42 protein-coding genes are annotated in these 44,729 nt (G+C 69.6%); 14 read left to right on the top strand and 28 right to left on the bottom strand.

Features of this window, described 5'->3' with window-relative positions:
• The 3 genes from VEC04_RS05015 to VEC04_RS05005 form a co-directional block, all read right to left on the bottom strand.
• The coding region (locus tag VEC04_RS05015) for a 5'-3' exonuclease (protein WP_324774466.1) at positions 1–692 on the bottom strand (692 nt) is incomplete at its 3' end.
• A 45-nt stretch (positions 693–737) separates the two neighbouring features.
• Positions 738–1,181: a hypothetical protein gene (locus tag VEC04_RS05010; protein ID WP_324774464.1), complete on the bottom strand. Its 444-nt coding sequence runs from the start codon at positions 1,179–1,181 to the stop codon at positions 738–740.
• Positions 1,182–1,189: 8 nt separating this feature from the next.
• Positions 1,190–2,854 (bottom strand): thiamine pyrophosphate-binding protein, encoded by a 1,665-nt coding sequence (locus VEC04_RS05005; RefSeq protein WP_324774462.1) that lies wholly within the window; start codon positions 2,852–2,854, stop codon positions 1,190–1,192.
• Between the two features lie 95 nt (positions 2,855–2,949).
• Between VEC04_RS05005 and VEC04_RS05000 the strand changes: the two genes are divergently transcribed.
• The gene (locus VEC04_RS05000) at positions 2,950–3,087 is read left to right on the top strand and encodes an entericidin A/B family lipoprotein (RefSeq protein WP_324774460.1); all 138 of its coding nucleotides are present in this window, start codon (positions 2,950–2,952) and stop codon (positions 3,085–3,087) included.
• A gap of 172 nt (positions 3,088–3,259) precedes the next feature.
• On the opposite strand, the gene truA is transcribed toward VEC04_RS05000, so the two are convergent.
• Both truA and fmt read right to left on the bottom strand, forming a co-directional pair.
• On the bottom strand, positions 3,260–3,997 hold the full coding sequence (truA, locus tag VEC04_RS04995; RefSeq protein ID WP_324774458.1) for a tRNA pseudouridine(38-40) synthase TruA: 738 nt from the start codon (positions 3,995–3,997) through the stop codon (positions 3,260–3,262).
• Positions 3,997–4,923 (bottom strand): methionyl-tRNA formyltransferase, encoded by a 927-nt coding sequence (gene fmt, locus VEC04_RS04990; protein ID WP_324774456.1) that lies wholly within the window; start codon positions 4,921–4,923, stop codon positions 3,997–3,999. Before fmt ends, truA begins: the two co-directional genes overlap by 1 nt.
• 137 nt (positions 4,924–5,060) lie before the next feature.
• Between fmt and VEC04_RS04985 the strand changes: the two genes are divergently transcribed.
• Both VEC04_RS04985 and VEC04_RS04980 read left to right on the top strand, forming a co-directional pair.
• Positions 5,061–5,417, top strand: coding sequence for a hypothetical protein (locus VEC04_RS04985; RefSeq protein WP_324774454.1), 357 nt, complete (start codon positions 5,061–5,063; stop codon positions 5,415–5,417).
• Between the two features lie 93 nt (positions 5,418–5,510).
• Positions 5,511–6,398 (top strand): dihydrofolate reductase family protein, encoded by an 888-nt coding sequence (locus VEC04_RS04980; protein ID WP_324774452.1) that lies wholly within the window; start codon positions 5,511–5,513, stop codon positions 6,396–6,398.
• Here the strand turns inward: VEC04_RS04980 and def are convergent.
• Genes def through VEC04_RS04965 form a run of 3 tightly spaced genes read right to left on the bottom strand, consistent with a single transcriptional unit; the run spans position 6,302 to position 8,526 of the window.
• Complete coding sequence (def, locus tag VEC04_RS04975) at positions 6,302–6,889, bottom strand: peptide deformylase (RefSeq protein WP_324774450.1); 588 nt, start codon at positions 6,887–6,889, stop codon at positions 6,302–6,304. The genes VEC04_RS04980 and def overlap by 97 nt on opposite strands.
• Positions 6,890–6,946: 57 nt before the next feature.
• On the bottom strand, positions 6,947–7,336 hold the full coding sequence (locus VEC04_RS04970) for an acyl-CoA thioesterase (protein ID WP_324774448.1): 390 nt from the start codon (positions 7,334–7,336) through the stop codon (positions 6,947–6,949).
• A complete protein-coding gene (locus VEC04_RS04965; RefSeq protein ID WP_324774446.1) occupies positions 7,336–8,526 on the bottom strand; it encodes an acyl-CoA dehydrogenase in 1,191 nt (396 codons plus the stop codon). The genes VEC04_RS04970 and VEC04_RS04965 overlap by 1 nt, the downstream gene beginning before the upstream one ends.
• A 140-nt stretch (positions 8,527–8,666) precedes the next feature.
• Between VEC04_RS04965 and VEC04_RS04960 the strand changes: the two genes are divergently transcribed.
• Together VEC04_RS04960 and VEC04_RS04955 are read left to right on the top strand one after the other, a co-directional pair.
• Positions 8,667–8,933: a DUF6356 family protein gene (locus VEC04_RS04960; RefSeq protein WP_324774444.1), complete on the top strand. Its 267-nt coding sequence runs from the start codon at positions 8,667–8,669 to the stop codon at positions 8,931–8,933.
• Positions 8,934–8,935: 2 nt separating this feature from the next.
• Positions 8,936–10,123: a CoA transferase gene (locus VEC04_RS04955; protein ID WP_324774442.1), complete on the top strand. Its 1,188-nt coding sequence runs from the start codon at positions 8,936–8,938 to the stop codon at positions 10,121–10,123.
• Here the strand turns inward: VEC04_RS04955 and VEC04_RS04950 are convergent.
• From VEC04_RS04950 to VEC04_RS04895, 12 genes are all read right to left on the bottom strand, one after another.
• Complete coding sequence (locus VEC04_RS04950; protein WP_324774440.1) at positions 10,120–10,569, bottom strand: hypothetical protein; 450 nt, start codon at positions 10,567–10,569, stop codon at positions 10,120–10,122. The two genes, VEC04_RS04955 and VEC04_RS04950, sit on opposite strands and share 4 nt — an antisense overlap.
• Positions 10,570–10,622: 53 nt before the next feature.
• A complete protein-coding gene (locus VEC04_RS04945; RefSeq protein WP_324774438.1) occupies positions 10,623–11,030 on the bottom strand; it encodes a hypothetical protein in 408 nt (135 codons plus the stop codon).
• A gap of 25 nt (positions 11,031–11,055) precedes the next feature.
• Positions 11,056–12,603, bottom strand: a complete 1,548-nt coding sequence (gene odhB, locus VEC04_RS04940) for a 2-oxoglutarate dehydrogenase complex dihydrolipoyllysine-residue succinyltransferase (RefSeq protein WP_324774436.1) — start codon at positions 12,601–12,603, stop codon at positions 11,056–11,058.
• Positions 12,604–12,679: 76 nt separating this feature from the next.
• Positions 12,680–15,694, bottom strand: coding sequence for a 2-oxoglutarate dehydrogenase E1 component (locus tag VEC04_RS04935; protein ID WP_324774434.1), 3,015 nt, complete (start codon positions 15,692–15,694; stop codon positions 12,680–12,682).
• A gap of 229 nt (positions 15,695–15,923) precedes the next feature.
• Positions 15,924–16,826, bottom strand: coding sequence for a succinate--CoA ligase subunit alpha (gene sucD, locus VEC04_RS04930; RefSeq protein WP_324774432.1), 903 nt, complete (start codon positions 16,824–16,826; stop codon positions 15,924–15,926).
• Between the two features lie 111 nt (positions 16,827–16,937).
• Positions 16,938–17,531, bottom strand: a complete 594-nt coding sequence (locus tag VEC04_RS04925; protein ID WP_324774430.1) for a hypothetical protein — start codon at positions 17,529–17,531, stop codon at positions 16,938–16,940.
• An 11-nt stretch (positions 17,532–17,542) separates the two neighbouring features.
• Complete coding sequence (locus tag VEC04_RS04920) at positions 17,543–18,145, bottom strand: hypothetical protein (RefSeq protein ID WP_324774428.1); 603 nt, start codon at positions 18,143–18,145, stop codon at positions 17,543–17,545.
• Positions 18,146–18,280: 135 nt separating this feature from the next.
• Complete coding sequence (locus VEC04_RS04915) at positions 18,281–18,823, bottom strand: hypothetical protein (protein ID WP_324774427.1); 543 nt, start codon at positions 18,821–18,823, stop codon at positions 18,281–18,283.
• The gene (sucC, locus tag VEC04_RS04910; RefSeq protein WP_324774425.1) at positions 18,823–20,013 is read right to left on the bottom strand and encodes an ADP-forming succinate--CoA ligase subunit beta; all 1,191 of its coding nucleotides are present in this window, start codon (positions 20,011–20,013) and stop codon (positions 18,823–18,825) included. Before sucC ends, VEC04_RS04915 begins: the two co-directional genes overlap by 1 nt.
• Before the next feature lie 143 nt (positions 20,014–20,156).
• Entirely contained in the window at positions 20,157–20,612 is a 456-nt protein-coding gene (locus VEC04_RS04905; protein ID WP_324774423.1) for a hypothetical protein, read from the bottom strand.
• A gap of 112 nt (positions 20,613–20,724) precedes the next feature.
• Positions 20,725–22,251: an MFS transporter gene (locus VEC04_RS04900; RefSeq protein WP_324774421.1), complete on the bottom strand. Its 1,527-nt coding sequence runs from the start codon at positions 22,249–22,251 to the stop codon at positions 20,725–20,727.
• Positions 22,252–22,389: 138 nt separating this feature from the next.
• A complete protein-coding gene (locus VEC04_RS04895) occupies positions 22,390–24,588 on the bottom strand; it encodes a TonB-dependent receptor (protein ID WP_324774419.1) in 2,199 nt (732 codons plus the stop codon).
• A gap of 177 nt (positions 24,589–24,765) precedes the next feature.
• Between VEC04_RS04895 and VEC04_RS04890 the strand changes: the two genes are divergently transcribed.
• Positions 24,766–25,506, top strand: a complete 741-nt coding sequence (locus VEC04_RS04890) for a TetR/AcrR family transcriptional regulator (RefSeq protein WP_324774417.1) — start codon at positions 24,766–24,768, stop codon at positions 25,504–25,506.
• Positions 25,503–26,282, top strand: a complete 780-nt coding sequence (locus VEC04_RS04885) for a LytTR family DNA-binding domain-containing protein (RefSeq protein ID WP_324774415.1) — start codon at positions 25,503–25,505, stop codon at positions 26,280–26,282. Before VEC04_RS04890 ends, VEC04_RS04885 begins: the two co-directional genes overlap by 4 nt.
• A gap of 312 nt (positions 26,283–26,594) precedes the next feature.
• Here the strand turns inward: VEC04_RS04885 and VEC04_RS04880 are convergent, their stop codons facing one another.
• The 4 genes from VEC04_RS04880 to VEC04_RS04865 all read right to left on the bottom strand — a co-directional run bounded on the left by VEC04_RS04880 (position 26,595) and on the right by VEC04_RS04865 (position 31,003).
• Entirely contained in the window at positions 26,595–28,061 is a 1,467-nt protein-coding gene (locus VEC04_RS04880; RefSeq protein WP_324774413.1) for a carotenoid oxygenase family protein, read from the bottom strand.
• A 10-nt stretch (positions 28,062–28,071) separates the two neighbouring features.
• On the bottom strand, positions 28,072–28,494 hold the full coding sequence (locus VEC04_RS04875; RefSeq protein WP_324774411.1) for a DUF2141 domain-containing protein: 423 nt from the start codon (positions 28,492–28,494) through the stop codon (positions 28,072–28,074).
• Between the two features lie 158 nt (positions 28,495–28,652).
• Complete coding sequence (locus VEC04_RS04870) at positions 28,653–29,714, bottom strand: DUF2167 domain-containing protein (protein ID WP_324774409.1); 1,062 nt, start codon at positions 29,712–29,714, stop codon at positions 28,653–28,655.
• Positions 29,715–29,785: 71 nt separating this feature from the next.
• Positions 29,786–31,003, bottom strand: coding sequence for a YihY/virulence factor BrkB family protein (locus tag VEC04_RS04865; RefSeq protein ID WP_324774407.1), 1,218 nt, complete (start codon positions 31,001–31,003; stop codon positions 29,786–29,788).
• Positions 31,004–31,088: 85 nt separating this feature from the next.
• Between VEC04_RS04865 and VEC04_RS04860 the strand changes: the two genes are divergently transcribed.
• The 5 genes from VEC04_RS04860 (at position 31,089) to VEC04_RS04840 (ending at position 35,722) form a co-directional block, all read left to right on the top strand.
• Complete coding sequence (locus tag VEC04_RS04860) at positions 31,089–32,000, top strand: hypothetical protein (protein ID WP_324774405.1); 912 nt, start codon at positions 31,089–31,091, stop codon at positions 31,998–32,000.
• 45 nt (positions 32,001–32,045) lie between these two features.
• Positions 32,046–32,939, top strand: a complete 894-nt coding sequence (gene prmC, locus VEC04_RS04855) for a peptide chain release factor N(5)-glutamine methyltransferase (RefSeq protein ID WP_324774403.1) — start codon at positions 32,046–32,048, stop codon at positions 32,937–32,939.
• A 293-nt stretch (positions 32,940–33,232) separates the two neighbouring features.
• Positions 33,233–34,165: a DUF4167 domain-containing protein gene (locus tag VEC04_RS04850; protein WP_324774401.1), complete on the top strand. Its 933-nt coding sequence runs from the start codon at positions 33,233–33,235 to the stop codon at positions 34,163–34,165.
• Positions 34,166–34,301: 136 nt separating this feature from the next.
• Positions 34,302–34,955 (top strand): DUF4893 domain-containing protein, encoded by a 654-nt coding sequence (locus VEC04_RS04845; RefSeq protein WP_324774400.1) that lies wholly within the window; start codon positions 34,302–34,304, stop codon positions 34,953–34,955.
• Between the two features lie 68 nt (positions 34,956–35,023).
• Positions 35,024–35,722 (top strand): DUF4893 domain-containing protein, encoded by a 699-nt coding sequence (locus tag VEC04_RS04840; protein WP_324774399.1) that lies wholly within the window; start codon positions 35,024–35,026, stop codon positions 35,720–35,722.
• A 306-nt stretch (positions 35,723–36,028) separates the two neighbouring features.
• On the opposite strand, the gene VEC04_RS04835 is transcribed toward VEC04_RS04840, so the two are convergent.
• From VEC04_RS04835 to VEC04_RS04825, 3 genes are all read right to left on the bottom strand, one after another.
• Positions 36,029–36,652 carry an outer membrane protein gene (locus tag VEC04_RS04835; RefSeq protein WP_324774397.1) on the bottom strand — a complete coding sequence of 208 codons (624 nt, stop codon included), beginning with the start codon at positions 36,650–36,652 and terminating at the stop codon, positions 36,029–36,031.
• Between the two features lie 212 nt (positions 36,653–36,864).
• A complete protein-coding gene (locus VEC04_RS04830) occupies positions 36,865–37,707 on the bottom strand; it encodes a tetratricopeptide repeat protein (protein WP_324774395.1) in 843 nt (280 codons plus the stop codon).
• A 3-nt stretch (positions 37,708–37,710) separates the two neighbouring features.
• Positions 37,711–39,336 carry a serine hydrolase gene (locus VEC04_RS04825; protein WP_324774393.1) on the bottom strand — a complete coding sequence of 542 codons (1,626 nt, stop codon included), beginning with the start codon at positions 39,334–39,336 and terminating at the stop codon, positions 37,711–37,713.
• Positions 39,337–39,578: 242 nt separating this feature from the next.
• Here VEC04_RS04825 and VEC04_RS04820 point away from each other — a divergent pair, with 242 nt between their 5' ends.
• A complete protein-coding gene (locus VEC04_RS04820) occupies positions 39,579–41,816 on the top strand; it encodes an outer membrane beta-barrel family protein (RefSeq protein ID WP_324774391.1) in 2,238 nt (745 codons plus the stop codon).
• 45 nt (positions 41,817–41,861) lie between these two features.
• On the opposite strand, the gene VEC04_RS04815 is transcribed toward VEC04_RS04820, so the two are convergent.
• Positions 41,862–42,350, bottom strand: a complete 489-nt coding sequence (locus VEC04_RS04815) for a BA14K family protein (RefSeq protein ID WP_324774389.1) — start codon at positions 42,348–42,350, stop codon at positions 41,862–41,864.
• 216 nt (positions 42,351–42,566) lie between these two features.
• On the opposite strand from VEC04_RS04815, the gene VEC04_RS04810 reads away from it, so the two are divergent.
• On the top strand, positions 42,567–44,729 hold a 2,163-nt coding region (locus tag VEC04_RS04810), incomplete at its 3' end, for an AAA family ATPase (protein WP_324774387.1).

Here is a 44,729-nt window from a genome sequence, read left to right as displayed (position 1 = left end):
GTGTCGAGATCGCCGTATTCGAGGATCAGCTGGGCGGCCGTCTTGGGGCCGATGCCGGGGGCGCCGGGGACGTTGTCGACGCTGTCGCCGATCAGGGCCTGGACCTCGACCACCTTGTCCGGCGTGACGCCGAATTTCTCGAACACCGCCTCCTCGGCGAGGCGGCGCTCCTTCATCGGGTCCCACATCACCACCGAGGGGCCGATCAGCTGCATCAGGTCCTTGTCGGAGGAGACGATGACCGCCTCGCCGCCGGCGTCGCGCGCCTTGCAGGCGTAGGTGGCGATCAGGTCGTCGGCCTCGTAGCCGGGCAGTTCGACGCAATGGACGCCGAAGGCGGCGGTGGCCTCGCGGACCAGCGGGAACTGGGGGATCAGATCCTCCGGCGGGGCCGAGCGGTTGGCCTTGTACTGATCGTACATCTGGTTGCGGAAGGTCTTCTCCGAATGGTCGAAGATGGCCACCAGATGGGTCGGGCCGTCGGCGCCCTTCATGTCGCGGATCAGCTTCCACAGCATGTTGCAGTAGCCCTGCACCGCGCCGACGGGCAGGCCGTCCGACTTGCGGGTCAGGGGCGGCAGAGCGTGATAGGCGCGGAAGATGTAGGCCGAGGCGTCGATCATCCACAGCCGCAGCGCGGGGCCGTCCTGGGTGAGGGCGCGGTCGGTCGTTTCGGCGGCGGTGTCGGTCATGCGGCGAACATAGGGGGGCGCGGGGCCGCCGTCACCGCCCGCGGACTACGAGACCCAGGTGTTCCTGCACTCGCCGACGGTCCAGCCCGCGAAGCCGGAGTGGACGCGGCATTCGTAGCCCATGCCGGAGAGGGGGCCGTGCATGATGCCGGTCTCGATCACGGCGCCGCGGTCGTCGTAGCCCGGGCGGGCGAAGCTGACCCAGCGCATCCGCTCGCGCGGGTCGCCGGGAGCGTCGGGATCGTAGGACTCGAAGGCGAGGCCGTAGCGGCTCCACTGGCAGCGCGGGGCGTAGTCGCCCTCGAAGCGGATCGGCAGCGGGGGATTGTCGGTGCTGTTGAACCGGTAGTGTTCCTTCGCCACAGCGGCGATGACGGCGCAGTCGTCGCTGTCGGCATGGGGCGTGGGCACGTCAGGGCCCGAGGGCGGCGGCGTGGCGCAGGCCGTCAGCGGCAGGGTCAGGGCGGCAGCGAGGAGGGCGAGGCGCATGACAGCTCCTATCGGGTACGCAGGCCGGTGATGGTGCGGTTGGGCGCGATGTCCTCGGCCGAGGTGATCAGGTGAACGAGGGCGGGACGGCCGGCGTTCCGGGCCGCCTCGAGCGCGGCGGGGAAGTCCCCGGTCCGTTCGCAGCGCACGCCGAAGGCGCCGAAGGCCTCGGCGTAGGCGACGAAGTCGGGGTTGCGCAGGTCGGTGGCGATGGTCCGCTGCGCGCCCGGATAGTGGGTCTCCTGGTGCATGCGGATGGTGCCATAGGTCCCGTTGTCGACGACCACGACGACGGCGTTGATGCCGTACTGGACGGCGGTGGCGATCTCCTGCCCGGTCATCAGATAGTCGCCGTCGCCGGCGATGCAGATGACGTCGCGGTTCGGGTGGACGCTCTTGGCGGCGAGGGCGGCGGGATAGCCGTAGCCCATGGCGCCGGAGGTCGGGGCCAGCTGGGTGCGGCAGGCGCGGTGGCGGTAGAAGCGGTGCAGCCAGGCGGCGAAATTGCCCGCGCCGTTGGTGACGATGGCGTCGGCCGGCAGCACCTCGGCCAGATGCGCCATGCACTCGCTCATGTTGACGGCGCCGGTGACCGGCACAGGTGTCGAGAAGGCCTGATAGTCGGCGTGCGCCGCGGCGGCCTCCTCGGCCCATGTGCGGCCGGGATCGATCGAGGCGAGCGCGAGAGCCGCCAGTGAGTTGTCAGCGGTGGCGCTCATCAGCGGCGTCCAGACGCGGCCCAGCTCCTCGGCGCCCGGATGGATGTGGACCAGGGTATCGGCGGTGCGGGCGCGCTCGAACAGGGTGTAGCCCTGGGTCGGGTTCTCGCCGAGTCGGGCGCCGACGGCGAGGATCAGGTCGGCCGCCCTGGCCCGCGCCGTCAGCTTCGGATTGCAGCCGAGGCCCAGGTCGCCGGCGTAGTTGGTGCGGTCGTTGGAGATCAGGTCCTTGCGCCGGAACGACAGGGCCAGCGGCAGGCCGAGGCGCTCGGCCCAGTCGCCGAGGGCGGCGGCGGCGTCCTCGGTCCAGCCGGAACCGCCCAGCACGAGCAGCGGGCGCTCGGCCCTGGCCAGCTGCTCGCGCACCTGTTCGACGAAGGCCGGGTCCAGCGCCGCCCTGGCGGGGACGACCGGGCGGAGCGGGGCGGGGCCGCCGTCCTCGTGCAGGATGTCCTCGGGCAGGGCGATGACCACCGGCCCCCTGCGGCCCTGCAAGGAAGTGGCGATGGCGCGCTCGACGACCTCGACGGTGCGCGCCGGGGTCTCGATCTCTGTGGCCCATTTGGCGAGGCCGCCGAACACCTCCCGGTAGTCGACCTCCTGGAAGGCGCCCCGTCCCCGGTCGGCCATGGCGATCTGGCCGACGAACAGGATCATCGGCGTCGAGTCCTGATGCGCCGTGTGCACGCCGATCGAGGCGTGAGTGGCGCCCGGTCCCCGTGTGACCATGCAAACGCCGGGCTTGCCCGTGAGCTTGCCGTAGGCCTCGGCCATGTTGGCGGCGCCCGCCTCGTGGCGGCAGGCGATGACCTCGATGCGGTCGCGCACGTCGGCCAGGGCGTCCAGCACCGCGAGATAGCTCTCGCCCGGCACGCAGAAGACACGGTCGATGCCGTTCACGACGAGGGTTTCGACGAGGCGGCGGGCGGCGGTGTTCGGCGGCTGCAGAGTCATCCCGGCGGGTTAGCAGACGGCTCGAACCTTGGCCATGCAACCGCACGGCCACGCTTGCGTTCAAGGCGCGGATTTCACGTCGAAGGGGACCGTCCATGAAGAAGATCATCGCCCTCGGGCTCGTCGCCGCCATGATGGCGGTCTCGGCCTGCAACACCGTCTCGGGCATCGGGCGCGACGTCCGCGCCGCCGGCGACGCGGTGACCTCGGGCGCGGAAAGCGCGAAGCGGTAGGTCTTCGCCCCGGGCGGATCACCTCACGTCCGTCGTCCTCGGGCTTGATCCGAGGATCACACGTGGGGCCCTGCTGTGAGGCGGAGATGGCCCGGCGCGAGTGACCGCAGGCTCCGCCACCGAGCACCGGACGGTCTGGCCCTGGGTCAAGCCCGAGGGTGACGGTGATGGGTCAGTAGCTGACGCCCGTCAGGTAGAGGCCGTCCGACGGGGCCACCGGTCCGCAAGCGGCGCGGTCCCGGGCCTCGAGCGCCCGCGCGACGTCTTCGACCTTCCAGCGGCCCTGCCCGACCTCCGCCAGGGTCCCGGTCATGGACCGCACCTGCCGGTGCAGGAAGCTGCGCGCTTCGAACACCAGATGCACCTCCTCGCCGACGCGCGAGACGCGGGCGACGTCGAGGGTCTTGAGCGGCGACTTCGACTGGCAGGCGATGTCACGGAAGGTGGTGAAGTCGTGCAGCCCGACCAGCGCCTGCGCCGCCGCGTGCATGGCCTCGGCGTCGAGCGGTTTCTTGACGTGCCAGACCCGGCCCCGGTCGAGCGCCGGGCGGCCCGGGCGGTTGAGGATGCGGTAGAGGTAGCGCCGCCCGGTCGCCGAAAAGCGCGCGTGCCACTCCGGCTCGGCCTCGATGCAGTCCAGCACCGCCACCGCCTCCTCGACCATGTGGGCGTTGAGCGCGTTCATCACCGTGCGGGCGGGCCAGGCCTTCTCCAGATCGACGCCGATGACCTGACCGGTGGCGTGGACGCCGGTGTCGGTGCGGCCGGCGGCGGCGATGCGCACCGTCTCGCCGCAGAAGGCGGTGATGGCCCGCTCGACGGCGCCCTGCACCGTCGGCTGATCCGTCTGGGCCTGGAATCCGTTGTAGCCCGAGCCGTCATACTCCAGCGTCAAACGGTAGCGGGGCATCAGGCCAGCACCGTTCCGGCCGGAACAGGGAAGCCGCGCAGCATATCGTCGGCCGGCTGGGCCGCCTTGCCGGGCCGCTGCACCGTCAGCAGCCGCACCACACCCTCGCCGCAGGCCACGCGCAGACCGCCGTCCAGCACCTCGCCCGGCGCGCCCTCGCCCGGCCCCGAGACGCGCGACATCAGCGCCTTGATACGCACCGGCCCCTCGGCGCCCGGCGCCTCGAACCAGGCGCCCGGAAAAGGCGACAGGCCGCGGATGTGGCAATCGATCTCCGCCGCCGGTCGGCTCCAGTCGATGCGCGCCTCGGCCGGGGTGATCTTGCGGGCGTAGGTGGGTTCGCCGGTCTGCGGCGTGCCCTCGACTCCGCCCCGGTCTATGGCGGCGAGGGCACGCGGCCACAGGCTGGCGCCGATGTGCGACATGCGCTCGGACAGGGTCGCGGCGGTGTCGTCGGGACGGATGTCGAGCACTTCGGAGAGCAGGATCGGGCCTTCGTCGAGGCCCTCGGACATGCGCATGATCTGCACGCCGGTCTGGCGGTCGCCGGCCATGATGGCCCGCTGGATCGGGGCGGCGCCGCGCCAGCGCGGCAGCAGCGAGCCGTGGAGGTTGAAGCAGCCGAGGCGGGGCGCTTCGAGCACCTCGCGCTTGAGGATCTGGCCGTAGGCGACCACGCAGGCGGCGTCGACCTCAAGGCTGCGGAAGGTCTCGATGGCCTCTGTCGCCTTCATCGAGGCCGGCGTGAACACCGGCAGCTCCATGGTCTCGGCGAAGGCGTGCACCGGCGACGGCGTCAGCTTCTGGCCCCGGCCGCGCGGCTTCGGCGGCTGGCTGTAGACGGCCACGACCTCATGACCGCTGGCGATCAGCTCGGCCAGCGAGGGCACGGCGAAGTCGGGGGTTCCCATGAAGGCGAGGCGCATGCGAGGCGGTGTGCCTCATGCGCGGGACGGGGACAAGGCGAGGGGGGAGCGGGGACGGGGCCCAACGGGTTTGCGGCGGGTGCGAGGTCCACTTTCGACCCATTGCGGACGTTCGATCAGGATGTGATGATTGTCAGATGAGCGCGCTTTCAGCTTCTGTCGTAGCAGCAATCGCGGTGTCGGTCTCAACTCAGAGCCTCCCGACGCAGCAACTCGGAATGGACGAGGTTACGATCACCGAAGTCTCCGCCGATCCGGGTTTTGTCTCAGGTGTCATGGCAACCGCCGTTGGGGTCCGAGGCACAGTCGCGGGCGAGCAGCGGTTCTACCTGATCCCGTTCATGACCATCGACCAGACTAAGCCCCGTGTAGGCGATAGATGCGCCATCAGTTGGCAGTGGCACTCTGGTTTCGAGTGGTTGCTTGGCGACGGTGGATCGGTTCGCGAAGGACGCATGGTGACCGCCTTCCGCTGCGAACCGGCATCCCATTAGGTCAAGGAGTGATCGTCCGCTTTCCACCCTTTGCAGACGTTCCAGAGCAGCCCAACATCGGCCTGCGTCTTCTCCATTTCATGGCCTCGCCGCATGGGACTCCTGACCTTCAGCCTCAACGTCACCCTGGACGGCTGCTTCGACCACCAGGAGGGAATCGCCGACGACGAGACGCACGCCTTCTTCACCCGCCTGATGGACGAGAGCGGGGCGATGCTGTGGGGGCGCGTCACCTACGAGATGATGGAGAGCCACTGGCCGGCGGTGGCCCGCGGCGAGGTGGACGCGCCGCCGGCGTTACGCGAGTGGGCGATCAAGCTGGAGGCCAAGCCGAAATATGTGGTGTCGTCGACGCGAACGGACTTTCCGTGGACCAACAGCCACCTGATCGCCGGCGACCTGCGCGCGGGGGTGCAGAGGCTCAAGGACGCGACGCCGGCGGGCGTGCTGCTGGGAAGCGGCAAGCTCGCGGCGAAGCTGGACCGGCTGGACCTGATCGACGAGTACAAATTCCTCGTCCATCCCAGGATCGCGGGGCACGGCCCGACCCTCTACCAGGGCGGGCTGCCCGGCACGCGGCGGCTGGAGCTGATATCGGCCACGCCGCTCCGCAGCGGCCCCGTCGCCATGCATTACCGGCGGAGCGCTGACCCGACCTCAGTCCCAGCGCGTGAAGACGCCGCCGCCCTCGTCCCATTCGCCACCGGCGTCCAGCGCGTCGTCGAAGGTCAGCAGCCGGTCGATCAGCATGCCGGCGACCACGCCCACGGCCGCCACGGCGACCAGCGAGACGAGGCTGGCCACGCCGACCTTCTCGTTGCGGGTCAGCCGGCGGCGGCCGGTGGGGTCGATGATGCGGTCGCGGTTGCGCTTGAGACGGGCCATCAGGCGGCCAGCCTCGCCGCCTTCTTGACCCTGGCCACGGCGCGCTCGCGCTTCAGGCGCGACAGGTGGTCGATGAACAGCACGCCCTCGAGGTGATCCATCTCGTGCTGGATGCAGACGGCGTAGAGGCCGTCGGCCTCTTCCTCGACGGTCTGGCCGGCATAGTCCATGTAGCGGATGCGGACCCGGGCCGGGCGTTCGACGGCGTCGTAGACGTCCGGCACCGACAGGCAGCCTTCCTCATACTGGAACAGCTCGTCCGAGGCCCAGAGGATCTCGGGATTGACGAAATAGCGCGGGTTGCGGCGGGCGGCCTCGTAAGCGGCGCGCGCCTCGTCCGTGGCGTCCTCGGCCGGTTCGTCGCCAGCGACGTCGCGGTCGCCCAGGTCCATGACGATGACCCGGCGCGTGTCGCCGATCTGCACCGCGGCCAGACCGATGCCCGGGGCCGCGTACATAGTCTCCAGCATGTCGTCCATCAGGGCGCGCAGCTCGTCCGTCACCGGCCCCTCAACCGGACGGGAGACCTGCTTCAGCACCGCCAGATCGGCGGCGTTGTCGATGGTGAGGATGCGACGGACGGCCATGGCCGGGAGGTAGGGGGCGCCGGCCCGGACGTCAAGATTTCCCAGCGCTGTGCTCGGTTATGCCGCGGCTTCGGGCAGCACCCGCGGCTTCCGGTCGGCGCCGATGGCGACATAGGTGAAGACGCCCTCGGTCACCCGCACCGCCTCGCCGTGGGCCTCGTTGCGCGAGCGCTTCCACGCCTCGACATGGACGCGGATGGAGGTGCGGCCGGTCTTGACCACCTCGGCATGGAGCGAGACCTCGTCGCCGACCGACACCGGCTGGTGGAAGACCATGGCGTCGACGGCGATGGTCACGCAGCGGCCCTGGGCGATCTCGAACGCCGGGGTGGCTCCGGCGAGGTCCATCTGGGCCAGCAGCCAGCCGCCGAAGATATCGCCCTCGGGGTTGGTGTCGGCCGGCATGGCGATGACCCGGCCGACGAGGCGGCCGCGCGGGCCGCCCATCAGAAGGCGCTCTGGCCGGTGATGGCGCGGCCGAGGATCAGGGCGTGGACATCGTGGGCGCCCTCGTAGGTGTTGACCGTCTCGAGGTTCATGGCGTGGCGCATGACGTGCATCTCGCCGGTGATGCCGGCCCCGCCGTGCATGTCCCGGGCCGTTCTGGCGATATCCAACGCCTTGCCGCAGTTGTTGCGCTTCATCATCGAGATGGCCTCGGGGACCCAGGCTCCCTGGTCGAGCAGCCGGCCCAGCGCCAGCGCGCCCTCGAAGCCGAGGAAGATCTCGGTCTGCATGTCGGCCAGCTTCTTCTGCACCAACTGGCGCGACGACAGCGGGCGTCCGAACAGCATCCGCTCGCCGACGTAGTCGCGGGTCAGGTGGAAACAGGCCTCCGCCGCGCCCATGGCCCCCCAGGCGATGCCGTAGCGCGCCTTGTTCAGGCAGGAGAAGGGACCGCGCAGGCCCTTCACGGCCGGCAGCAGGTTCTCTTTCGGCACCAGGACGTCGTTGAGGCCGATGTCGCCGGTGATCGAGGCGCGCAGGCTGAGCTTGTCGCCGATCTTGTCGGTGGTGAAGCCTTCCATGCCGCGTTCGACGATGAAGCCGCGGATCTCGCCGTCCAGCTTGGCCCAGACGATGGCCAGGTCGCTGATCGGGCTGTTGGTGATCCAGTATTTGGCGCCGTTCAGGCGGTAGCCGCCGTCGACCTTTTCCGCCTTCGTCTTCATCGAGGCCGGGTCCGAGCCGCCGTCGGCCTCGGTCAGGCCGAAGCAGCCGATGAGTTCGCCGGCGGCCATGCGCGGCAGGAATTTCATCTTCTGGTCTTCGGAGCCGAAGGCGTAGATCGGATACATGGCCAGCGACGACTGCACCGACATCGCCGAGCGGTAGCCGCTGTCGACCGCCTCGATCTCGCGCGCGATCAGGCCGTAAGCGACGTGGCTGACGCTGGAGCCGCCGTACTGCTCCGGCAGCATGGCGCCGAGGAAGCCCATCTCGCCCAGTTCGGTCATGATCGACTTGTCGAACACCTCGTCGCGGAAGGCGGCGATGACGCGCGGCAGCAGTTTCTCGCGGGCGTAGGAGCGGGCCGCCTCCTGGATCATCCGCTCGTCGTCGGTCAGCCGTCCCGACAGATCCAGCGGGTCGTCCCAGCGGAAGGTCTTGGCGGGAGAAGCGGGGCCGTCGGCCATGGGTGATCTTTCCTAAGCGTGCCGGAGTCGCTGCATGCGTCACGCCATTGATGACGGGCGCCCCCTGTTCTGGCGGGCGGTTTAGGCCAGAATGACGCCGACGGGTAGAGGCGGGGCCCGTCTCAAGCTATGCTGCGCTCATGATACGCACATGGAATCGTCTCTTCGTCGATCACCCGCGCGAGGTCGAGGAGAGCTACCTTCATCACATGGCGGCGTCGTCGCGATTCGGCCTCCGCCTGCTGAAGCTGGCCGGCTGCGCCTTCCTGCACGCGCTGGTGCCGGGGGTGCACAAGGCGACGGTGTCGAAGGCGGTCTGCTGCATGGCTGACGAACTCGACGGCCGGGCCCGCGAGGCGCGCGAATGCCGCATGCGCAATGCCGGGGTGTGGGATCCGGGTCTCTGACGGTGGCGCAAGGCCCGCTTTCCGGCGTCCGCATCCTCGATCTCAGCCGCGTCCTCGCCGGGCCGTGGGCGACGCAGACCCTGGCCGATCTCGGGGCCGAGGTGATCAAGATAGAGCGGCCCGGCGCCGGCGACGACACGCGCCACTGGGGCCCGCCGTTCACCGCCAGGGCCGACGGCTCGAAGGGCGACGCCGCCTATTTCCTGTGCGCCAACCGCGGCAAGAAGTCGGTCGAGCTGGACATCGCCACGCCGGAAGGAGCGAAAATCGTCCGTGAACTGACCAAGAGCTGCGACGTCGTGGTCGAGAATTTCAAGACCGGCGGGCTGAGAAAGTACGGCCTCGACTTCGCGGCCCTGTCGGCGGTCAATCCGAAGCTGGTCTACTGCTCGATCACCGGCTTCGGCCAGGACGGGCCGGACGCGCACCGGGCCGGCTACGACTACATGATCCAGGCCATGGGCGGGCTGATGTCGGTGACCGGCCAGCCGGACGGCGCGCCCGGGGCCGAACCGATGAAGGTCGGGGTGGCCGTCGCCGACCTGTTCACCGGCCTCTACGCCTCCAACGCCATCCTCGCCGCCCTGCTGCATGCCCGCGCCACGGGACAGGGGCAGCATATCGACATTGCCCTGTTCGACGTGCAGGCGGCCATGCTGGCCAATCAGGCGACCAATTTCTTCGTTGGCGGCAGGGCCCCGACGCGGATGGGCAACGCCCACCCAAACCTCGCGCCGTACCAGCCCTTTCCGTGCACGGACGGCATGGTGGTCATCGCCGTCGGAAACGACGGCCAGTTCCGCTCCCTGGCCACCGCGCTGGGCGCGCCCGGCCTCGGCGCCGACCCGCGCTTCGCCACCAACGCCCTGCGCATCGAGCACCGCGCCGTCCTGACCGCCGAGCTGTCGGCCCTGACCGCCGGCCGGACCATGAAGGCGCTGATGCATGCGCTGGAGGCGGCGGGCGTGCCGTGCGGGCCGGTCAACACCATCGATCAGGTGTTCGGGGAGCCGCAGGCGAAGCATCGCGGGCTGGAGGTGACCCAGATGCGCGGCGATCTGTCCGCTCCGGTCCGCACGGTCGCCTCGCCGATCCGGATGTCGGCCACGCCCGTCGCCTACGACCTGCCGCCCCCGGCGCTGGGCGAGCACACGGACGAGGTGCTGGGGCCGCTGCGCTCCGGCGGCTAGCCCGTCGGCGGGTCGAGCAGGAGCTTCAGGACCAGAAACACGACCAGCATCGCGAACGCAAAGCCGACGATCGACAACAGCACGCCCTGCCAGGCCACCGGCCGGAACCGGCGCGGCAGACTGTTGCCCCAGAAGCCGCCGAGCGGGAAGGCGGCCAACGCCATCAGCGTGCCGGTCGCCCGCGTGCCGCCGTCCATATCCGCCATGTCGTCGCCCTCGTCCATCGCGAAGTCCCCGGCGTTGACCCGCGCCAGAAGCGCCCGCGCCTCGTCGATCGTCGACGCCGGCGCCATCAGCCGGATGCCCAGCGCCCGCTGCATCAGCGGGTCGACGGTGGTCTGGAACCGCTCGGTGACGGTCACGTCGATGCCGTGCGACGCCAGAAAGGCCCCGGCCAATTCGGCCTCATAGACGTCGGCGAAGCGGGCGATCTCGCGGAGGCTCATGGAGTGAGCTTTGCATGAGGGTTCCCGGCAAGCCAGAGCTTCAGCGCGCGGCGCTAGCCGAGCGCCATCAGCAGACATCCGGCAAGCGGGAGGACGACGAAGAAGATCACCACGACCACGACGCCGGCCCTCTTCGCCGAGCCCATGACGCCCTGGATTTCATGCTCGTCCAGCTCACCGACCTTGCCCGGCGTATGGTCGACCATCCACTCGTCGCTTTCGTCCGCGTCGAGGCCGCCGAACTCGCCTCTGCGGGCGCGAGCGATCAGGTCGCGCGCCTGGACGATCTGGAAATCCGGGGCGGTGATGCGCACCCCGCCCATGGCGATCTGCAGATGGGCGGCGTTGTTGGCCATCTCGCGGTCGGTCACCCGTGCGTCGACGCCGTGGCTCCTCAGCAGCTCCGTCGCCAGTTCGGCTTCAGGCAGGGTCGAGAACCGGGCCACTTCAAAACGATCCATGACCCGGCCCCTCCGGTTTTCCGGATCAGAGATCCAGCAGCGCCCGCGCCGGATCTTCCAGCAGTTCCTTAACCCGCACCAGGAAGGTCACCGCCTCCTTGCCGTCGACGATGCGGTGGTCGTAGCTCAGGGCCAGGTACATCATCGGGCGGATCTTGACCTCGCCGTTCACCGCCATCGGGCGCTGGACAATGTTGTGCATGCCGAGGATGCCCGACTGCGGCGCGTTGAGGATCGGCGTCGACATCAGCGAGCCATAGGTGCCGCCGTTGGTGATGGTGAAGGTGCCGCCCTGCAGCTGGTCCAGCGTCAGTTCGCCGTCGCGGGCCGCCTTGCCCAGAGCCGCGATGCCCTTCTCGATCCCCGCCAGCGTCAGCTGGTCGGCGTCGCGCAGTACCGGCACGACGAGGCCCTTTTCGGTGCCGACGGCGATGCCGATGTCGTAGTGGTTCTTGTAGATGATGTCCGTGCCGTCGATCTCGGCGTTGACCGCGGGAATCTCGTGCAGCGCCTGCACCACCGCGCGGGTGAAGAAGCTCATGAAGCCGAGCTTGACGCCGTGGCGCTTCTCGAACGCCTCCTTGTACTGGCTGCGCAGGGCCATGACATTGGTCATGTCCACCTCGTTGAAGGTGGTCAGCTGGGCGGCGGTGTTCTGCGATTCCTTCAGGCGGCGCGCGATGGTCTGGCGCAGCCGGGTCATCTTGACCCGCTCCTCGCGCGGCTGGTCGGCGCGCGGCGCGGCCGGGGCGGCGGCGGGGGCCGCAGCCGCCTTCGGTGCATTGATGGCGGCCAGGGCGTCGCCCTTGGTGATGTTGCCCTTCGGCCCGGTGGCTTCGATGGCCTTGGGATCGAGGTTGTTCTCGCTGACCACGCGCTGGACGGCGGGCGACAGATGAGGTTCGTCCGATTTGACTTGGGCCGAGCCGGCGTTGGCGGGGGCGGCCTGGGCCGGGGCGGCGGGCTGGGCCGCGGAGGGAGCGGCCGCGGCGCCGGAGGCGGCGATGCTGCCGATCTGCTGGCCCGGAGTCACGGTCGAGCCGGCTTCGGCGTCGATGGTCAGCACGCCGGCGGCGGGGGCGGAGACCTCCACGGCCACCTTGTCGGTCTCGATCTCGACCAGCAGTTCGTCCTTGGCGACCGTGTCGCCCGACTTCTTCAGCCAGGTTCCCATCGAGCCCTCGGCGACACTCTCGCCCATGGTCGGGGTCATGATCGGCGTCGACCCGCCCGAGGCGGCAGGGGCGGACGCGGCGGCGGGCGCGGCGGGCGCCGGTTCGGCCTTGGGAGCCTCAGCCCTGGGAGCGTCGGCCTTCGGGGCGGCGGGCGCGGCGCTGGCGCCCTCGCTGACGACGCCGAGCACGGCGCCGGGGGTCACCGTCTCGCCGTCGGCGGCGCGGATCTCGGCGAGCACGCCGTCGGCGGGCGACACCACCTCGAGCGAGACCTTGTCGGTCTCCAGCTCGACCAGCACCTCGTCCTTCTTCACCGGATCGCCGGCCTTCTTCGTCCACTTGCCGATGGTGGCTTCAGTGACGGATTCGCCGAGGGCGGGGGTCAGGATGTCGGCCATGTCGGTCAGGCTTTCGTGTCGGTCGTTGCAGCAGTCTAGATTGTCATCCCGGAAACGGCGACGCCGTTATCCGGGATCAGGCGAAGGCGTCGGTCAGGAAGGCGTCGAGTTCTTTCAGGTGCCGGCTCATCAGGCCGGCGGCGGTCGAGGCCGAGGCCGGGCGGCCGACGTAGCGGGCGCGCTTCGATTTCACGTTCAGCTTCTCGAGCGTCAGCTCCAGCCACGGATCGACGAAGGTCCAGCCGCCCATATTCTTCGGCTCTTCCTGGCACCAGACCAGCTCGGCGTCGGGGAAGCGGCCGAGTTCGGTCATCAGCGACTTCATAGGCCACGGATAGAACTGCTCGAGGCGCAGGATGTAGACGTCCTCGCCGCCCTTGCCGTCGGCCACGTTCTTCTCGCGGCGGTCCAGCAGGTCGTAATAGACCTTGCCCGAGCACAGGATGACGCGGCGGATATCCTTGTCGGCCTTGATCTTGATGCCCGCCACGTCGGGCCGGGTCTGGGCGTCGTCGTGCAGCACGCGGTGGAAGGAGCTGCCCTCCGCCATATCGGCGATCGTCGAAACCGCCTTCTTGTGCCGCAGCAGCGACTTGGGCGTCATGATGATCAGCGGCTTGCGGAACGGCCGGTGCATCTGGCGGCGCAGGATGTGGAAATAGTTGGCCGGCGTGGTGCAGTTGGCGACCTGGATGTTGTCCTCGGCGCACTGTTGCAGGAAGCGCTCGAGACGCGCCGAGGAATGCTCGGGCCCCTGCCCCTCGTAGCCGTGCGGCAGCAGCATGGTCAGGCCGCACATGCGCAGCCATTTCCGCTCGCCCGAGGTGATGAACTGGTCGATCACCACCTGGGCCCCGTTCACGAAGTCGCCGAACTGGGCTTCCCACATGACCAGGGTGTTCGGATCGGTCAGGGCGTAGCCGTATTCGAAGCCCAGCACCGCCTCTTCCGACAGGGCCGAGTCGATGACCTCGAACTCCGCCTGGCCCTCGCGCAGGTTGTTGAGCGGAACGTAGCGGGCCTCGGTGGTCTGGTCGACGATGCCCGAGTGGCGCTGGCTGAAGGTGCCGCGCACCGAGTCCTGGCCGGACAGGCGGACCGGGAAGCCCTCGTCGAGCAGCGAGGCGAAGGCGAGGCTCTCGGCGGTGGCCCAGTCGATGTTCTCGCCGGTGGTGATCATCTCGCGCCGGCCGTCCATGACGCGCTTCAGCGTCTTGTGCATGTCGACCTGGTTCGGGATCGTGGTCAGGCGGTGGCCGAGCTCCTTCAGCCTCGCCGCCGGCACGGAGGTGGCCCCGCGGCGCTCGTCGCCGTCGGGCAGGCCGATGCCCTGCCACTGGCCGTCCATCCAGTCGGCCTTCTTCGCCTCGAAGGCCTTGCCGGCCTCGAACTCGGCGTCGAGGAAGGCCTCGAACCGCTCGACCTCGGCGTCGACCGCCGCCTGGTCGATGACGCCCCCGGCGATCAGCCGGGCGGCGTAGATCTCGCGCGTCGACTGCAGGGCCCGGATCTTCGAATACATCACCGGCTGGGTGAAGGTCGGATCGTCGCCCTCGTTGTGGCCGAAGCGGCGGTAGCAGAACATGTCCACCACCACGTCCTTGTGGAATTTCTGCCGGAACTCGGTGGCCACCTTGGCGGCGAAGACCACCGCTTCAGGGTCGTCGCCGTTGACGTGGAAGATCGGCGCCTGGACCATCAGGGCCACATCCGACGGATAGGGCGAGGACCGGCTGTTCCGCGGCGAGGTCGTGAAGCCGATCTGGTTGTTGACCACGAAATGGATGGTGCCGCCGGTGCGGTAGCCCTTCAGCCCCATCAGGGCGAAGCATTCGGCGACCACGCCCTGACCGGCGAAGGCGGCGTCGCCGTGGATCAGCAGCGGCACGACCTTGGAGCGGTCCAGCGCCCACTGTTCGGAGGGCTGGCCGGCGTTGGCCTCGCGGATGTCGAAGGCCTGTTTCGCCCGCGCCTTGCCCAGCACCACCGGGTTGACGATCTCGAGGTGGGACGGGTTGGCGGTCAGCGACAGGTGGACCCTGTTGCCGTCGAACTCGCGGTCCGACGAGGCGCCCATGTGGTATTTGACGTCGCCCGAACCCTCGATGTCGGAGGGCACGGTCGAGCCGCCCTGGAACTCGTGGAAGATGGCGCGGTAGGGCTTGCCCATCACCGCCGCCAGGGTGTTCAGCCGCCCGCGGTGGGCCATGCCCAGCACGATCTCGTCGACGCCGAGGGCGCCGCCACGCTTGATGATCTGCTCCAGCGCCGGGACCATGGCCTCGCCGCCGTCCAGTCCGAACCGCTTGGTGCCGGGGAAGCGCTTGTGCAGGAAGCGTTCGAAGCCTTCGGCCTCGATCAGCTTGTTGAGGATCGCCAGCTTGCCTTCGCGGGTGAAGGCGTTCTGCTCGAACTTCTCCGGCCCCTCGAAGCGCTGCTGGAGCCAGGATTTCTCCTCCGGCTCGGCGATGTGCATGAACTGGATGCCGATGTGGCCGCAGTAGGTGCGCTTGAGGATCGACAGCACCTCGCGGATGGTGCCGGTCTCCAGCCCCAGCACGCCGTCCAGATAGATCGGCCGGTCGAGGTCGGCGTCCGTGAAGCCGTAGAATTCCGGCGTCAGCTCCGGGTTCTCGGTCGGCTGCTCGATGCCCAGGGGGTCCAGTGTCGCCTGCAGATGGCCGCGCACGCGGTAGCTGCGGATCAGCATCAGGGCGCGGATCGAATCGTGGGCCGCGGCGCGGATGGCCTCGGCCGACACCGGGGCCGAAGGCGCGGCCTCAGCCTTCGCGGGCGCCGCGCCGGCCTTCTTCGGGTCGGGCCTCGGGGCGGGCCAGCGGCCATCGAACACGGCGGCCTCCTCGGTCGGCTCCGACACGGGCGAGCGGCCCCAGGCCCCGGCGGCGCTCGCGGCCCTCACCGTCTCGGCGTTGTCCCTGAGCTGGTCGAAGAAGGCGCGCCATTCGGCGGACACCGACGCCGGGTCGGCCGCCCATTTGTCGTGCAGGTCCTCGATGAACGAGGCGTTGGAGCCATACAGGAAGCTGGTCTCGGCAAAGACCTGGTTCAGCCGACCGGCATCGTCCGCCATTGTTCTCGTCACGTCCCTTGGGCGGCGCGCGCACGTCTGCGCGAAACCGGCGCCGCTGATATAGGCGCTGTTTCCTTATGGGTCATGACCGAATGGGGGCGAAAGGGGCGAAATTGTCCGGAATTTCGTGAAATTCACGCGTTCCGTGCCCCACAAGTGAGACATCGGCTCCCAACTCCAGGTCGTCATCCTCGGGCTTGACCCGGCGATGACGGGCCGAGGAGAGTTGTCAGCCCTTCAGGACCTCGACCAGCGTCGAGCCGAGCCGCGCCGGCGACGGCGAGACGCGGATGCCGGCGGCCTCCATGGCGGCGATCTTGGACTCCGCGTCGCCCTTGCCGCCCGAGACGACGGCGCCGGCGTGACCCATGGTGCGGCCCTTGGGCGCGGTGCGGCCGGCGATGAAGCCGACCATCGGCTTTCTGCGGCCCTTCTTCGCCTCGTCGATCAGGAACTGGGCGGCGTCCTCCTCGGCCCCGCCGCCGATCTCGCCGATCATGACGATGGACTGCGTCTCCTCGTCGGCGAGGAACAGCTCCAGCACGTCGATGAATTCCGTGCCCTTGACCGGGTCGCCGCCGATGCCGACGGCCGTGGTCTGGCCGAGGCCCTCGTTGGTGGTCTGGAACACCGCCTCATAGGTCAGGGTGCCCGAGCGCGAGACGATGCCGACATTGCCCTTCTTGAAGATCGAGCCCGGCATGATGCCGATCTTGCACTCCTCGGGGGTCAGAATCCCCGGACAGTTGGGTCCGAGCAGGCGGGACTTCGAGCGGTCCAGCCGCGCCTTGACCCGAACCATGTCGAGCACCGGGATGCCCTCGGTGATGCAGGTGATGAACGGGACCTCGGCGTCGATGGCCTCGATGATGGCGTCGGCGGCGCCCGCCGGCGGGACATAGATCACCGAGGCGTCGGCGCCGGTCGCCTCCTTCGCCTCGGCGACGGTGGCGAAGATCGGCAGGGTCTCGCCCTCGGACCCGTGCCACAGCTCGCCGCCCTTTTTCGGGTGCACCCCGCCGACCATCCGGGTCCCGTAGTAGCGCAGCGCCTGTTCCGTGTGGAAGGTGCCGGTCTTGCCGGTCAGGCCCTGGACGATGACCTTGGTGTTCTTGTCGACGAGGATGGACATGGGGAGGGGAGTTCCGGCGCGTCAGAAAGGTGGCGCCTCCCTAGCGCAGTCTCCGTCCAAGGCAAACCGTTAGCGCCACGATCCGCACGCTCTGGCGGCTGCCCGCCCCCGCTACGGTTGCAGCGCCGGCCGGGTGCGGGCCAGTTCGTAGCGGAAATTGGTCGGCTCGCTCGAGACGATGATGGCGTAGCCCGGGCCGGCCGGAGCATCGAGCGCGCGGGCGACCCTGGCGCCGTCCCGCAGGTCATAGCTCCACATGCGCAACGGACCCTCGGTTCGCCCGGGCGGCAGGCCGACCCACTGTTCGATCTCGGGCGACGCGTCCCACTGCCGGGTCTGCCTGAAGCCGAAGACATTGCACACATCCGTCGCGAATTCCGCGTCGCTGTCGGAGGACAGGCCGGTCATCAGGACGAAGATGCCGTTCGGCGTGGCGGCCAGCCGGCCCCGCGCATTGACGGACCGGGTCGCGTCCGCCAGCTCCTGCAGGCGGTCGGCCGGGATCTCGCCCCAGCCGGCCGCCTCCGCGGCCGCATGGGCCCGGGCGGCGTCCGCATCGGTGTCGAGGCACATGGCCTTGAACAGGCCGAAGGTTTCGTCCGCCGCGGCCGGACTCGCCGCCAGACAGATCGCGGCCAGCGCCAGTCCGGCGACCGGGCGCCGGCGACGGGTGGTGGAGGGGTGGGAGGAGATCGCGACCAACATCGGGAGACCGTCTAGAAGCCCGGCCGCATGTACATCAGCATGCTGGCCCCCTCGAAGGTGTTCTCGTCGTTGGTCAGCACGATGTGCAGATCGCCGTTGAGGGCCGACTGCATCAGCGCGGCCTCCGACGGACGCACGGCGACCTTGCCCCCGTCCACCATCCGGAAGGCGTAGCCGGTCATGCCCTCTTCCATGAGGGCCGGGTGGGCGTCCATGCCGAGCCACTGGCGCACGATCGGCCGCGGGTCCGGCTTGACCGGCTGGTTGGTCTCGAAATTCCCTCCCATGACCGCGCACACCTTCATGGTCATCGGCGTGCCCTCGTAGTTCTCCTGCATGGTGCCGATCATCAGGATGCTCAGGTCGCCGTTGTCCTCGGCGTTCATCAGGGCGGTGACGTCCTCGAACGGATTTTCCGGATCGCTGGTCAGCACCGACGACGGAATCTCGGCCCAGCCGGCGCTGCGCCCCATCTGCAGCGCGCGCGGCGCGGCCCCCTCACCATCGGCGCAGAAGGTCTTGAAGTGGCTGAACAGGAGCGACGACTCCTGGGCCGCCGCGGGCGCGGCCACGAGCGAAAGCGCGACCGCCGGGACCGCCAGATACCGGAACATGAACAACCCCCCTTCGCCGGCGACGGTCGCCGGCTTTGGAACGCACGGTATCAGGGGACGGGCCGGCTCGCTACGGCTGCGGCTCCAGACGATTCATATCCCTGCGCCCAGGGATGGCGGAAGCGCGAGCGGCGCTCAGAAGCCGGCCGGATAGTTCACGGAGAGCTCCAGGTAGCGGTCCGCGGCGATGTAGGAGCCGTGTATTCGGCTGCCATCTGCGAGGTCCCAGATCAGGATCTCGACCTCGTCCGGGAAGACATAATCCTGGCCCGGCTCACGGCCGGCGCCCAGCGGACCGCCGTCCACCGTCAGGGCTTCAAGCGCGGCCCGCCAGTCACCCGACACGTCCGGAACATCGACGGCGCAGATCAGCTGTTCGGGAATCCTCGTCGATACAGACGAGGAGTCGGACGTGGGGCTCGACTGCGCGGGAATGTGATGCAGCCGGATCGCCAGCGAGGCCCCCCTGAACGCGTCGACCCAATCATGGCCGTCGCGCGGCTCGATCGCGAAAGGAGTCAACCCCATGCCCTCGGCGGCGGCGGCCAGCTTGTCGCGGTCTCCTCGCACCTGCAGGCAGGCGCGGCTGAAGGCGGCGATCCCGTCGTCGATGCGATCTGTCGGCGCCGCCGGCGTGGCCACAGCGACGACCACCGCCGATGCAAGCGCCAGCAGCATCAGCCGACCGCCGCGACGATCTTCTGGGCCGCGTCGTCGAGGTCGTCGGCGGCGGTGATGGCCAGGCCCGACTCGTTCAGGATGCGCTTGCCCTCGTCGACGTTGGTGCCTTCCAGCCGCACCACCAGCGGCACCTTCAGGCCGACTTCCCTGACCGCCGCGACCACGCCCTCGGCGATGACGTCGCAGCGCATGATGCCGCCGAAGATGTTGACCAGAATGCCCTGCACGGCCGGGTCGGCGGTGATGATCTTGAACGCCGCCGCGACCTTTTCCTTGGAGGCGCCGCCGCCGACGTCGCAGAAGTTGGCGGGCTCTTTCCCGTACAGCTTGATGATGTCCATCGTCGCCATGGCCAGTCCGGCCCCGTTGACCATGCAGCCGATGTTGCCGTCGAGCGCGACATAGGCGAGGTCCCATTCCGAGGCCTCGATCTCCTTGGCGTCTTCTTCCGTCTCGTCACGCAGCGCCTTCATGTCCTCGTGGCGGAACAGGGCGTTGCCGTCGAAGCTGACCTTGGCGTCCAGCACGCGTAGTCGGCCGTTCTCCATGACGATCAGCGGATTGACCTCCAGCATCGACATGTCCTTCTCGACGAAGGCCCGATACAGGGTCGGGAACAGGGTCTCGCCGTCCTCGGCCGCCGCGCCGGTCAGGCCGTAGGCGTCGTTGATCTCGGCCACGTTGGCGGGCGTCACGCCGGCTTCCGGGTCGATGTCGATGGTGACGATCTTCTCGGGCGTATCGTGGGCGACCGCCTCGATGTCCATGCCGCCCTCGGTCGAGACGACGAAGGAGACCCGTCCGGTCGAGCGGTCGACCAGCAGCGAGCAGTACAGTTCGCGGGCGATGTCGGCGCCGTCCTCGATGTAGAGGCGGTTGACCTGCTTGCCGGCCGGGCCGGTCTGGGCGGTCACCAGCGTATTGCCGAGCATCTCCTTCGCATTGGCCACGACCTCGTCGATCGAGCGGGCCAGCCGCACGCCGCCCTTGGCGTCGGGGCCCAGTTCCTTGAACCTGCCCTTGCCGCGCCCGCCGGCGTGGATCTGCGACTTCACGACATACAGGGGCCCGGGCAGTTGCTTCGCCGCCGCTTCGGCCTCGTCGGCCGAGGTGATGGCCACGCCGGCGGCGACCGGTGCGCCGAAGCTCTTCAGGACCTGCTTGGCCTGGTACTCGTGAATGTTCATGGATGCCGCCTTGGGGGAGAGTCGGCGTGCTTATAGGACCCGGGCCTTCGCGGGTGCAACCGCCTGTCGCCGGACCGCCCTGCGCCGGACGGCGAAACGCCCTCCGCCGTGGGAGGGCGCTCGGGTTCAGGGCCGGGGCCCGGTTAGCGGATCGGCCGGATCGCCGTCAGGCTGGTGCTGTCCGCCTCGGAGGTGACCTGGACGAAGGTCACGTCGCCGGCGCGGTAGGCGGTCTCGTCGGGCGCATAGGCGTACAGGCCGGCGCCGGCGTCGACGGGCAGCGACACGCCGCCGAGCACGCCGGTGATGCCGGCGACCAGGTCCGGCTGGGCCGGCTGGCTGGTCAGCATGCAGGCCTGGCGCTTGCCGTCGGGAGCGGACTGCTCGCCGACGACCAGATTGCGCGACACGCCTTCGCCGTTGTGGGTCCACACCATCATCCCGTCCTGCTGCGCCGGGGCCGACCAGGAGCCCTGGGCCTCGACGGCGGCGGTTACGGCGGCGACATCGCCCTTGGTGGCGACGCACAGGGTCTTGAAGTCGTCGGCCGGCGCCGGGGCGGCGACAACGGTGGCGGCGAACAGAAGCGTGGCGATCATGAAGGCGAACTCTCTCGATTACTGGGGAGGACCGGGGCGAGCACCGCCGGCCGGACTCAGTGTGCGGGGAAAAACAGCGTCATTATGGCCGGCCCGCAGGCCGGCCCCGGCGTCAGTCGACCCAGTCCCGCTTCAGGGTCCGCGAGGCGGCGATCAGCAGGGCCGAGGCCAGCAGGTAGAAGCCCATGCCGGTGTAGATGGCCCAGCGCAGGCTCTCGTCGCCGAAGCGCGGGGCCAGCAGGTCGCTCATCCAGCCGAAATAGTAGAAGCCGACGGCCAGGCCGAACAGGTTGTTGATCAGCAGGAACAGCGCCGAGGCGGTCGAGCGCATCGCCGCTGGAACGAGGTGCTGCACCGCCGCCGTGATCGGGCCCAGCCAGGCCAGGTTCAGGCCGGTCGGGATCAGGAAGATCAGGAAGGCGAGGATCAGCTGCTGGGCGTTGGTGCCGCCGCCGGGCAGCACCAGGCCGATCAGCCACGGCGAGTTCATCGCGGCGATGAACAGCGGCGCCGAGATCAGGAAGGCGATGGCCGGGGTCAGCGGATAGGCGCCCTTGCCGCGCTTGCTCAGCTTGTCGGCGAAGAAGCCGCCCAGCCAGATGCCGAGCGTGCCGCCGACGAGGGCGATGCCCGAATAGTACCAGCTGGTCTGAATCAGGGTCAGATCGAAGCTGCGCATGAAGAACAGCGGCAGCCAGCCCGCCACGCCGTAGCCGCAGATCGACGAGGAGGCGGCGCCGAGCGCCAGCAGCCAGAAGCTGGGCTTCTTGATCACCACCGAGGCCGTGCTGCGCGCGATCCGCAGCGACACGCCGATGACCAGCGCCAGCAGCCCGCCGAAGCCCCAGGTCAGGCCCGCCGCCTCCCGGTCCATGGCGAGGTACTGCACCGCGCCGACGGCCAGCGCGACGGCGCCGATCGAGAGCATGATCATGGAGGCGATGCTGCCGGTCCGGCTGGAGAGGGCCGCAACCGGGGCCGTGGTGACCGGCGCCGTCTCCGGAGCGAGCGCCGCCTTCGCCGCCGCGGCCGTGGCGTCCGTCCCGCCGCGCTTCGGATCGCGCACCGTCAGGCGCAGCAGCGGGGCCAGCAGCAGGCCCAGCAGGCCGACGACGATGAAGGCCGTCTGCCAGCCCCAGCGCGCCGCCAGCAGGCCGCCGACCAGAGTCCCTGCGGCGGTCCCGATCGGAATGCCGAAGGCGAACACGGCCAGCGCCCGGGCCCGCTGCGACGGCGGGAAATAGTCCGCGATCAGCGAATAGGCCGGGGCCACGCCGCCGGCCTCGCCGACGCCCACGCCCATCCGGCACAGGAACAGCTGGGTGAAGGAGGTCGCCATGCCGCACAGGGCGGTGAAACCGCTCCACACCGCCAGCGCGCCGGTCATGATCCACACCCGGCTGAAGCGGTCGGCCAGCCACGCCAGCGGAATGGCCAGCGTCGAATAGACCGAGGCGAAGGCGATGCCGCCGAGCAGGCCGAACTGGGCGTCGGTCAGCTCGAAATGCGCCTTCAGCGGCGCCGCGAGGATGCCGATGATCTGCCGGTCGAGGAAGTTGAGCGCATAGACCAGCACCAGCACGGCCAGCACATAGTAGCGGTAGCCCGGGCGAACCGCGGCGGCGTCGGTGGCGATCATGGCGTTTCCCTCGACCTGGTCTTCTTGTTGGGCAGGACGGTAGCGGGGCCGTGGCGCCGCGTAAAAAGAAAAAGGGCGGCGGCTCAGGTGAACCGCCGCCCGTGATCATGTGCGATCAGGCTTCAGGAGTCTTCCGGATCAGAACTTGACCTGCAGCGAGGCGGTCACCGTCTGCGGCGGGCCGTAGTAGCCGATCAGCGAGTTGTTGAAGAGCGCGCCCGGGAAGTTGTAGCCGCCCACGCGGTACTCCTCGTCGGTCAGGTTCTTGCCGTAGAGGCCGACGGTGAAGCGGTCGCCCGGGTCGGTCCAGACCACCGACAGATCGACCAGCGTATAGGCCTCCTGGTCGAGGATCGGGTTCGGGAACTCGAACTGGCTGTAATCGTCGCGGTACGAGACCGACGGGGTCACGGCGATTTCGCCGCCGGCCACGTCGCCGCGCCAGGTCAGGCCCAGATAGCCGGTCCATTTCGGCGCGTTCTGCAGCACCACCAGGTCGGAGATGTCCTCGTAGACGCCCAGAGCCAGGTTGTAGCGCAGGAACTCCTCGAAATCGGACTCGAGGTAGCCGACGGCGAAGTTCGCATCGAGATTGTCGAGGATGCGCAAACGGCCCTCGAACTCGGCCCCGAAGAAGGTCGACGAACCCACGTTGTCGACGAAGCTGGCGATGCCGGCGACCGCCGGCACCTGGGTGGTGACCTGCTGATCATTGTACTCGTTCTGGAACACCGCCATCGCGAACGACAGCCGGTCCAGCGAGCCCTTCAGGCCGACCTCGTACGAGTCCACCGTCTCGGGCTCGTAGCCGTTGACCGTGGCGGGCGTGAAGATGGCGTCGCCGCGCATGTCGAAGCCGCCGGACTTGAAGCCCTGCGAGAACGAGGCGTAGGCCGTCAGGTCGTCGCTCACGTCGTAGGAGACGGCGATCCGCGGCGTGAACTGATCGAAGTCCTTGCTGTTGGTGTAGTTGGTGCGGACCAGCAGCGGCGCGCGGGGCGTGCCGCCGAGCAGCGGGCTGTTGGTGGCGCCCAGATAGTTGGCGCGGAACACGGTCCCGGTCTTGTTGTCGAGGGTATAGCGGGCGCCCAGCGACAGGTGCAGCCGGTCGGTCAGGTCGAGATTGACGTCGGCGAAGGCGGCCCAGCTCTCGGTCTCCACCTGACCGCCGGTGCCGATGACGATGCCGGCGTTGCCCAGGATGGTGTCGAAGGCGCCCTCGGCGTGGCCGTCGAGGTAGAAGAAGCCCATCACGCCCTGGATGCGGTCGTAGTCGAACAGGAACTGGAATTCCTGGGTCAGCTGGTCGTCGGCGTAGTAGGCCGGGATGTCCAGCGTCGGCGCCGGAGTGTTGTCGAAGTCGATGACCGTATCGGTGTCGCCCTCGCGCCAGGCGGTGATCGACTTGAAGGTCCAGTGCTCGCTCATGTCGAGCTGGATCGTGGCCGAGGCGCCCTGGTTCATCACCGAGTTCTCGTCGCCGATCCCGGCGAAGGTGTCATAGACGCTGTCCGGAACGCCGGCGCCCGGGCCGACGCCGGCCACTTCGCGGTGGCCGTGGCGGGGGTTGGAGTCGTCCTCGACCCGGTCATAGGCCAGCCGGATCGACATGTCGTCGCGCGGCTCCCACTCCATGCTCAGGCGGCCGGCCAGCACGTCCTTGTTGTAGTGCTCGGCGCCGGTGTTCAGGTTCGTGCCGTAACCGTCGCGCTGGTAGCTGGCGATAGCGCCGCCGACGCGAAAATTGTCGGCCAGCGGCATGCTGCCCGAGGCCAGAAGGTCGATCTGGTTGTAGCTGCCGTAGGCCCCGCGCAGGGTCAGTTCGGCGTCCTGCGCCAGGCGCGAGGTGACGTATTTGACGGCGCCGCCGACGGTGTTGCGGCCGTAGAGCGAGCCTTGCGGGCCGCGCAGCACCTCGATGCGCTCGACGTCGTAGATGTCCAGCACGGCGCCCTGCGGGCGGGCCACATAGACGTCGTCGACATACAGGCCCACGCCGGGCTCGAAGCCCCACAGCGGATCCTGCTGGCCGACGCCGCGGATGAAGGAGATCAGGGTCGAATTCGAGCCGCGGGCCACCTGGACCGTCGCGTTCGGGGTCTGCTGCTGCAGCGCCGTGATGTCGGTCGCGCCGGTTTCCTCAAGGCGTTCGGCGCTGAGGGCCGAGACCGAGATCGGCACGTCCTTCAACGATTCGTCGCGGCGGCGGGCCGTGACGATAACGTCCTCGACGGCGGCGTCTTCGGTTTGCGGGACGGCGTCCTGCGCCAGAACGACGGTCGAAAGCGCGCTCCAGGCGGCGCCCGCGAGCAAGGCGGTCTTTACGTAGCGGTTCATTTGAAGCCCCATTCCTGTGTGTTTCCGGCGGCGACGCTTTTTATTCAGCGTTCAATGATTTTCCGGAACCGTAACCGTTTTCCCCCCGCTGTCAAACCGAGGCGCTTGTCCGGGCCGGTCCGCGCCGGACCTGTGGCGCCGTTGCCATGACGCCCGGACGGGGCCTAGCTTGACCGGATGACCAAGCTCGACGCGCCCGCCCCCGAGTCCGCCGCCGCCCCCGCGCGGCGCGGCCGCCCGTCGAAGGCCAAGGCCGAGGGAACCGCCGACACCCGCGAATCCATCCTCGACGCCGCCGAGGACCTGTTCTCCAAACACGGCTTCTACGGCGTCACCATCCGCGAGGTGGCGCGCGAGGCTGGCGTCGATACGGCGCTGGTGCACTATTATTTCGGAGCCAAGCGGGCCCTGTTCGACGCCGTCTTCCTGCGCCGGGCGGAGGTCTGGAACAACGAGCGGGTCGACGCCATCAACCGCTACGCCCGGGATCCGGGGCCGGACGGAATGACGCTGGAGGGGCTGTTCGAGGCCTTCCTGCGGCCGCCGTTCCAGTGGTCGCTGAAGGGCGGCCCGGGCTGGAAGCACTATGCCGCCCTGGTGGCCCAGACCAACGCCAACCCCACCTTCGGCGGCGAAACCATGGCCCGTTATTTCGACCCCGCCATCCGCCGCCTGATCGAACTGATCAAGCAGATCATGCCCGGGGCGCGCGAGGTCGATCTCTACTGGGCCTATCACAACCTGTCGGGGGCCCTGACCCTGACGTTGGGCGAGACGGGGCGACTCGACCGGCTGTCCGGCGGCCTGTGCCGCTCGGGCGATCTGGAAGCGGCCTGCGACTACATGATCCGGTTCGCGGCGGCGGGTTTCCGCGCCGTCTGCGGGCCCGAAGCCGGTGGACCGGCGTCGGACCGATGAGCGAGGCGGCGCCGGCGCGGAATGTGGTGCGCGTGACGGTCGACCGCGGCCTGATCCGCGGCGTGACGGTGGCGCTGGCCGGCGGGGTGGTGCTCGCCTTCACCGGCGCCTTCGGTATGGACGAGGTCTCGCTCGGGTTCCGGCTCGCCTACTGGGCGCCGATGATGCTGATGGGGGCGCTTTGGGGCCACCTCTGTTCCAGGCTTGTCGAGCGCCGGATCGATCTGGAGCGACAGCCCTGGCTCGCAACGCTGGCCCTCACGCTGGTCATCTCCGGGCCATTGTCGGTCATGGTCTGGGCCCTTACCGGCTGGTTCTTCGACGACGACCGCTTCGTGACCCTGGGCCGCCTGCCGGACTTCCTCGGCCCTGTGACACTGGTCACCGGCGTGCTGAGCGCGCTCAACGTCTTCCTGTCGCGGACGCCGGTTCAGACCCACGCCGCCCCGGCAGGCGCCGCGCCGGCCCGCTTCCTCGACCGCCTGCCCTTCAAGCTCCGCGGCGCCGCCCTGCGCGCGGTCGAGGCCGAGGACCACTATCTGCGCGTCCATACCGATCGCGGCTCCGACCTGATCCTGATGCGGCTGTCCGACGCCCTGGTCGAATTGGAAGGCCTCGAGGGCGCCCAGACCCACCGCAGCTGGTGGGTGGCGAAGGACGCGGTGCGCGGTGTGACGCGCGGCGACGGCCGGGCCACCCTGAGGCTGGACGGGGGGATCGAAGCCCCGGTCAGCCGCCGTTACTCCCGGGCCCTGCGCGAGGCCGGCTGGTATTAGGCGCCCCCGCCGGCGAGGGCGCCGGCGCGTTTAGCGCCGACCGGATTTTCGGCATCCCCGCGCCCGAAGGCGCCGGCGACTACCGCTACGGCTGGTGGGTGCAGCGCTGGCGCGGCCATGACCTGTTCTGGCATTCGGGATGGGACCCCGGACGTTACTCGGCGATGTATCTGAAGGTCCCGGGCAAGCGGCTCACGCTGATCGTGCTGGCGAACACCGAGGGGCTGTGGTGGGACAACAGCCTGGCGCGCGCGGAGATCGACACCAGCCCGGTCGCGTCGGCGTTCCTGGACGGGTTCGTGGAAGAGGCGCCTAGGCCGCCCAGACTCCATGGAACCCCGCCGGCAGGGCCACGTCGGCCCGCCAGGTCGCCACCGGCCCGTCCGCCACCCGGGCGGCGTCGAACACGTGCAGCTCGGTGACCCCCTCCGGAAGGTTGATCGACGGCGCGACCAGCCAGGCCTCCGCCTCGCCCGATCGGCCGGGCTTCGGCACGATCACCGCCTCCTCGACGATCTGCGTCTCTCCGAAGTTGAAGTAATCGGAGGTTCCGCTGTCCCAGTTCCAGGTCGCCAGACCGGTCGGCAGGGGCCGGTCCGGGCGTTCGCCGGCGACATGGACGGTCAGCGCCCGGGGCAGTCCGGCCCGGCGCGGGTCGCTCTTAGGAAACTCGGCGGTGACGCCGCTCGACGTCATTTCGGCGCGGCCGTCCGCATGCAGGGTGACCAGCTTGAGCACGGCGTGTTCGCCCGGCACGGACCCGCGCTGCTCGACCAGCACGCGGGCGCCTTCGATGGCGAAGGCCACGTCCTTGCCCGCCGCCACGTCGAAGCGGATCGCGCCCGACGCATCCTCCCAGGCGTCGCCGAGGTGGAAATAGCTGAACGCGGGCAGTTCGAAGATCCGCCGCCGGCTGAGGTCGGCCTTGTCGACCACCATCACCTGCGTGCCGAGCTCGGGCCGCCACGCGAACTGCGAGGCGTAGGGCATGCCGGGACGGTCGAACACCCACGGCTGCAGCACCAGGATCAGATGCCGCGCGGTGGCGGTGAAATCGTGCATGAAACAGGCGCGCGGCAGGTCGACCAGCTGCGCCGTGTGCAGGCTGCGATCAGCGTTGAGCCGCCAGATGATCGCCCGGCCGCCGTTCAGCCCCATGTTCCAGATCGTGCCGTCCGGGTCATAGCGGGGATGGGCCTGGAACGGCATGCCCTTGAGGTCGTCGCGCAGGGTGACGAAGCGGCGGGTCGACAGGTCGGACGGGCTCATCGCCGTCGGCGATCCGCCCTCCCACAGGGCCCAGATCTCGTCGCCGGCCACCATCACGGCCGTGTTGGCCGCATTGGCGTCGTCGTTCAGCCCGATGCGCGCCCGCGGATCGCCGACGGTGCCGAAGCCGGGCGTGACCACGGCGCCGATCTCCCTCTCGTAGCGGCGCTTCGGCGTGTCGGCGAAGCGCGCCTCCATCGTCGCCCGCCCGTCCGAGATCCGGAACGCCCGCATCAGGCCGTCGCCGTCGAACCAGTGGGTGGCGCTGCCGCCCGGCCGCCGGAACTTGCCCGGCCCGTTGCGGAACAGCGTGCCGGCGAGGCCCGCCGGAACCCGGCCGTGGACCAGCCGCATCGCCCGCGGCGCCACGTCCGTCTCGAGGTCGGCCGTGGCCAGGGCCCAGTCGGCCGTGGCCTGCATCGCCGACATGGCGCGAACGGTCTCGGGGGTGACGACCGCGGCGGACAGGGCGGCCGCGCCCATCAGAAACCCTCTCCGGGAAGCAGTCATCGCATCCTCCTCAGCGAAGCCGGATGGTCTGGGCGGTCGCGCCCGAGACGGGGAAGCGGGCCTGCTCCCAGCGCGCCGGGCCCATGTTGCCGACGGCGTTGTTCGAGAAGGCGTAGGGCTCGGTCGGAATGCCGAACGGATTGACGTTCATCTCGCCGTCGCCGTCGACGTCGTGGAAGGCCTTGACGCCGTACTCGCCGGGCGGCAGGTCGCGGAACACCGCCGTCGGCGCCCCGTCCGAGGCGTCCAGCCGCATCTGGGCGACCGCCCGGCCGCCCGTCCAGGCCGCGGCGGAATCATACAGGGCGACCATGACCGCGCCGGTGCGGGCTTCGGTTTCGAAGGTCAGGGTGACGGTGGCGTTCTGCGCCACAGCGGGCGGGGCGAGGGCGGCCAGGCCGAGGGCGAGGGTGACGAGGGGCAGGCGAACCATAAGGCGATCCCGAATGCGGGGAGGACCGACCACCGGGCCTCCGACACGCCGACCCTGCCCCGCCGGCCCCTGTCCGTCAGATCGCTTGCGGCGACGGTCGCCCCGCATTCGTGAACGGCCGCCCCTGTCCGTTCACGAACCGCGAACGGACAGGTCCGTCAGGCCTTCCGCTCATCATCGTCGGCGTCGGAGCCCGTCGATCCGTCGGATGCGGCCTCGGCGGGAGGAGGCGTCGGCGCGGGATCGTCGCCCAGTCCGCCGACCTCGAACGCCGGCCGCGGGGCCGAGCGGAACTCGCCCCCCTTCTTGCCGCCCGTCATCGTGCTGACCCAGCGCCAGATCGCCGCGCCGGCGATGACGATGACCACCCAGCCCTTCTTCAGGAACAGGAACAGGATGCCCAGCAGCCCGGCCTTCTTGGCGACGGCGAGCGCCGCCCCGCCGGCGATCAGGCCGCCGACGCCGTAGGCCGCCTTCTTGTCGACGCCCTCGCGATAGTCGGCGTACTGCGCCCCCGGCTGGAACGAGGCGGTGTTCATCAGCTTGGTCGCTTCGCCGGTGATGGCCGGCAGTTCGCTCATCAAGGCGACGATGTTCATGCTCAGCACGCCCTCGCGCCCCAGCACGCGGACATCGTAGTTCAGCGTGTTCTCGGGACTGCCGGCGAAGGCGATCTCCTTGGCCCAGATCAGGTTGTGACGGGCCGGGTCGTAGCTGGGCTGCCGGGCCCATCCGACCAGGGTCGAGGCGGCGTAGCCGTCGGCGACGTGGGCGCGGTTCTCTTCCGCCTCCCCCGCCTTCAGCTGCTGCAGCAGGCCGGCGTAGTCGATGTTGGCCGCGTCGGCGTCCGAGACATAGCCGTCGCCGACCCAGGTGACGACCGCGCCCCAGGTGTCGTCGAGGGGACTCTTGCCCGACGGGAACACCATGCCGATCACGCCCTCGACCACCGACGGCGGGTTGCCCCATCCCTCGATCAGCACCCGCTTCGCGTCTTCGGCCCCGAGGAAATAATAGTCCTCGCCGAGCGCCAGCGTCGCCCTGGCGGCCGGGAGGCTGATGTCGCCCCTCTGCGGTTCCAGACTGTCCAGCAGGGCTTCCAGCCTGCGGATCTCCGCCTGCTGTTCGGCGGTGGGCGGCGCCGGCGTGGACGCCGTGGCGGCCGTAGCCGTGAAAAGGCCGAGCGCCAGAAGCAGCGCGACGAAGGCTCTGTGAATCATGGAAAACTCCCCCGCGCGCACACTGCACCACAGGTTGAAGCTTGGCCAGACTCAAGCGCGGGGTTGCACAGTCAGCCCTTGCGGATGCGCCGTCTCAGCAGCCGGTCGGACAGGGCTTCGGCGTGCTTCAGGGTGAAGGCCAGCGCCGCCGGATTGCCCCGCCGCGGTCCGACCGTGTCGGCCACCACCGCGCCGCGTTCGCCGATCATCGCCGGTTCGCCGGTGGTGGTGTCGACCGCCGTCTGGTGCTCGACCTCGGCGTTCAGCTCGGCCCCCATCAGGATGATCTGCACGCTCAACCAGGTCCACAGCAGGAAGCCCATCATGGCCGCCAGCGGGCCGTAGGAGTCGACCTTGACGAAGGTCTGCAGATACCAGCTGAAGCCCAGCGACAGGCCGACGCTGAGCAGGGAGGCGAACAGGGCGCCCGGCGTCAGCCAGCGCCACCGCGCCCGTGACCGGCACGGTCCGAGGCGATAGATCAGGGTCAGGGCGGCGATATAGACGAACAGCAGCAACGGCCACCGCAGCGGCGCCAGATGGGCCCACTCGTCGGCGAGGCCGAAATAGCCCAGCACCAGCGGCACGCCGACGACCAGGCCGGCCGTGACCATAATGGCGGCGAGGCCCGTGACGGTGAAGGCCATGCACAGCAGGTTGTATTTGAAGAAGTTGCGCCGCTCGACCTCGTGATAGGCGACGTTCAGGCCGTAGAAGAGAACCTTGATCGCCCCGTTCGCGGTCCATAGCGACAGGGCGAGCGTCCAGACCAGGGTGAAGGTCAGCTGGGTGTTTGAGTTCTCCGCCAGCCGCTGCATCTCGCCGGACAGGAATCCGGCCACTCCCGCCGGCAGCACGTCGTAGAGGAAATACAGCCGCGCCACTGCCTCGTTCGGATCAGCGAACAGGCCGTAGATGGTGACGAAGGCGGCCAGGGTCGGGAACAGCGACAGCACCACGAAGAAGGTCACCCCGCCGGCGATGAAGCCGACCCGGTCGCCGAAATAGGACATCCCCAGACGCCAGAAGATGTCGATCCAGCCCTTGTGCGGAATGTGCTCGGGCCGCCGCGCCAGACGCCCGCGCCCCGGCTCCTTCGCCTCGAAATCCTCGGGAGTCGGCACATGCGGCGGCGGCGGTTCGGGCCGCGGCCGCCGTAGCTCCAGCCCGTATTTGTGCCCGTGCCGGTAGAGCAGGTGCGCCGTCCCGGCTCCGGCCGCCAGTCCGCCCGCCACCGCCCCGACCATGCCCCACAGCCCGAGGCCCCTGCGTCCCGTCTCTTTCTGCATCCCCGCGACAACGGCTCCGGTCCGACGGCGTTCCGGCTGGCGATCGACGGGTCGTCAACCTACGGTGCGGTCAGGAGGCGCCGTCATGAAGGCATTGGCTGCCGCTGTCTTTCTTGTTCTGGTTTCACCGGCCGCCGCGGTTCCCCCCGCGGTCCCGTTCGCCCCGCTGCAGGAGGCGGATCCCTTCGAGGGAGCGTGGAGCCCGGAAGCTCTCGAACAGGCGGCCGAGCCGATCATCGAGGCTTGGCGAAAGGGTGGCCCGCAGGCCGGCGACGCCGCACTTGAGGTCGCCCTGGCGCGGGCGGACGGCGCCCCCGAGCGCGCGCGCATCCTGACGGCCTACGGCGTCTATCTGATGGTCGAAAACACGAGCGAAGACCTGACCATCGGGTCCACGCTCGCCCTGCCCTACATGCAACGAGCCCTGGATGAAGGGCGAAGCGGGTTTCCTGCGGACAGCCGGATGCTCGCGGTCCTGCTGCACGATGCGGCGACGACGGAGTTCATGGCCCGGGGCCCGGACACGTCGGCGACGGCCGAGGCATGGCTCGAAGAGGCCCACGGCATCCGCCGGGACCGGCTCGGCGCGAGCCACCCGGAAACGCTTTCGTCACTGGTCAAGCTGGCGGAAATCCGCGGGCAGCCGCAGCGCCTGGAGAACGATCCCGCCCGCATCGACGCCGTTTCCCGCCTGTACGAGCGCTTACTGACCGCCGAGCCCGGCGAGGAAGGCGACCTGGACTACGCCTTCGCCGGCTGGATGGGCTTTCTGGTCGACGCGCGGCGGCCGGACGAGGCCTGCGCGGTCCTGCAGAAGGTCAATCAGCAGGCGGAGCGTCTCCGCCTCAACATGGACTACATCGGCTTCGGCCTGGGCGAAAAGTTGATGGAAGCCGGCTACGAGGACCGGGGAAAGCCGCTCGTCATGGAATTGGATGTCCTGTCGTTTCTCACGGGCGGCGATCGTTCCGGAAACCCTCCCCGGTGCGGACCCTGACCCGCCGCGCTTGAAATCGCCGGCGTCCCGCGCCAAGCCGTCCCGATGACCGATGCCGCCTCATCCCCGACCCTGCTGACCGCCTGGAAGGCCGCCACCGCGCGGCTCAAGGCCGGGCGCATCGACAGCCCCTCGATTGACGCCCGCCTGCTGCTCGAGGTCGCCGCCGGTTGCTCGCGCACCGACATCCTCACCGACCCCTACCGCGCCGTGACCGCCGACCAGCAGGGCGTGCTGGACGGCTACGTCGAACGCCGGCTGCGCCGCGAGCCGGTGTCGCGCATCCTCGGCCGAAAGGGGTTCTGGAAGATCATGCTGAATGTCACCCCCGACGTGCTCAGCCCCCGCCCGGACACCGAGGCCATCCTCGACGTGGTGCTGCTGGCGTATCCGCCCGACAGGACCTTCGAGATGATCGATCTCGGCACCGGCTCCGGCGCCATCCTGCTGGCGACCCTGGCCGAGCGGTTCGGCGCGCGGGGCGTCGGCACCGACATCTCCTTCGAGGCCTTGGCCGTGGCGAAGGAAAACGCGACCAACCTCGAGCTCGACAATCGCGCGACCTTCCTGCGCACGGAATGGGCCGCCGGTTTCGCCGACCGCAGCTTCGACGTCGTCGTTTCCAATCCGCCCTACATCCCGTCGGGCGACATTCCCGGCCTCGACCCCGAGGTCCGCGACCACGATCCGCACCTCGCTCTCGACGGCGGCCCCGACGGTCTGCAGGCCTATCGCGAACTGGCCCCCGAGATCATGCGCATCCTCAAGCCCGGCGGCCTGTTCGCGGTCGAGATCGGCTGGGACCAGGGCCCGCAGGTCAGGACATTGTTCGAGGCGGCGGGCTTCGCGAACGTCATCGTGGTCAAGGATCTGTCGGACCGCGACCGCGTCGTCACCAACGGTCCCGACCCGCGCACCAATCCCGTGCCGAAGATGTGACGCGGTCCGCAAGGCGCACGAACAAACCCCTTGGAAACAGCGGCCGCTCGCGCTAGGTATCTTCTGTCTCCCACCCAAAAACGCACGACTTTGGACCGTTTCAGGCCCATTCACGCGCGCTCAGGGCATCTGACGGTCGGGCCTGTCGCCCGGCGGACCAGGGGGCGGCGACGGATTTCCGATCACATCGTCAGCGGGGATTGGCCTCGCGCGAAAGCGGAACGACGAAACGGACGGCGACAGGCTGCATCTCGCAGGCCCGCCCGTCCCCTCACAAAGCACGGTAGCGTCCGATGAGAGATTTCAAGGGCATGAAGCGTCAGCGCGGACGCAACAGGAAGCCCGGCGGCGGCGGCGGCGGCAACGCCAACGCCACCAACCCGAACCGGTCCTGGGACTCCCAGGGCCCGGAGAACATCAAGGTCCGCGGCAACGCCCAGACCGTCTACGAACGCTACATGCAGCTGGCGCGCGACGCCTCGGCCGCCGGCGACCGCGTCCTGGCCGAGAACTACACCCAGCACGCCGAACATTATTTCCGCGTCCTGCGCGCCCTGCAGCCCTCGCGTCCGGTTTCCGAGATCGCCCAGCGCGAACTGGCCGGCCAGGGCTTCGACATCGATTTCGAGGACGAGACCGGGGCCCAGGCCGCCGCCATCATGGCCGCCGAGAAGGCCGAGGCCGACCGCCTCGCCGCCGCCGAGGCCCGCCAGCGCGAAAACGAAGAGCGCCAGAACGACCGCTCCTATGACCGGCAGGGCGACCAGCCGCGCCGCGAATGGCGCGACCGCGACGACCAGCCGCGCGAACCGCGCGAGCCCCGTGCCGAGAGCGAAGGCGCCGCCGGCGAGGGCGGCCGCCGCGAGACCCGCCGCGAGCGCTGGGAACGCCGTCAGCAGGAGCGCAACCAGCGCTTCCAGAACGAACGCGCCGAGGGCGAGCGCGGCGAAGGCGCCGCCTCTTCCGACGAGGCTGACCGCCCGGCCGCCGCCGGGCGCGACGCCGAGCCGGCTCCGGAACGCGCCGAACGCCCCCGCCGCGAGCGTCGCCCGCGCTCGGAGGCCGTCTCCGGAAACGATGAGGCCCCGACCGCCCTGCCCGGCTTCCTGACCCGCTCGTCCGCGCCCGCCGCCGACGCTGCCGCCGGGGACGGCGAGGCCGGGGCCCCCGCGCCCAAGCGCCGCGCCCCGCGCCGCAAGGCCGGGGTACCGGCCGACGAGGGCTGACCGCCTTTCCACGGCCCGTTGCGCGAGGGCGCTTGACGCCCCGCGTCCCGACCGTTCAAGGGGAGCCCCTGTACGTTCTCGGACTCACGCCCGCCTCCGGGCCGGGCGGCGGGTCCGCGACCCACGGGAGCGCCGCATGCCTCGTTCGTCCCGGCCGCTGGCCCTGATCGCCCTGGCCGCCCTTTCCGTCTCCGCCTGCGCCACAACGCCGTCGCCGCCGCCGCCTCCGGGCGAGCCGGGCGCCGGGCCCGTGCTGCGCGACTGGCGCGGCATCGTCACCGCCTCCGACCGCGACCGTTACGAGCGCCTCGACGCCGCCTGGAGCCTCGCCCTGCAGCAGGCCCGCCGTCAGCGCGGCTCCGGCGATCTCGCCTCCACCGGCGACCTGATCGACCCCGACGCCGCCCGCCCCTCGGCCGAACCGCCTGCCGGCGACTACCGCTGCCGCACCGTCAAGCTGGGATCCCAGGGCGGCGAGGACGGCCTCGGCTACGTCGTCTACGACTGGTTCGCCTGCCGCATCGAGCGGACCGCCAACGGGCTGAAATTCATCAAGCTGACCGGCAGTCAGCGCCCCGCCGGCCTGTTGTTCCCGGAGAGCGACCGCCGGATGGTCCTGCTCGGCTCCATGGCCCTCGCCTCCGAACCGCCGGCCAACTCCTACGGCCAGCGTCCCGACCGCGATCTGATCGCGGTGCTGGAGCGGATCGGCGAGCGCCGCTGGCGGCTGGTCGTCCCGTGGCCGCAGAACGAGTCCAATCTCGACCTGATCGAGCTGGTCCCGACCTGATCCTCGTCCGTATCTGAACCCTCGCGCGCCCCATCCGTTCGGACGGCTCAGCCGAATGGATGTCTCGCATGCGGACTCTCGTCGCCGTCGCCTCGCTCGCCGCCCTTCTCGCCGCCTGCGACCGGATCCCCGCCCCGCCCGTCGCCGATCCGGCGACTCCCCCGCCGGCTCCGGCCCCGCCCGAAGCCCAGGCGCCGGTTCCGTCCGCCGCCGGCGAACAGGGCGGGACCGCGGACTGGCGAGAAATCGCCTCGGCCGCCGACGCCTCCGCGCTCGGACGGCTCGACGAGGCCTGGCGGCTGGCCCGCGCCGAGGCGGAGGAGGCCGGGTTCGCCGAACAGGTCGAGGCGCTCGGTCCGCTGGTCGACCCCAACGCCGGTCTGACAGGCCGCCTCCAGCCTCCGCCCGGCGCCTACCGCTGCCGCACCGTCAAGCTGGGCTCCCACTCGCCGGGCGGGCTCGGTTACGTCGAATATCCGTTCTTCCGCTGCACCATCGAGCTGACGCCCGGCGGCGACCTGATCCTGACCAAGACCTCCGGTTCGCAGCGCACCCGCGGCCTGCTCTATCCCGACACCGACCGCCGCCTCGTCTTCATCGGGGCCCAGGCCTGGGGCGCGGATGAAACGGGCTTCCCCCGCTACGGCGAGCAGCGCATCCGTGACCAGATCGGGGTCTTCGAGCGCATCGGTTCCGACCGCTGGCGCCTCGTCCTCCCGTGGCCGAAGGTCGAGTCCAAGCTGGAGATCCTCGAACTGGTCCGCTGACCGGCCTTGACCCCTGCGCCGCCCTCGAGAGGCTGGCGGCCGCGGGACCGATCCCCGGGCCGAACCTGTCCGCGCCCGCGGCGCCGACCGGACCAACCGGATCATGTCCGAAAGCCTCGGCGGCCCCGAAAACACCCGCGCTGGTCTTGCATCCACATGCTGGAAGGGACCGCCGGCGAACAGGAGCCCCCGAGGCGGGCAGGCCCATCCTCGATGGCCAGCGCCGACCCGCGCAGTAGCCGCCGCGCAATTGAAAAGGGCTCCGGCGCGGACGCCGGAGCCCTCGTTCAACCTGCGGGTCTCGCCCTAGAACGTGACGCGCGCGCCCACCGAGAAGATGTGGGCCGAAGCGTCGGCGTCGACCGAGTCGGCGCCCTCGCGGATGTCGAAGCTGGGGAACGAGACGAAGCGGTAGCCCACGTCCCAGCTCAGGGTCTCCGACGACGGGATGACGACGCCGGCCTTGACCTGCCAGGCCACGCCCATGTCGTCTTCCGACGCGCCGGCGAAGCGGTATTTCGAGCTGCCGACGCCGACGCCGGCTCCGACGTAGGGGCGGAAGCCAACGGCCGAGAAATTGTAGACGCCATTGACCATCGCGGCGTACGACTCGACGTGGGCGTCGAGCGGCGCGCCCAGGGCGGCGTCGGCGGCGTCCGTATCGATGTCGCTGGTCAGCAGCAGCAGTTCGCCCTCGAGGGCCCAGCCGCCTTCCATGCCGAGGCCGCCGGTGATGCTGCCGAAGGTCCCGGTTTCCAGATCGGCTTCACCCGAGAAGGTGTCCGGGCCGACGGTGACGTCGAGGTCGACCTCGCCGGCGACGTTCGCGCCGAGATTAAACTGGAGGTAGTTGGACGAGGCGTCCTGGGCCAAGGCCGGCGTCGCCAGGGCGCTGACGGCGACAGCGGCCAGCAGAAGCGTGGTCTTCATGGAGAGAATTCTTTCAAAAAGTCCGCCCCCCGTTTGAGGCGTGGCACGGAAGATGGTCAGATCAAGCCGCGAGTCGAGAGGGTCACCCAAGCTTTTCGTCGAGCTGTCGCGCACCCGCCACAGTCAAGCCTGGCTTTCCGCCCGCGCTCCGGCAGGCCGCAATTTGGGCCCAATTGGACGACTGCTGATATCGGAAACACGGCGAGGGGCTTCTACCCAGCCGTGCAAGCGATGGCTTGCTGGTACAGCACCGTCGCCGGGTCCAGCCGGCGGGCCTCGGCCAGCGCCGTCTCCGCCTCGGCGCAGCGCCCCGCGCCTGCGAGGGCGGCGGCGAGGCTGTGCCGGACCGCCGCCACGTCCGGCGCCCCCTGCACCGCCTTTTCGCAGAACGGCAGCCCCTCGGCCGCCCGCCCGGCGCGCACCAGGATGTAGCAGTGGTTGTTCAGATAGCCGGGGTTGGCCGGCTCCGCCTTCACCGTCACCAGGCTCGCCTCCAGCGCCCCCTCGAAATCGCCCAGCTGCTCCAGCACCAGGGCCAGATCGCCATGGGCGGCGACGTCCTTCACCGGCAGCGCCCGGAAGGCCTCGAAGGCGGCCTCGAAGGCGGGGTCGCGGCCCTTCTTGAGGATCGGCAGCACCAGCGTCAGCACGAACCGCCGTCCATCCTCGTCAATCGGTCCGGACATCTCCCGCAGCGCCGCATAGGCCGGGTCGTCCGACAGGATCAGCCAGGCCACGCGGGCGTCGGCCGCCGCATCCTTATCGCGTCCGACCTGCTGGTAGGTGTCGCCCCGGAAGGCGTGCAGCCAGACATCCGACCAGACCTCTTCTTCCCCGGCCGCCGCGTCGTAGAGCCGCTCGGCCATGCCGTAGTCGCGGTTCAGCCAGGCCTCGGTGGCCTGGTTCAGCCGCGCCAGCCGCTGCTGCGGCGACCCTTCCGGCAGGGCCTCGGCGCAGGCCGCCCAGTCCGCCGCCACGCCGGGCGCCGGCTCGCAGACGGCGGGGATTTCCTGGGGCGCGGCCGTCAGGGCGAGAGCGAGGGCGACTGCGATCATCGGTCAGACCCTGGTCAGCCGCAGGTCATGGAAGTCGTAGCTGAAATCGGCGTCCGGCGAGACCGCCTTCATCGTCGCCGAAGCGGGCCGGCCATTCTCGATCGTGAAGGTGACGAACGCATCCTCCTCCCGCTTGTCGGGGAAGCGCGTCCGCATCGTCTCGCCGTCGTACGGTTCCAGCGGCCCCTTCAGCGCAGGCGTACGGCTGAACGACAGCCACAGACCGTTCCCGCGCCGCTCGATGACGATATCCCCGTACCACGGGTCCCGCCACGTTCCGGCGTAGGCCGCCAGCGGCAGCGACGGCGCCGCCCCCGCCGCCTGTTTGGCGTCGATCTCGGCGGCGGCGGCGATCGATTTCGCGTCGTTCTCCCGTTGCAGGCGCAGGCTGTCTGCGATCCAGTCGAAGCCGGTCTTGCCCATGACGATGTCGGCGATGCCGTTGCGTAGCACCCGCGTCAGCATCCCCTCCTCGGCGTTGGTGAAATAGCTGAAACCGGCGCTCCGGCCCGGGATCAGCACCGTGCCCGAGATGAAGCCGGGGGCTCCGCCGCCGTGGGTGATGAAGCGCTCGCCCCGATAGTCCATCACCTGCCAGCCCATGGCGTAGCTGGCCGCGATGGCCCGCCCGGGCAGGTCCGGCGTCGGTCCGGCCGAGTTCGAGATGATGATGTTGGGCTTCCACATCTCATTGCCGCGCGCTTCGGAATACAGCCGCGTGCCGTCGGGCAGCTCGCCGCGCTTCAGCTGCACCGCGATCCATTTGGCCCAGTCGACCGGATTGGTGACGAAGCCGCCCGCGGCCCCCGCCGAGCTCCAGTTCCAGACTTCCTGGATCGACTGGCCGATGGTCCGCATCGGGCCCTGATAGCGCAGCGGCGGTCCCAGCCGGCCGTGCGGAAGCGCCGACTTCGCGGGATCGGCGGCGGTCATCAGCGGCAGGGTTTCGCTCATGCCCAGCTTGTCGAGAATGCGCGTCTGCACGAACTGCTCCCACGGCATCCCGGACGCCGCCGCCACCACCTCGCCGGCGACCACGAACATCAGATTGCAGTAGTGGTAGGTGGAGCGGAACTGGTCCTCGATCGGCACGTGCGGCACGGCCGCCATGATCTCCGCCCGCGTCCGGTCGCTGTTCGGCCAGAACAGCAGGTCGCCGGCGCCGAGGCCGAAACCGATCCGGTGGCTGATCAGGTCGCGCACTGTCACCATGCCGTTCAGCTCGGGCTTCGACAGGGAGAAGTCGGGCAGATACGTCCGCACCGGCTCGTCCCACTCGACCTTGCCTTCGTCGACGAGGATGGCCAGCGCCGCCGCCGTCACCGCCTTGGTGTTCGAGGCGATGGCGAAATGGGTGTGCTCATCCATGGGCGCACCGCCGATCGCCCGCACGCCGTAGCCCCGGGTCAGCACCGGGGCCCCGTCCTTGACCACCGCCACCGACACCGCCGGCTGGTCCGGGAAAGCCGCCATGGCTTTCTTCACGAAGGCGTCCACCGCCTCGGCCAGCGCCTCGCCCGAGGGCGCGGGCCCGGTCTGGGCGTGCGACAGCGAGGGCAGGGCGACGCCGGCGACGCCCGCCGCGACAGACGAAACCAGCGCCGCGCGGCGCGTGAGGCGGATGGACATGGCAACGCTCCCGACTGACTTGCGGCGAAACGCTAGCCCGTCGCCCGCCCGCCGTCATCCCCGGGAGCCGCCGGGCGGCGCCCGCCCCACGGAGCGATGTTTCAGCGGTGCGGCGGAAAGGTGTCCGGTTCTGAAAAAACCTTAATGAAATGAATGTAACTCGGTGGTCTCTCGGGCCGATGCTATGGAAAGGAAACTTGACGGGCGATGGTGCCCGACCGTGCGCAGGGGGCGCGCCCTTCATGACTTCCATCCGCTTCCTGCTGCTGGTCGGCACGGCGCTCGGCGCCTCGTCCGGCGCCGCCCTGGCCCAGTCGACGACTCCCCCGCCGGCGCAACAAACCCCTCCGCCGGCGCAGCAGCCCGCGCCCGAAGAGGAGACCGAGGAAGAGGCCCGGGTCGAGGACGTCGTCGTCCAGAGCCGGACCACCGACGTGCGCACCTCGATCGACTCGGTCAGCTACAGCCTCGCCGACGACCTGCAGGCCCAGACCGGGACCCTGGCCGAGGCCCTGCGCAACATCCCTTCGGTGGAGGTGGACCCCGACGGCAACGTCAGCCTGCGCGGCGACGCCAACGTCACCATCCTGGTGGACGGCCGGCCCTCGACCCAGTTCAACGGCCCCAGTCGCGGCCCCATGGTGCTGCAGATTCCGGCCGCCCAGTACGCCCGCATCGAGGTGATGACCAATCCGTCGGCCGCCTACAGCCCTGAAGGCGGCGGCGGGGTCATCAACCTGATTTCCAAGCCCAACGCTGTCCGCCCCGGCGCGACAACCACCGGCTCAGTGCGGGCCAACATCGGCGACAACGGCCGCTACAATTTCGGCGGCAACATCGCCCATGTGGTCGGCAAGACGACCCTGACCGCCGACCTCGGCATGCGTCACGACGGCTTCATGCAGGAGATCGAGCGTCGGCGGTCCCTCTTCGACCCCGGCTCGGGCCAGTTCCTCGACTCGGTCCAGTCCCAGATGATCGACGGCGAGTCCGACGCGCTCTTCCTGCGCTTCGGAGCCGAGCACAATCTGGACGACGCGACCCAGCTGGTCGCGGAAGTGCGCCACAGCGAGGTCGACAATATCGCCGATGGCGTCGACCTGTTCGAGGCAGAGAACGCCGCGGGCGGGATCGGTGCGGCCTACCAGCGGAACTCGAGCGGCGGCTTCTCGGGCAAATTCTCCGGCGCCACCGCCCGGGTGCTGCGCCGCTTCGGCGACCAGGGCCACGAATGGTCCAACGAGATCCGGGTCGACCGCAATCGTTTCACCTTCGGCTTCGACACCGTCGTCGACCAGCAGATTCCTCCGGTCCCGATCTTCTACGAGGACCTCGAGAACCAGAACCGCCAGAACCAGCTGGGGATCACCAGCGCCTATGTCCGTCCCCTGGCGGACGGCGGCCGGCTACGCCTCGGCTACGAGCTTCAGGCCTTTGCGCTGGAGCTCGACAACTCTTTCGCCCGCGGCCCGACGCCCGACAATCTGACGCCGGACCCGATCGTCTCCAACGAGTTCCACGTCGACCAGGCGGTGCACGCCCTCTACGCCACCTGGGAGAAGCCGTTCAGCGAAACCCTGTCGGCCCAGTTCGGCCTGCGTCTGGAACAGGCGAACATCGACATGGATCAGGTGACGACCAACATCCAGTCGTCCAACGACTATTTCCGCGTCTATCCGACGATGCACCTGCAGTACACGATCGGAGAGGGCGAAACCCTGCGCGGCAGCTACAGCCGGCGCATCCAGCGCCCGCCGCCCCAGCTGCTGAACCCCTTCCTGACCTATCAGGACACTTTCAACTACCAGTCGGGCAACCCGGACCTGCTGCCGCACGAGACCGACTCCTTCGAGGTCATGTGGCAGAAGCGGGTCCAGCAGACCTTCTACCAGGCCACCCTCTACTATCGCGACACCACCGACGCCTTCACCCCGGTGACCACTCCGATCGGCGGCGGCGTCTTCGTGACCCGGCCCGAGAACATCGGCTCCAGCACCTTCACGGGCCTCGAACTGGTCGCCAACGGCGCGCTGCACCCCACCCTGCGCTACAACGCCAGCGTCAACGCCTACCGCCAGGAGATCGACGCCGGCGGCGTTCCCGGCGCGACCGACAGCGAGGGCGAGGGTCTCGGCGGCCGCCTGACCCTCAACTGGACCCCCACCCAGGAAGATTTCCTGCAGGTCACCGGCATCTGGACCGGCGACCAGGTCCTGGCCCAGGGCAGCCGCGAGACGGCCACCCTGGTCAATCTCGGCTACCGGCGGAAACTCAGCAAGGACTGGTCCTTCCAGGCCACGGTCCGCGACCTGTTCGACGAGTTCGGGGCCGTCACCGAGATCGAGGCGGCGACCTTCACCGACCGCACCAGCGTCACCTTCGGCGGCCGGGCGGCCTATGTCGGCCTGACCTGGACGTTCGGCGGCGGCCAGCGGCCGCCCGAGCAGTTCGACTTCTCGGCTCCGACCACGGGCAACTGAATCCGGGCGGGGCCCGACGCCGTTCGGCGCGGGCCCCTTTCCGCGTCAGCGGGTGCAGCGGGCGGTGGTCCCCACGCGCGGCACATACATGTCCGTCGCCGGATTGTAGGTCTTGTAGCGCATCTGGCAGGCCCGGACGTGGCGATGCCAGTCCGACGGATTGGCGTAGCCGGCCGGCGGCGCGGGCGGACGCGGGCCCCAGCTGCTTTCCCACATGCCGTAGTCCACGGCCCGGGGCGCCATTGCGGCCGAGCCGCCGGAGCCGCCGCCCGCTTGCGCGGCGGCCGGCGCGCCGCCCGAGGGATTATCCGGCCCGCCGGACGCCGGCATGGCGTAGGGCGTGCCTTCCGAGCGGGGGCTGGCCGGCCCCGGCGAGGTCGCCCCTCTTTCAGTGTCGGCAGGCGGCGTGCGGTCGGTGCCCTGCGGCGCCACAGCCGGCGCCTGCCGCGGCTGGCCGCTTGCGACCTGGGCGGCGGCGGGAATGGCGACGGCGGCGAGGACCGCCGCTGTCGTGACAAGGATCGGTCTTTGCATCGTTTTCTTCCCAACAGTTGCAACCCCGACGGCTCCCAACCGGGTCGCTTGCGGCCGGTTCCAGCGTGGCCGCACGCCGTTCGTCCAGTCGCGATTTTCTCTGGCCGCGGGGACTTGTGTGGCCATCCCGCCACACCCACCTGATCCGCAACCGGACGGCGCGTTGCTTGCTTCATGAGGGCGTGCGGCCCGGATTCCGCCTCACGAGGGGACTCTATGAATCTCGACCTCTACTCCGACCGCGCCAAACAGGCCGTCCAGTCGGCCCAGTCGCTGGCCCTCGCCCGCCGGCACCAGCAGTTCGCGCCCGAACACCTGCTCAAGGTGCTGCTCGAGGAACGCGACGGCCTCGCCCGCAATCTGATCAGCGCCGCCGGCGGCGATCCGACCAAGGCCGAAACCGCCACGGAAACCGCCCTGTCGAAGCGCGCCCAGGTCTCCGGCGGTTCGGGCCAGCTCTATCTCGACGGCGACACCGCACGGGTCTTCGCCGCCGCCGAACAGGCCTCGAAGAAGGCCGGCGACGCCTTCGTCACCACCGAACGCCTGCTCGGCGCCATCGCCCGCGAGGGCGGCGTCGCCGCCACCGTGCTCGCCTCCGTCGGGGTCACCCCCGACACCCTCGACGCCGCCATCAACGAGATCCGCAAGGGCAAGACCGCCGACTCCGCCGCCGCCGAGGACGCCTACGACGCCCTCAAGCGCTACGCCCGCGACCTGACCCTCGCCGCCCGCGACGGCAAGATCGACCCGGTCATCGGCCGCGACGAGGAGATCCGCCGCACCATCCAGGTCCTCGCCCGCCGCACCAAGAACAACCCCGTCCTGATCGGCGAGCCCGGCGTCGGCAAGACCGCCATCGTCGAGGGCCTCGCCCTGCGCATCGTCAACGGCGACGTGCCGGAGTCCCTGCGCGAGAAGAAGGTCATGGCCCTCGACATGGGCGCCCTGATCGCCGGCGCCAAATACCGCGGCGAGTTCGAGGAACGGCTCAAGGCCGTGCTCAACGAGGTCGCCGCCGCCGAGGGCGGCATCGTCCTGTTCATCGACGAAATGCACACCCTCGTCGGGGCCGGCAAGGGCGACGGCGCCATGGACGCCTCCAACCTGCTCAAGCCCGCCCTCGCCCGCGGCGAACTGCACTGCGTCGGCGCCACCACGCTGGACGAGTACCGCAAGCACGTCGAGAAGGACGCCGCCCTTGCCCGCCGCTTCCAGCCCGTGTTCGTCGAGGAGCCCTCCGTCGAGGACACCGTCTCGATTCTCCGGGGACTGAAGGAGAAGTACGAGGTCCACCACGGCGTGCGTATCGCCGACGGGGCCATCGTCGCCGCCGCCACGCTGAGCAACCGCTACATCACCGACCGCTTCCTGCCCGACAAGGCCATCGACCTGATCGACGAGGCCGCCAGCCGCGTGCGCATGGCCGTCGACTCCAAGCCCGAGGCGCTCGACGAGATCGACCGCCGCCTCGTCCAGCTGAAGATCGAGCGCGAGGCCCTGAAGAAGGAGACCGACACGGCCTCCCAGGCCCGCCTCGAAAAGCTCGAGGACGAACTCGCCGAGCTCGAGGCCGAGAGCGAGGACCTCACTACCCGCTGGAAGGCCGAGAAGGAGAAGGTCGGCCAAGGCGCCCAGCTGCGCGAAACCCTCGACCGCCTGCGCGCCGAACTGGCCGCCGCCCAGCGCGCCGGCGACCTCGGCCGCGCCTCCGAGATCGCCTACGGCCAGATCCCGCAGATCGAGAAATCCCTCGCCGAGGCCGAGAAGAACGAGGCCGACAGGTCCGGCCCCCTGACCCCCGAGGTCGTCGACGCCGAACAGATCGCCCAGGTCGTCTCCCGCTGGACCGGCGTCCCGGTCGACAAGATGCTGGAGGGCGAGCGCGACAAGCTGCTCAAGATGGAGGACGCCCTGGCCCGCCGCGTGGTCGGCCAGGACGAGGCCCTGACCGCCGTCGCCGACGCCGTGCGCCGTGCCCGCGCCGGCCTCAACGACCCCAACCGCCCGCTCGGCTCCTTCCTCTTCCTCGGCCCCACCGGCGTCGGCAAGACCGAGCTGACCAAGGCGCTGGCCGAATATCTGTTCGACGACCCACACGCGATGGTGCGGATCGACATGAGCGAGTTCATGGAAAAGCACGCCGTGGCGCGACTCATCGGCGCGCCGCCAGGCTATGTCGGCTATGAGGAGGGCGGCGTGCTGACCGAAGCGGTCCGCCGGCGGCCCTACCAGGTGGTGCTGTTCGACGAGGTCGAGAAAGCGCACAACGACGTCTTCAACATCCTCCTCCAGGTGCTCGACGACGGACGGCTGACCGACGGCCAGGGCCATGTCGTCGACTTCACCAACACCATCATCGTGCTGACCTCCAACCTC

The sequence above is a fragment of the Brevundimonas sp. genome (assembly GCF_035626535.1).
Lineage (GTDB): Bacteria > Pseudomonadota > Alphaproteobacteria > Caulobacterales > Caulobacteraceae > Brevundimonas.
This window is presented reverse-complemented; position numbering and strand designations above follow the sequence as displayed.

Coding starts and splice junctions, on each gene's coding strand:
- VEC04_RS04870 (WP_324774409.1), bottom strand. CDS start 29,714: ATGATTCACAGAGCCTTCGTCGCGCTGCTTCTGGCGCTCGGCCTTTTC.
- VEC04_RS04830 (WP_324774395.1), bottom strand. CDS start 37,707: ATGATCGCAGTCGCCCTCGCTCTCGCCCTGACGGCCGCGCCCCAGGAA.
- VEC04_RS05005 (WP_324774462.1), bottom strand. CDS start 2,854: ATGACTCTGCAGCCGCCGAACACCGCCGCCCGCCGCCTCGTCGAAACC.
- VEC04_RS04970 (WP_324774448.1), bottom strand. CDS start 7,336: ATGGGCGGCCCGCGCGGCCGCCTCGTCGGCCGGGTCATCGCCATGCCG.
- VEC04_RS04850 (WP_324774401.1), top strand. CDS start 33,233: ATGAGAGATTTCAAGGGCATGAAGCGTCAGCGCGGACGCAACAGGAAG.
- VEC04_RS04885 (WP_324774415.1), top strand. CDS start 25,503: ATGAGCGAGGCGGCGCCGGCGCGGAATGTGGTGCGCGTGACGGTCGAC.
- VEC04_RS05010 (WP_324774464.1), bottom strand. CDS start 1,181: ATGCGCCTCGCCCTCCTCGCTGCCGCCCTGACCCTGCCGCTGACGGCC.
- odhB (WP_324774436.1), bottom strand. CDS start 12,603: ATGGCCGACATCCTGACCCCCGCCCTCGGCGAATCCGTCACTGAAGCC.
- prmC (WP_324774403.1), top strand. CDS start 32,046: ATGACCGATGCCGCCTCATCCCCGACCCTGCTGACCGCCTGGAAGGCC.
- truA (WP_324774458.1), bottom strand. CDS start 3,997: ATGCCCCGCTACCGTTTGACGCTGGAGTATGACGGCTCGGGCTACAAC.
- VEC04_RS04950 (WP_324774440.1), bottom strand. CDS start 10,569: ATGAGCCTCCGCGAGATCGCCCGCTTCGCCGACGTCTATGAGGCCGAA.
- VEC04_RS04985 (WP_324774454.1), top strand. CDS start 5,061: ATGAGCGCGCTTTCAGCTTCTGTCGTAGCAGCAATCGCGGTGTCGGTC.
- VEC04_RS04925 (WP_324774430.1), bottom strand. CDS start 17,531: ATGTTGGTCGCGATCTCCTCCCACCCCTCCACCACCCGTCGCCGGCGC.
- VEC04_RS04860 (WP_324774405.1), top strand. CDS start 31,089: ATGAAGGCATTGGCTGCCGCTGTCTTTCTTGTTCTGGTTTCACCGGCC.
- VEC04_RS04875 (WP_324774411.1), bottom strand. CDS start 28,494: ATGGTTCGCCTGCCCCTCGTCACCCTCGCCCTCGGCCTGGCCGCCCTC.
- VEC04_RS04820 (WP_324774391.1), top strand. CDS start 39,579: ATGACTTCCATCCGCTTCCTGCTGCTGGTCGGCACGGCGCTCGGCGCC.
- VEC04_RS04880 (WP_324774413.1), bottom strand. CDS start 28,061: ATGACTGCTTCCCGGAGAGGGTTTCTGATGGGCGCGGCCGCCCTGTCC.
- VEC04_RS04915 (WP_324774427.1), bottom strand. CDS start 18,823: ATGCTGCTGGCGCTTGCATCGGCGGTGGTCGTCGCTGTGGCCACGCCG.
- VEC04_RS04845 (WP_324774400.1), top strand. CDS start 34,302: ATGCCTCGTTCGTCCCGGCCGCTGGCCCTGATCGCCCTGGCCGCCCTT.
- VEC04_RS04815 (WP_324774389.1), bottom strand. CDS start 42,350: ATGCAAAGACCGATCCTTGTCACGACAGCGGCGGTCCTCGCCGCCGTC.
- VEC04_RS04935 (WP_324774434.1), bottom strand. CDS start 15,694: ATGGCGGACGATGCCGGTCGGCTGAACCAGGTCTTTGCCGAGACCAGC.
- def (WP_324774450.1), bottom strand. CDS start 6,889: ATGGCCGTCCGTCGCATCCTCACCATCGACAACGCCGCCGATCTGGCG.
- VEC04_RS04890 (WP_324774417.1), top strand. CDS start 24,766: ATGACCAAGCTCGACGCGCCCGCCCCCGAGTCCGCCGCCGCCCCCGCG.
- VEC04_RS04920 (WP_324774428.1), bottom strand. CDS start 18,145: ATGTTCCGGTATCTGGCGGTCCCGGCGGTCGCGCTTTCGCTCGTGGCC.
- VEC04_RS04865 (WP_324774407.1), bottom strand. CDS start 31,003: ATGCAGAAAGAGACGGGACGCAGGGGCCTCGGGCTGTGGGGCATGGTC.
- VEC04_RS04905 (WP_324774423.1), bottom strand. CDS start 20,612: ATGATCGCCACGCTTCTGTTCGCCGCCACCGTTGTCGCCGCCCCGGCG.
- VEC04_RS05000 (WP_324774460.1), top strand. CDS start 2,950: ATGAAGAAGATCATCGCCCTCGGGCTCGTCGCCGCCATGATGGCGGTC.
- VEC04_RS04980 (WP_324774452.1), top strand. CDS start 5,511: ATGGGACTCCTGACCTTCAGCCTCAACGTCACCCTGGACGGCTGCTTC.
- sucD (WP_324774432.1), bottom strand. CDS start 16,826: ATGTCCATCCTCGTCGACAAGAACACCAAGGTCATCGTCCAGGGCCTG.
- VEC04_RS04840 (WP_324774399.1), top strand. CDS start 35,024: ATGCGGACTCTCGTCGCCGTCGCCTCGCTCGCCGCCCTTCTCGCCGCC.
- fmt (WP_324774456.1), bottom strand. CDS start 4,923: ATGCGCCTCGCCTTCATGGGAACCCCCGACTTCGCCGTGCCCTCGCTG.
- VEC04_RS04835 (WP_324774397.1), bottom strand. CDS start 36,652: ATGAAGACCACGCTTCTGCTGGCCGCTGTCGCCGTCAGCGCCCTGGCG.
- VEC04_RS04960 (WP_324774444.1), top strand. CDS start 8,667: ATGATACGCACATGGAATCGTCTCTTCGTCGATCACCCGCGCGAGGTC.
- VEC04_RS04945 (WP_324774438.1), bottom strand. CDS start 11,030: ATGGATCGTTTTGAAGTGGCCCGGTTCTCGACCCTGCCTGAAGCCGAA.
- VEC04_RS04825 (WP_324774393.1), bottom strand. CDS start 39,336: ATGTCCATCCGCCTCACGCGCCGCGCGGCGCTGGTTTCGTCTGTCGCG.
- VEC04_RS04965 (WP_324774446.1), bottom strand. CDS start 8,526: ATGGCCGACGGCCCCGCTTCTCCCGCCAAGACCTTCCGCTGGGACGAC.
- VEC04_RS04900 (WP_324774421.1), bottom strand. CDS start 22,251: ATGATCGCCACCGACGCCGCCGCGGTTCGCCCGGGCTACCGCTACTAT.
- sucC (WP_324774425.1), bottom strand. CDS start 20,013: ATGAACATTCACGAGTACCAGGCCAAGCAGGTCCTGAAGAGCTTCGGC.
- VEC04_RS04895 (WP_324774419.1), bottom strand. CDS start 24,588: ATGAACCGCTACGTAAAGACCGCCTTGCTCGCGGGCGCCGCCTGGAGC.